The organism is Ruegeria sp. BF6 (genome assembly GCF_056538665.1).
Genome location: NZ_JBQFTN010000002.1, coordinates 284623 through 340942 on the forward strand (window position 1 = coordinate 284623; position 56320 = coordinate 340942).

The following is a 56320-nucleotide window of genomic DNA, read 5'->3' on the forward strand; positions in this document are numbered from 1 at the left end:
CTGCGTACCTCATCTGATGGCGGGTCAAACTTCGATGATGGCGCATCTGACTACTTCCGACAAATCCTGATTGCTGCTGGTGCTAGTGTTTCATCAACGGGTGCCACTGCGGGATCATATATTTGCACGCCCACCTTAGATGATACGAACGCAGCGCGGGTTGACCTCCTGGTAACGAATCCCGGCGGAACTGAAGAAACCGGGTTCAACAACGTGTATTCGGGGGTCAACAACTCGTCAGTGTTTGTCTCGGGAACCGCTGGGGGGCAGCGCAGCAGCACGACCGCCGTTAACGCACTCCGCTTTTACCCGCAATTTGGGGTCATGGCGGGAAAATTCACTCTATACGGGCTGGGCTAATGTTTAGATATGTGAATGGGGAAAAAACCCCCTTAACCGCTAGTGAGTTGACCGCTATTCAGGCTGAGCCAGATCCGGTTCCGGCTTCCTTGGATCAGCAGCGAGCAAGCGCAACGCTGTCTCGTTTTGCTTTCGGTGCCGCTGTTGCGCAGGCGGGCTACGTGACCTTTGAACAGGCAGCGCAATGGGCGGCGGGCAATGAGATACCCCCGCAATTCCAAGGAGTGATCGATGCATTGCCGCAGGCGGAGCAAGGACCAGCCATTCTGGACGCTCTGTCACGTGATCCGATAAGGCGCAACGGCACTCTAATGCCAGCGCTGGCCGCAGCATTTGGCGCGACGGACGCGGATCTAGACGCCCTGTTCGGGATTGCCTGATAGCAAGCGGGGCCGATGGTGTGGAAAAGGATATTCTTTCATATCGCCTATCGCAGGCGGAACAGAAAATCACGGAGCTTGAGCGAGACCTTAAGGAATTCAAAGAAGAAGAGCAGGCCCTTGAAAAGAAGCGCTTGCTCTGGGGCATATCGGTTCTCGGGTCAGTCATCATGACGCTCGGAGCGGTGATTTGGTCTTATCGGTCGGTAATATTCAAATGATTAATCTTAAAGTGCTTTTCCGTGTTTGTTCTGTGATTGTAGCCCTTCAGGTGGTTTGGGTAATGGCGGCGGCTGTACCTGCAAACTGGTTTTGGTTTGATGCAGAAGATTACTTCTTCACAAACGGAACTGAAGCGGCGCCTCCGACACTAACCATTGAACGGACTATAAAGCGGCCTGTTGTGATCCGGTACTCTGTTCGGATTATTCGTGTGACAGACGGCAAAGGGATCTGCACGGCATCACCTGCCGCGTTCCCATATGATCCGGCCTCTCCAAACCCGTCAGGGAATGACTTGGTGTGGTGGGTTGATGGCGATCCGGATTGCTGGCCGCTCGAACCGGGGCAGTACACAACAAAAACATGCTGGACGGTCATGCGCCCATTCTGGGGGATTGTACCACCTAAAACGGTGTGCCGCCGCAGTAACGTTTTCACCATTCACCATAGAGCGCCCGGTCACACAGAACTGAGGTAAATCACATGTCCTATCTACCCGATTCAAGGGTGGCGTACATCGTCATCCACTACTCAGCTACGCCCATTGAAAACTCGTTCACCGCTGCGGATATCGACCGTATGCATAGGCGGCGCGGGTTCAAGGAAATCGGCTACCACTGGTTTATTCGCAGGGATGGTACGGTAGAGGCGGGGCGTGACTTGTCCCAGCCGGGACGGTTTGAGACGGGCGCACATTCCAAGGGCGAAAACTCCATCAGCATCGGAATTTGCTATGAGGGTGGGGTAACCAAGTCCGATCCTAATACAGGCTTTGACAGTCGCACCGACGCGCAAACCCAAGCCATGATTAGACTCATCGACAAGATGCGGGCGCGGTTCCCCGGTGCTGTTGTTCTGGGCCACCGAGATATGCCCGGCGCTGCCACTCAATGCCCAGGCTTCGATGCGAAAACATGGTGGGACGGCGTTGTCCTTGATCGCGTCCAGAAGAAACCCAAGCGCGCCACCTACACCGTATTGAAGAACCCCCGAAAGGTCAGTTGGCTTACCCGCCTTCTGCGTAGACTGAAACGATAGAGGAAACACCATGAAACCGATGTTGTACGCCGCCGTTGGAGCGGCTTTTTTTGTGTCGGCTTGTGCTGATCTGACAGCCGCACAACGCGAAGCACTGCTTGCCGAAGCCGTGTTCCTTGCAGGCGAACTCTCTGACGGCGAAGTGACGGCCCCTGATCTGACCGACGCACAGCGCGCAGTCCTGAATAGCGCCTGCCGCTTAGGTCCGGTGTTTGCCCCGGATGAGTTTGAATCAATCGCGTTCGCTTGTGAACTGTTGGAGGCATAGAAATGAACGACAAGTTTATCCTGAAGTCCAAAACCATCTGGGGCCTGTTGATTGCCGCAGCCCCACAGGTGGCAATGCTGATGGGGTGGAATTTCGGCGTCGAAGATGCTGCCGAACTGAACACCCACGTCGAGAACCTTGTTAGCTTGATCGGTCTGGCTCTGGCGTTCTTTGGCCGAGTCAAGGCGCAGCAAAACCTGACGCTGTGATTAACAACCTGTCCCGGCTGACACACAAGGCGCTGTGCGGGCGGAACGAGTCATTTTGCAGTTATGCATTCCACCACCAGCATCGCCCGTTCTGGGCGTTCTGGGTGCGTGTGTTCGGGCGGGAACACTGCCGAAAGTCTCACGCAAGATACCACTAAGACAGGCTCTGGCTCGCACCTGTGCAACGCAAGCCCATCCCGGAGGGGAATCTCATGAAACTTATCGCAACAACCGCCTTGGCGGTCCTTTTGGCATGTTCGGCATTGGCCGCGCCAAACTGTGCATCAAGCAAAGACGTGATTGCAATCCTGACACAGAAGTATGGCGAAAAACCCATTGCCCACGGAACTGATGGTAAGGGGCGCTTAGTCATGTGGTGGGGAAACATCGAAACGGGGTCTTGGACCGCTACCGTCACAAATGGCGATCAGACGTGCATCGCTGCGCAAGGCGGTGGATTCAAGAGAATGGCTCTGGTTCCGAACGTCTGAGCCATGGTTACCCCATCCAGAGACCCGCAAGAGTGCCTGCGCTGCCTCCGAATTTTCGAGGAAGAAGGGCGGAACTATTCAGTAGGCGCTAGGCGGGCAGAAATGCCCCGCAGCACATTCAAGCGCCACGTGCTGAATGCAATGGAATTGAACCTAGCCGAAGTTCAGGCCGAAGAATCTATCTATGACCTAGGCTACAACACCGAAGCGGACGAGAAGACCCCCGCCCAAGCCTGGAATGAACACGCGGGCACGTTTGAGCGCGCCTATTCGGAGTCACTTCGCAAGCGATGGCGTACGATCAAGCGACCTAAAGGGGCGTTCTGCGTCTTCCACACCACCGACGAGCATGTGGACGACGACAAGACGCCGCTACGGCTCATAGAGGCCGATATCCGGGCCGCTGACGAGCTAAACGCCATCAAGTGCCATGGTGGGGATGTTCTTAACAACTGGCCTCTGGCGGGGCGTCTGGCGAAGCAATGGGCGGAACAGCAATGCACCCTGCCTGACGCGCTCAAGCGGATGCAGCACTTCTTTCAGCTTCTACAGCCTGATGTCGCAACGATGGGCAATCACGAGGAAATGAATCCGTACCTTGCCCAACTGATCGAGGCGGAATTACCAAAGAACTGCATCACTGACTATTGGGCCGTGAATTTCCGGGTTGAGACCCCATCGGGTCGACCGCTGCGCGCGGTTCTGTCTCACAAGTTCCAAAAGGGCTCATCGTGGTTTCATAAAGCCCACGGCCACATTCGGGAAATGCTTGAGGCGGAAGAAGCGGATCTGCTTATGGATGGGCATCTGCACTCTGACGGCGTTCTGGACCACAGTTTACCGGAACGGGGCCACTCCGCGCTTTGTATCGCTTCTGCGGGCTACAAGGTTCTGGATAAATGGGCGACCCGGATCAGCAAGGGCGGCAAGGTCCCGAAACTGAGGGGCAGGGCACATTGGGTGATTGTCGATCCCCAAGCTGATTATGACGCCAATTTCTGCACTGCGTTCAAAGACCCACTACAGGCTGAGGCATATCTGTCCGGCCTGCAAAACCTGAGGGCCGCATGAAACGAGCAGAAATCCTAGACACCGCGAAAGAGTACACCACCAAAGACCGCGCGGCGTCTCACGGAAACATGGAAAACAACTTTACCCGCATTGGGGCGCTTTGGTCAGCGCATCTAGGCGTCACAGTCACACCTACTGACGTGGCGTTGATGATGACGCTTTTGAAGGTGGCTCGCGCTGGCCAAAACCCCGCCCACGCTGACAACTGGATCGACATGGCGGGCTATGCGGCTTGCGGGGGCGAACTCACAGACGAATCGAGGTATCCATGCCAGGAATCGGAATCAGAATAGGGATAGAAATATCCGCATCCAGCAGGTTCATAGAGAACTATACGACTCCGAACAAGCTTGTCAGCCAGTCCTTTGTTGGAACCCCATACGTTGCGCACACCGCTGCGACGGCAATAGGTGTTGAGAGCGCCACGCAGGTCGCGGCGGCAATCGCTGGTGGAGTTGTCTTAACACCCTCGGGGGTTGAGAGCGCAACACAAGTAGGGGCGGCGGTTGTTCATATCACTGAAATAACCGCGACAGGTGTTGAGAGTGCGTCTGAGATTGGTGGTCCAGCGGTCTCTGAAACGGGTGACACCACAGCGCCCACTATGACGAGCGTCAACTTTAACGAGAGTACATCTGTGTTCTCTGCCACCCTATCAGAAGCAGCCACGCTTCATTTCTTGGTAGATTCAACGGAACCGACCACGGCAAACGCCATTATCAACGGGTCGGGGCTCTACAAAACAACGGTTAACGTTGGTGCCGGTGGCAGTTCTGAGCCAATGGAGTTTTCCTCAGTTCAGGCAGGAACACACTGGCTCGGTGTTATCCCGGAAGACGCATCAGGAAACAGCGATTTCGCGCAGGCACACGTCGCTCAATACACCTTCTCAGGGCCGTATGTAGCAACCGGCGTTGAGAGTGCGTCAGAGGTCGGCGCAGCAACCGCAAGCACCACCAGCGTTACAGCATCAGGCGTTGAAAGCGCCTCAGAAGTTGGCACGGCAGCAATCGTGTCCGGCGTCTGGGCCTATACCGGCTCAGTCGTGACCAACCTCCCGGCCAATGAAGGCTGGGGTTTCACTGGCTCGGTTATCGACACGATTCCAGCCGCAGCATAGCCAGACAGGAGAAATCGAAATGGCTTTTATGAACGATGAAGTGTTTGACCAGGGCCTTGATTGGGGCATCACCAACGGGACGCGCTTGCACCTTTGCAGCACCGATCCCAGCGGCACCTACGCGACCGTAACAGGCAATGACCTCGGCAACGCTGCCGTGACCCAAACGCAAGGGAACGGCGCAACTGATGGCCGCACCAATACTTGCCCGGAAACCACCATCACACCCTCCGGGACAGGTACAGCGACACATTGGGCGATCACCAACAACACCGACACCGTTGTTGCATCGGGCGCACTTTCCTCAAGCATCGCTGTGACCAGCGGCACAGACGTCACTGTTGCAGCCTTTGCGGCCTGCACCATCCGCGATGCGGCCTAATCTGAAGTAAGGAGGCGGTTCATGCCTAACGTAAAAGTAATTGACGCGGCGGCATGGGCCGCACTTCCTGAAATCAGCGTAATCGAGGGTGAAGACCTCGCCGGTAAGGGCATTGCAAGCGACACTTACCGTTGCATTCGCTCTGATGTGGCCTCCGCTGTTGTTTCACAACTTGCGGGTACAGGGGTGGAAAGTGATACAGAGGTGGGCGCGGCAAGCGTGAGCGCGGCGGCGTCTGGCATCTCTCTGGTATCCAGAACCACAGGCACAGTTCCGGCATCGGCAAGCAGCCACTCCATTACAATTCCAGGAACAGCTCAAGAAAATGACTTTGTCATTCTGTACATGGCGAATGACAGTGCGTGGTCAAGCAATCCCCCGGTCCAGTCGGCGGGGTGGGCCAATACGCAAGACAGTTGGGCCAGCACGGCACCCGCTGGGGGCTTTCAAACTAAGGTCATGGGGGCGACACCTGACACCTCAGTGCTGGTTGATGGCGCTGGCAGGATCAGCCCCTACATGCTTGAGATTTGGAGGGGCGTTGACACCACAACCCCATTGGACGGGGTGGCAGTTGGCACAGCGACCGGTGCTAACCCGCCCTCCATTACGACGAACACAAACGATGCCTTGTCCATTATCGCACACTTCCTAGATGACGATGACGCGGCGGGCACCGGCGCAGCGCCTAGCGGCTACACTGACTTTGCTCAGGCAGACTCGGGTCAATCCTCCGACAGCCTTGGCTCTACGATTTCTGTGGCTAGCGCGACCGTAGCAACGGCGGGCGCGGTTGATCCTGACGCATTCACCGGCCTGTCCACTGACTCTGAATGGGTGGCACACTTCGCGCTGAGGGCTTCGTAATGGCAAAAACCGAACCGGCAGCAGACGCAACAGCGGCCAACACGACAGCTTTGTATGCCCAACTTGCGACATGGGAGTCAGAGGGGCCGACTTCGGCTAAGGTAATTGAACTTACCGGACCAGGAGAAAGCGGCGGGCTGAATCTGGATAACTACACGTTCACCAATGAGGTAACGGTTCGTGGTCCAGTCCCCTCATCTCCCGGTGTCTACGCGGAGCGATGGGGCGGGGTGTCGATTGATGACTCGTCGAACGTCACCGTCGCATACATTAATTGCAACGGCGTGGACATGGAGAACTCATCCAATATCACTGTCCGAGATTGTGAGGTGAAAGGTTCGAGTCCGGCAGTTAGTGTGCTGTATGGAATTTACATCCGCAGTGGATGTTCTGACATTCAGATTTTGGACAATGCAATCAAGTGGTTCAACAAGAATATTCACAATCTTGGCGGATGTACTGATTTGACTATTCGGGGAAATGTCTTCCATGAGCCCTATCAGGATGACGTTACGATGGGTGCCGTCACGCGAATGGATTTCGAATACAACTGGTTTTCGCGCACCGAAGTTGCTTTGTCTGGTACGCACACGGATTGGGTTCAGTCCAAAACAAACGTAGCGATTGTCGATGCTAACTATGTCGGAAACGTCGGAATCGTTGGCACCACGGCATCCACCCCACAAAGACAGGCATTCTTTGGGAACGCTAACGAAACCAATACCGTCTATGATGGTAACATTGTCATCACCAATGCCGGGCAGGGAATTGAATCTGACGATGATGCAACTACCGGGTGGTCTACTGCTTCCATCATAAACAACACACTCTTGCGGATTGAGGACAGCCCCTGGAATCTGGGTAGTGCCCCCATCATAAGCGATGAAAACTCTGGCACGTCATCTAACGTTTCCTATGACCGCAACCTGCAAGCAACCATCGGGGTCTCTGGGTCCGGTGGAAGCTCGGGCACAAATGGAGAGAGAATAGACATCGGATATCCTGACGGGACGCCTAGCGGTTTCGGATGGGATGACTCAAGGGCGTTTGATGGGTATCACACTTATTTTGAAAACACGCAGTCTGCGCTGAGCAGCTTTTATGACCTACGCCCAAAGGTGGGAGCCCGGACACATTGGGATCACGTCAACCCTCTGGGCGCGACCCAGACCTACAAACGAGTTATCGAAGACGGCATTCATCCGGCAAATAACAACAACGCTGCGGCTCAATACTTCATTGATCAATATGACCCGTCTGAGCAACTGCCGAACAGCGGCGGAACGCCAACAATAAAGGACATTGGCCGAGCCATAACGCTCAGTATCAGTGTTTCTTAACCCGACTTCTGGCTACAAACCCCAGCCCCGCGAGACCTATTAAGAACATCGGCAATGACGCGGGAAGCGGAACCGGCGACGGATTCAACGTCACCTCAAGATTGTCCATTTGGTATTCCGCGCACCAGAAGAAACACCAAGCCGTATTCGGTTGAAGGATATCACTCGGTTCTACACCAATCACAAAGGTTTGAGGAATACTCAGGCTGATCAACAGGCGGTCGATGTTTGCGAACGCACTGGAAAATGCCATGTTGCTCGCCCCCAATATATCCCAGACTTGGCTTGCTACCTCGTGACCGTCTCTGAGTCCGGTGAAAGTCAGATACGGGATCGGCGGGGTTCCTGACATTGCCCACTGATTGACTTCTGGTGATCCGTCAAATTCTCTGGCCGCGCCATCCCCGGTCATTTCAACGCGCGAGTATCCGACTAAGTCGATATCGTGCGGAGTGAAATGCGCGCCGTTTTGGGCGTAGATGGCGGTCTCTAGGATTCCGCTATCGTCGTGCAGGGCAATATGCCTCCCACTCAGGTAATCTAAGTCATAGAGATAGTGAAATCCCTGGCTTTCACCCACAAGGGTGTCACCCCCGGCTGTTTCTCCGGTTGGATTGTGATCGAAAGTGACCGTCAACGCCCCCGCACTGGTTGCGAATAAACAGGCTATCGCCGCAAGAAAAATGCGCATCGTTACCCCCAAAAGAATCAACTAATAGGCGTAGGGTAGCACCGTTCATGAAATCGACAAAATCCCGGCCTAAATGGTCGGGTGTTCTTTTCTGCGTTTAAGGGTGTATGAGTTATGAATGCTCGTCCTATACCTCACATGCCCCTGCGGCCACACCGGCATGACCCGGAATGAAAAGGCTATCGAAGCCCACAAGACAGTGACGCCATTCCGCGCCAAGTGCAGCAAGTGCGGTAGGCGTGGACCCTCTGACCAGTTCCAGCGCAGCCTGTCGTTCTACAAGGACGTGAACCCTTACCGGCAGTCAGAGGGGGTGGAGGGGTAGGGACGCAACCTTAGAAATCGACACGATGGCAACCAGGGGGCGCTTGGTGCGGGTCCAAGGACCAATCAGCAAACCAGCCTTGATTGAATCCACACGGCTCATCGTTAATGTGGTGCCATTCTGTTAAAGGATTTCTCACCCTGAGAGGGCCTTCCCTGAAGGAAAAGGTGTACCCATCAATCGTTTCCGTCTCAGGTAGCAATTCACCCTCGTAGAACTCCCGAAGTGAGGTTTCGTTTGTTGCCGCTAATGCAATCGATCCCTCTTCGGCCCCCTGAAAGATGCTATTTAGGGCAAGGCAATAAACGCGATACTCTCTCACGTCTCTAAACTCAAATTCCATACTGGCTGTTCCTTTTCACTGTTTCCCGGTTTCTGCCTTTGTTCCCGCTATGTCTTGGGAAATAAAAAGGCTAAGTGATTGCTTTCTAACGATCCGCGCAAAATTTAGGTTCTGGCGCCGCAAGGCGTGGGGGTTCAAGTCCCTCCACCCGCACCACGATATCATTGTACATTCTGATACTGTTGTTATTGGCTTCTGACTTGTCATTCGGCATCAAATTGGCCGCCTAATCTTCAGTCCGGCCTTCGATTCAGGCGCGAACCTCTGAGACCTTCCGAAGGACCATGCGACGCGAATTTCAGGCTAAGGTGTCTCGTTTTCTGCAATGGGGGCGCGGTAACACCTTATTCAATTCGCCCTGTTTCAGCATTCCAAGCGTTTGCACAATGCCTTGGAAGGCGCGCTGTTGTCTCGTGCGTGTCACGACGATTTTCGAGTTTACCGGCAAGTGATGCGGTATCCCGTTTCCCTACCCGCTAACCTTAGATCTGGCGCGCGCTACTAAACAATGCTCCAAAACCGAAAAAGTCGACTATACTCCAAGCCATCAGTAGACAGGAGATTGCCATGCTTTATCCACTTGCAACGCTTGAGGCCGACAAGCTCAACGCTGTTCGGGCGCTGGAACAGGAGATTGGACGCCCGGTTGTCGCGCTTGCCGCTATCGAGGCCGATACGGCCAATCTGCCGAAAGATGACCTGAAAAAGTTGCAAGCCCTGGAAGATGAGCTTGACGTCGTTCTTGTCGCAGTGCGGCCGAGCTAGGTGCTCTGAAAACCTGTAGGTTTGTCGCCCGGGCAGTTGCTCGTTGCTGGGGACAGCCTGTTTCAACAGTTTGGCCAGAGTGGTAGCATAACAGGCAGGACCAAAAGCTGGGCCACCGCAGCACCTTAGGCGGCCTTGATGTAAGTGCCTGAGTTTTTTGTCCAAGGCCGCGACACCAGCAACGACGCCTCAAATGATTTCAGAACCGGACGGGCGGCTTCAAAGCTTGGCCCGATTTTCACATCGAGTTCGGGAAACAAAGTCTGGACTTCTGCGACGCTCTCTTCGTTCAGTGCGGCCATGCCTGTTTTTCCCAATAGCAGGCTTTCCGACGCGACGCCATTGGCCCAGACGATCTGGTGCTCATCAAAGAGCAGATGGAAGTACTCAACTTCCCCACCTTTCCGTACAGACACTCCGTCACCGTCGATCAGATGAGCGGCAGCGGCGAAAACCTGCGGGCATGCGAAATTCAATTCGACCTCGGCACCTTGCAGCAGGATGCGATGCTGCGGACTGACTTCCAGCGTCTCCTTGGCGCCCAGAAAGCCTGCGCGAATTTTGATTGGCGCGAATTTTCCGATGGCCGCCATGGTTCGACGACCAATCCAGCGTATCGGTTGCGCGCCGTTATCCATGGTCAGCACCAGATCTCCAGCCCGCAGGTCTTCAATCGGTCGCGGCCCATCCGGGCAGGCGATCATTGCGCTTTTTGCAAAACACAATGGATCGGAAACGACCCGTTCCCCGAACATTGAGTACCCGGCGTTGAATCCGTTTGAATAAACCGGTGACACTAGCTGAATTGACACGATCGCATGTTCCTCGATCGCGTCCTGATCAGTGTTTTCCTCGAATTCCGGTGACCAGTACGTATTGCCGTTTGTATCCTGGAAAACGACAGCCGAGATATTTGCGGTGGTGCCGTCATTGTACGTGATGACCGCATTAAATATCATCGAGGCATCAAAGGTTTGAGGCGATCCTCCGTCGATGCTGAACTGGTCGTTCGAGACGTTGTTGTCCAGATCATAGGTGTTTGCATCCCCACCGCTGAAACCGTTGCCCGCCTCGGCAAACGTCTGCCTGCTGTCATAAAGCGGATCACCAACAGAGCCATAAGTGCCAAGGGCCGCATTCACATTGGTGGTCGAAAGGGATGTGTTACCCTCAACGGTGTCCCAGATTGGCAGGGTTCCGAGGGAGAAGACGGTAAAAGTGGTCGCCATGCGTTACTCTTGAAACAAAAAATCGTACGGTAGCAATTAGCCTTCAATCCCGAAGAAGTTCAAGTTTCAAATCATAAAGTAGTTATTTTGCAGGCCAAAGGCCCGTGCAAGCCCAGTTGCTTGGGTGCGACAACACCGGTTTTCAGGCCCGAGCGATCATCATTCGAGTCGCCTGATCACTTACATCCCTGGTCGAAGGTACTTGGAGCGTTTTTGCGCTCCAATCTTCCAAAACTGTTTTGGGATTAATCGAGGAACGCCACCTAGCGGAGCGCCATACCTCATTGGAACTGCTGCAGAAAAGGTTCAATAGTCCTTTCTGAGAGTCGCAGCCTTGTGGTGTTTCGCGGCTTTTCTGAAATACATCTGATTGCTCACCAGCAGAAGAACTGCACCGACCATCACAAACCTGAGCTTCCCATCCGAGATCCCCCCGTGGCCAAAGTAATCCGGGATGTCGCTGGCGGACATGTACAGGAACTGTGCCGGGAGGAGATACAGTGTGGCCGTCTTGAAATTTTTGTTATCAGCAATGTACCCCACTCGGTGAAACCAGCCGGTCAGAGGTTTGCGGTGCATCTCGATCGCGGCCAACAAGGCATGCGCATCCTGACTGTTGGGCGAGAGGGCCAGTGCGCTGAGGGCGGCCTTCTGCGCTTTGTCAAAGTCGTTCCGGACCCAGAACGCCCAACCGATGGCGATATGGTTCGGGCTGTTGTTCGGCGCGATTCTGAGCGCCGCATTGGCGTGCTGTTCTGCTGACCCGGCATCCTGACGCAGGGCTTCGTCCAGGGACACTGCCGCTGATTTTGTATCGTCAAAAACCGTATCCAGCATGGATCGAAGCACATGCGTCATGGGTAGAGCCGGGTCCAGAGGCAAGGCCGTGTCCAGTGCGCGGGACGCAGCGAATTACTTGCACAGACCAAACAGGCAGACCGCAAGATGCGCGTGGATAACGTGGCATTCCAGTTCATGCTTCAACGCGTTGCGAAAATGCCCGAGCGCGTTGGTTTAGTCGCCCCGTGGAGAGGCGGCGATGGCCAGCGGAAAGTCTCTGTCGGAGCGCATCATGATCAGTTTATAAAACAAGCCAGGCCACCCGTCGCCTCGCCCAAAGGTGGAACGATGGCAAGCAAAACGGCGGTGACAAACCAGGACCCGATGAGGAACAGAACGGCAAAGGGCAGTCGCAGGTGTGTCCGTCCTGTTGTCATCTGATTCAGGGGATAGAGTTGTCGCTGGACTTGAAAACAGTACCCGGACGCAATGACTGCGACCACCAGAACCACGTTCAGCAGAACCTGATTACCCAGACGTTCAGTGCTGCCCATTTCGAAACTGTCCTTGATGAAATCGATCAGCATCAGCACTGGGGCGCAGAACAGGGCTGAGGCCAGCAGCACGCGGCCCTGTTGTTTCCGGTCGCGGTAGCCCAGAGAACCTGCGTTACAATACAGCCAAAACCGGGCCCGCCATAAAGCTGACAATCCAGACCACGAAAGGTGCCGTTATTTCGTTGGGGCTTGCTTCGGCAAGCGTGTTATCCGCAATGTCCAACTGCATCATCTGCGCCCGTTTGATTTGAGAAAGGCCAGAACATCATTATAACGCCCGCTTTCATTGCCATAGGTTGCATGGTGGCGGGCTGTCGTCAGCCAGTCGATTGTGGAGGGGCCGGCTTGATCGTCTGCAGCTGCTAGCATCTTCATGCTAATCGGTACTTCGCATCCCTGAGACAAGGTCGCATCAATCGCCAGATCAGTTGCGGTTTCGATGATCTGTGCCAGATCCGCACCGGAATATTAGCTTGTGGCGGCAGTGGTCCTGTGAAAGCGGATATTGGCTTCGGCCGGGCGACCGGTAAGTTCCAGCCGCAGGATCGCCTCCCGCGCCCGGGCATCCGGCGGCGGCACAAAGAACAGCCGATCGAACCGCCCCGGGCGCAGAAATGCAGAATCCTTCGACTAGGGTTAGTTGCGGCCAGCACCAAAACACCGTCATTCCGCTGGCTGACGCCATCCCTTTGGGCCAGAAAACGACTGACATCTGCGAAACATAGGTCGAGCTGTGTCCGGGTCGTTTCGATCCCAGCGCATCGATCTTGTCGAAGAACTGGATGGTCGGAGTGTTGTTGCGCGCCTGCTCGAAGATAGAGGTCAAACGTTGTTCAACCACGCCCCTATAAGGGTCACGAATGTCCGAGATCGCAACGGCCTGAAATCGCGCGGCTCATTCCCCGGCAGCTGCCCGTGCGATGATGGTTTTGCCGCATCCCGGCGGACCACACATCAGGACGCCCCCGCCGGATATTTTCCTGAGCCGCAACAGCAGCCCTGACTGCTTAAAGGGCGCAATGATGCGCCTCTCTGTGTCGCGTTTTATATATTCTAGCCCGCCGACGTCAGCGAAAGAGATTTGCTTGTTATCCTCTTCGGATTCGGCCGCGGGTTGCCCGTCAATCACCTGCAGGCTGACGGCATTGCCGTCTGCCTCATCGGATTCTTGTTCCTGAGGTGGATCTTGTTCCTCGGGTCCATGGAAAATGCTCGGCAACGCTTGTCTGACTCCAAAATTCGGCGTCCTTGGTCAGTCCAGCGCCCGCAAAGACCTGTGAAACCAAGGTTCGGTCATCGGCAGCCTTCACATCTTCAGGCTGAATGCAGAAAGCCAGTTCCAAGGCACGGCTGTCCAGATTTAACGCCATCGCACGTCGCATCACAGCCAACCGAAGCGTCCCGTTTCCGGGCGCGGCATCAAGACGCCCTAACAGGGTTTCAAATGACTCTTCAGGTAATTCCTGTCTCCGAATTATACTGGTCGAGGTCTACGCGAAAAACAGCGTCAAACTGTGTCGGATACCAGCCCAAATCGAGTCAATGTCACCGGCGCAAATGCCGCAACCTTTTGTTGTCTTGCCTCAAACTTTGAACAGGATATCGCTGATCTGCGCGATCTTTTCACGCGCTGGTTGCAGATCTGCGGAGTCGACTGCTGTGTCGCGGAACAACCGGTTCAGTGCAAACTCCATATGAGACAGTGCTTCGGTCGAAGACATCGGTCGAGCCTGTAACGCGGCCCGCATCCAGATCCCGTCGATTAGCGTTGTCAGGTTAAAGGCGACCTGTTCTGCCAATGCAGGCTCAACCATACCGCGCAATACGCTCATCAGGTTGCTGTGCATGCGCGAATGGATGACATTCTGGATGCGTAAATATTTGGCGTTTTGCGGCACCTCCGCGCACAGGAAAATCCAGGCATTGCAGATTTCGTGTTGAAAGAGCGTCGGGGCAAAATTGCCGTAAATGATTGCGTATAGCCGTTCCGCCGGTGTGTCGCTATGCGCGAATAACGCGGTCACACAACGGCGGGCTTCAGCGTTGGATTCACGCAAAACAGCCTCGAACAGTGCTTCTTTACCTGGAAAGTAATGCTGCACGACACCTTTGGATAACCCGGCCTCTTTGGCGACCTTGTCGAAGGTTGTCCCGGAGATTCCATGAACTTTGAGAACTTCAAAGGCCGCCTCGGTCAATTGCTTGCGACGCATGTTCTTGATGGACTGCTTTCTCATGTTAGGATCGCTTTCATGCTCAGCGTATTGGACACGAAAGTACCATTCGAGAAGGCAAAAAACAAACACTGTTGACAAAAAACAGTCTGATGCATCAAAATACCTGCAACTGTACTGTTTTTTGAAACGGACACAAAAGGCCGAAAACGGCCGACGCACCAACGGAGGTTTAACCATGAAATTTTCACACAAACTGAGGCCTGCTTTGCTGGCTTCCGCGACGCTCATGTTGATGCAGGGTGCGGCGCTGGCCGATCCGATCAAGATCGCGGTCAACGAATGGACCGGCCAACATATCTCCGCCCATTTCGCGGGCGCGCTGTTTGAAGAATTGGGCCACGAGGTCGAATACGTCACCGCAGGTGCCGTGCCGCAGCTGGCCGCAATTGCCGAAGGCAGCCTGCATTATCAGCCCGAGCTGTGGACCAACAACGTGGGCGATATCTACCCCAAGGCCGTTGAGGCCGGGGACATTATCGTTGTCGGCGGACTGGGGCTCGAGCCACAGGAAGGCTGGATTTATCCCCCGTACATGGCTGATCTCTGCCCGGGTTTGCCTGCTTATGAGGCGCTCTATGACTGCGCGCAGGCCTTTGCCGCCGCAGACACCTTCCCTGATGGCCGTTTGATCACCTATCCGGCGGACTGGGGGACCCGTTCGGCCGATCTGGTCGAACTGATTGACCTGCCGTTCAAACCGGTGCCCGGTGGCTCGGAAGGCGCGATGCTGGCCGAGCTTAAAAGTGCCGTGGCTGCAGAGCAACCGATCCTGATGATGATGTGGCAGCCGCATTGGGTGTTTGCGGATACCGAGGTTGAATGGGTCGAATGGGACACGCCGCACGGAACTTGTGACGAGACCAGCCAGAAACGCGGTGAGGCCTGTGGCTTCCAGCAGGCGACCGTCGACAAGATTGTCGCCAAGGATTTCGCTTCGAGCTATCCGGATGCGATGAAAATGGTCGAGCTGATGAGTATGACCAACGACGTGCAGAACGCTCTTATCCTGGAAGTGGACCAGAACGGGCGCGAAGTGAAAGAGGTCGTGGCCGAATGGATGGGCGCAAACCAAGACGTCTGGCAGCCTTGGGTTGAAGCCGCAAAGCAATAAACACCACTGACTCCGGTGGAGCATGTTTTTGCGTGCTCCACCTTATTCAAGGCTGCCGAAATGACCACATCTTCCCCGACCACCACCCCGAAACTGTCCTGCAAACATGTCTGGAAGCTCTACGGCAAGGGGGCGGATCAGCATCTCAGCAACGTCGACGTCGCCGGGCAGGGGCCCGATGAGGCCACGGCGCTGGCGCAACGCATTCGCGAGGGAGGTGGCATCGTCGCCTCGACCGATGTCAGCTTTGACGTCATGCCGGGCGAAATTTTCGTGATTATGGGCCTGTCAGGCTCGGGCAAGTCCACGATCGTGCGGTGCCTGTCTCGCTTGGTCGAACCCACCGCCGGAGAGATCCTGCTGGATGGAGAGGACTTGCTGAAAGCGTCCTCGAAAGAGCTGATCGACATTCGTCGGCACAAGATGGGGATGGTGTTCCAGAGCTTTGGCCTGATGCCGCATCTGAATGTTCTGGAAAACGTGGCGTTTCCGCTGAAATTGCAGGGTCTGGACGACAAAGAGCGTCTGGAACGCGCCGAGCGGGTGATCTCGCTTGTCGGTCTGGAAGGCCGGGAAGCCAGTTTCCCCAGCCAACTTTCGGGCGGTCAGCAGCAGCGTGTCGGCATTGCGCGGTCGCTGGCCGTGGAACCCGAGGTCTGGTTCCTCGATGAACCCTTCAGCGCGCTTGACCCGCTGATCCGGCGCCAGATGCAGGACGAATTCCTGCGGCTGCAGCAGGAACTGCACAAATCCATTGTCTTCATCACCCACGATTTCCTTGAGGCACTGCGCATCGCCGACCGGATGGCGATCATGAAGGACGGTGCGGTTGTTCAGATCGGCCGCCCGGTTGATCTGATCCTGAACCCGGTTGATGACTATGTGCGCGAATTCACCAATGACGTCCCTTGGGAGCTTATCCTGACCGCAGGCGATGTCGCTTCGGACGACAGCCCGCCCGCTGGGATCAAAGAGGTTCCGGCCTCGACCAACGTGGCCGATCTGCTGCCCTATCTGGCCTCACATGACACGGGCGTCGCGGTGCGCCGGGACGACAATGCGCTGGTGCACATGACCAGTCAGAACGTAATCGCCGCTTTGGCCAGCGGTGTCTCGGACGCCTCTGCGGTCAAGGACTGACGTCATGGATACAGCTTCGAACAGATCGCTGGTGGTCTGGCTTGCGGTCACGGTTCTGGTGGCAGTTTGCGTTGTGTTTGCCAAGAATCTCGGGCCGCTGGTGACCTATCCCGATGCGCTGGTCCTGCCAGTTACTGATCCGATGAATACCGCGATGCGGTGGTTCGTCGTGACATTCGGGTGGTTCTTCAAAGGCATATCCTGGCTGCTGGACTGGCCGATCCTGCTGGCCAAGACGGTGCTGCACGCGGTGCCATGGGCGGCCTGGTTCGTTCTGTGGGTCTTTCTGGCCTTGCGGGCCGGGGGCAAGGGACTGGCGATCTTCACAGCTGCCAGCTTGCTTTACATGGTGACGTTTGGGTTCTGGACTCAATCGATGAACTCCTTCGCGCTTGTGGTTGTGTCGATTCCAATGGCGGTTGCCTTGGGTTTTGCGCTGGGAACATGGGGGTTCATGTCAGAGCGGGCCTATCGGATCATCATGCCGATCCTCGACCTGATGCAGACTGTGCCCGCTTTTGCCTACTTGCTACCAATCCTGCTGCTGTTCGGCTTTGGCACAACTGTCGGTCTGGTCGCCTCGATCCTGTTTGCCTTCCCGCCGATGGTGCGCAACACCATCGTCGGCCTGCGCGGTGTCCCGGATGAGGTCATCGAGTCCGGCCTCATGAGCGGCGCCACCCCATCGCAACTGTTCTGGCGCGTGCGGGTACCGACCGCGCAGCGGCAAATCCTGCTGGGTGTGAACCAGACGACAATGGCGTCACTGTCGATGGTCATCATCGCCTCGATCATCGGCGGCACCAACGATATCGGCTGGGAAGTGCTGTCGACCATGCGCAAGGCGCAGTTCGGAGAAAGTCTGCTGGCGGGGATCGTGATCGCGCTTATGGCGATGGTGCTGGACCGGATTACATGGGGATTTGCGGTACAGTCTAATTCGACGCAACGCAAAGCGACAGGCTGGATAACCTGCGCCGTTCTATTTGGCGCGGCTTGGCTGCTGGCTTTGGTCTTTTCACCGCTCAAGGACTGGCCCGAGGCATGGGTCCTGAACCCGGCCCCGGCGATGAATGCAGGTCTGGAGTGGGTCTTCGTCGAGTTCCGGACAGTACTTGAGGCAATCAAGCGGGCGGCGCTGTTCTACCTGATGCTGCCGATCAAAATCGGCCTGGTTAAGGCTGTCAGCCCCTTTACCTGGGGCTTCGCAATGACCCCGGCTGTAACTGTTGGCTACGCACTGATCGTTGCAGCGGTAACGGGATATATGGCCTTCAAGGGGCGGTTGCTGCAGGCTCTTTGGGTGATCCTGTTTGCCTTGGTTCTGTATTCGGGACTGTCCGGTCTGGCATGGGTTGCGCTTTGCGCGATCATCATCGCATTGGCCTGGCAGGCGGGGGGAACGAACCTTGCGCTTTGGGCGCTGGCCGGGGTCGCATTCCTGTTGCTGACCGGAATATGGGAGCCTTCGGTCGTCTCCCTCTACCTTTGCGGAGTAGGTGTGTTGCTGTCTTTCCTGTTCGGCAGCGCCATCGGCATCTGGGCGTCCGAGAATGACACCATATCGCGCATTGTTCGGCCGGTGATCGACACCTTGCAGACGATGCCGCTGTTCGTGATCCTCATCCCCTTTGTGATGGTGTTCAAAATCGGTGAATTCACCGCACTGCTGGCCATCATCGTCTATGCGATCGTCCCCGCGATCCGCTATACCGAACACGGTCTGCGCAATCTGCCCCATGACGTGATCGAGGCTGCGACGGCCATCGGGACAACACCCCGCCAATTGTTGTGGCAGGTAAAACTGCCGCTGGCCGTGCCGTCGATCATGCTGGGGCTGAACCAGACGATCATGTTCGGCATTTCGATGTTGGTGATCACCGCGCTGGTGGGCACCGACGATCTGGGACAGCAGATTTATATCGGCCTTGGGGACGGTGATTTCGGGGTTGGCATGACCGCGGGGATTGGCATGGCGATCATAGCCATGATCGCCGACCGCATCACGCAAGGATTCAGCCAGCAGATCCAAGCACGCCTTGGTGTGAAACTGGACGCCGCCGCCTGAAAACAAGGTAAGCAGCATGGATAACGCAGCGCCCAAACCAAACGTTGACCTCGATCTGTGTTAGATGACAGCGACCCAAGCGCTTGCTGCGTTTCGCGCGGGCCTCCTGAAACCCAGTGATCTGCTTCAGGTATTGATTTCCCGGATAGAGCAGGTCAATCCGGTGATCAATGCCCTGACCGACATAACTATTTCGATAAGGCGCGGCAGCAGGCACTTGTTGCCGACGCGGCCTATGCGGATGGTTCGGCCAGCGGAGCGTTTCTGGGCATCCCGGTGCTGGTCAAAGATGCCCAGCGTGTAAAAGGCAAACGCACGACGCATGGGTCCCTTCTGCACATAGATGTCGCGCCTGACGAGATGTCGGACCCGATGGTCGAACGCTTGCAGGATGCTGGCGCGATCATTCTGGCTCGTACATCGGTGCCAGAGTTCTGCATTTCGGGCGTGTGTCGCAGTCGGATCTGGGGCAATACAGTCAACCCGTTCAATCCTGACTATGGAACCGGAGGATCGTCGGGCGGATCAGGGTCAGGGCTGGCGGCGGGTTTCGCACCAATTGCAACCGGAACGGATATCGGCCGGTCGATCCGTATCCCGGCCAGCTGTTGTGGGATTGTGGGGTTCAAGCCACCGCACGGGCGCAACCCCGACGGTCCTCCCGCAAATTTCGACCGTTACAACCATTGCGGCCCGCTTGCCCGTTCGATCACGGATCTGGCTTTGGTGCAGGATGTGGTGTCGGGCGTAGATCGGACGACCAGTTCCAGAACCCTGATAACCGACAATTTTTTCTAGTTGAAGTGCGGAGAATACTGCATCGGGATTTGGTCTTGGGAAACACCCTTCTGAGAAAACTCATCAGCATGTCGGTTAATGTGTCGCGATTCCGCAGCGCCGTTAACTGTCTCCAACCGAACTGTCCGACCGTCGGTTAGTTTCTGGATGGCCACCACATTCTCAGGAGTGAACTTAGTTCCGCTCGCCCGCAAGTTGTCGATTAGCTGTGTTCTATTTTGTGCGCTATTGGGAAGGCTGAGCCGCAGCAGTTGATCACGCGTCAATTCAAGCAGTGCGGTTGACGGCAGCTTTAGGCCATCCAAGGCATCAAAGCTGCTTGCTTGAGAACGGTTCCGGTTCACTCTTTCAAAGGTGCCGCCCATTAATTTTTTCACTGCGACTGTTCCGGTACCTTAGGAAAGTCGTCTGCCGCAGTCGCAATTAGAACGGCTGCAATGTGATCGATCTTAGACTGAGGCGTCAAATCGGAGCGACAGAGATTTGTCCAATGTTGTGCAGCCCCCAACTCCTTTTTGCTTCCAACGCCAAATTGAGCGCTTGGAGAATCAACTTGATTCGTGTTTGGTGCCTGCGATGGTTCCCGGCCGCTTTGTGCGATCCGGGATAAAAGGGAATACGGTGCGGTCCCTGCTAAAGAGGCCAAATCCGTGACTGCCCCCGCAACTGTAGGCGGTGAGCGACCCGAGATCGTCCACTGGGCATTCGCCTGGGAAGGATCGGGATAGCGTTGACCCGCAAGTCAGGAGACCTGCCATCCGACAATGAATGAACCTGGGCGGGGTGTCCCAGAGGGAGATGACAATGTTTCAAGCGGCCTTAGCCGTCGAAAGACTTGCACTCGCTTCGCCCCCGCGCAAACGGAGGAGGCGATGCTGTTGTCATTGCAGAAATCTGAAGCTCGACCCTGCACAATCTACGGGGTCATCGTCCCCTCACCAGTGTTTTTCAGCAAAGCTTCCGCTTTAGACGCGGGAGAAACCCGATGACCCGGCGCGCGGCGGATTCTGACGCCGTTTCACAGCGGGGCCGCTGCCTGACCGAGTTCAGCATACCGGTGTTGGTTGCAGGCGCTTTGGCCCTGTCCGCCTTGCTGTGGCTGGCAATTATTTCGGTGATCTGATGTCGACCGTTCTTCAAATCCGCGATCTTACTCTTGGTTACCGCGACCTGACATTGTTCCGGCGCCTGTCCATGGATATCGACGCTGGCACAACTCTGGCCGTTCTGGGGGCCAACGGGTCGGGCAAAAGCACCTTTGTCAAAATGCTGCTGGGGCTCATGGATCCGCTCTCGGGCAATCTGAACTGGCCCAAGGGCCGCCCAGCGGAAATCGGCTATCTGGCGCAAATGACCGAGTTCGACCGACGTTTTCCCATTCGCGTGCGCGATCTGGCCGCGATGGGCGCGTGGCGTGGGTTTGGTTTCCGCTCGGGGCTGGACAGTGCCGCACGCGACCGGATGATGGCAGCGCTGGACGAGGCCGGTGTACTGGATATTGCCGACCGCCCCCTACACATGCTGTCGGGTGGTCAACTTCAGCGTGCTTTGTTTGCGCGGGTCATTATGCAGGACGCCCCGTTGATCCTGCTAGACGAACCCTTTGCCGCCGTAGACCAAAGTACCGAGGCGCATCTTCTGTCGATTATCCGCCGCTGGCGCGACGAAGGTCGTGCCGTAGTGCTGGTGGTGCATGATCTGTCATCGGTTCTGGATCACTGCAGCCATACCCTGCTGCTGGGCGGTCAGGAAGCCACCCATGGCACGGTGAACGATGTCCTGACCCCCGACAGGCTGGTCGCGCAGGGATACCTGTCCGAAAGCCAAGCATCCTGGATGTTCCGAAGCAACCCATCCACAGCGGAGACAGCGCATGTTTGAACTCCTCACTGAAATGTGGAGCTTTGCCTTCATGCGCCGTGCATTTGTGGCAACCACGGTCCTGTCAGCCTCGGTCGCGCCGGTAGGGGCGTTCCTTGTCCTGCGCCGATTGTCGCTTGCGGGTGAGGCCATGGCCCATGCGATCACGCCCGGTATCGTCATAGGCTTTGTGACTGCGGGACTGTCAGTCATGTCCCTGCTGATTGGAGGATTGATTGCCGGGGTCGGTGTTGCCATCCTGACAGCGTTGCTGGCCCGACGAACCATTTTGCGCAGTGATGCCAGCCTTGCATCGCTCTACTTGATCGCGCTGGCGGTGGGCATTTTCATCCTGTCCGCCGCCGGGTCCGCCGTTCCACTGAAAAGCTTTCTCTTTGGCTCGATCCTTGGGATCGACGATGCCTCGATGCTGCTTGTGGGTGGCGTCGCGACGGTGACGCTGGTCGCGTTCGCTTTTCTGTTGCGCCCCCTGATAGTCAGCACCTGCGATCCGGTGTTTTTTGAGACCCAGACCCGCCGCCCCTGGTTGGTCGATCAGGGTTTCATGCTGTTGCTGGTTCTGAACCTGCTGGCCGCATTCAAAACACTGGGTACGCTGATGGCCGTAGGCCTGATGATCCTGCCCGCGACTGCGGCCCGTTATTGGGCCAGTACGATCACCGCCCAGCTGGTTCTAGGTTTCATCTTCGCCTTGTCCAGCTGCTGGATCGGTCTGACCCTGTCCTACCTGTTCCCCGACACACCTTCGGGTCCGGCCATCGTGCTGGTTGCAGGTGCTTTTTTCCTGTTCTCGGCCATATTCGGCCCGCTTGGTTTTGGCGGACGGCTGCGCAAACCGTCCGTTTCAAAAGACCTCACCGTTGCGCAAGTTCCACAAGAAGAGAGAGCACAATGACTCTTACGAAATCCCTCTATGCTGGTGTCGCCTCGGCCTCCCTTGCCTTGGCAGCGTTTCCGGCTGTGGCTGGTGAAAACGATGTGAAAATTGTCGCCAGCTTCTCGATCCTTGGTGACATGGTCGAAGAGGTTGTCGGTGATCTGGCCACTGTGACGACCATCGTGGGCCCCGACGCCGACGCGCATGTCTACCAGCCGTCGGTCGCCGACGCGAAGGCCGTCGCCGAAGCGGACATCATCTTTGTCAACGGTCTGGGTTTTGAGACTTGGTCCGACACTCTGATCTCGGAGTCTGGTACTGAGGCTACCGTGCATGTCGCAACCGAGGGAGTCATCCCGGTCAAAGTCGATGGTGAAATCGATCCTCATGCCTGGAACTCTCTGTCGAATGGTGTGGTTTACGTAACCAACGTGGCGGATGCGATGAAAGAAGCACTGCCCGAACACGCCGACCAGATCGCCGCCAACGCCAATGCCTTTATTGCCGAGTTGGAAGCGCTGGATGCGGAAACCAAAGCCAAGCTGGCTGACCTACCCGCAGATCGCCGCACTGTGGTGACGGCACATGACGCGTTCGGCTATCTTGCAGATGCGTACGGAATGAACTTCCTGGCACCCGTCGGTATCGACACCGAAGCAGAACCTTCGGCGCGAGAGCTTGCTGTTCTGATCGACCAGCTGAAAGCCGAGGGCGCGGCGGCGCTGTTTGTTGAAAACATTACCAGCCCCGCTCTGGTTCAACAGATTTCGGACGAAACCGGCATCGAGATTGGCGGCCGTCTGTTTTCGGACGCCCTGTCCGAGCGTGGTGGCCCGGCGACCAGCTACTTGGCAATGTTCCAGCATAACTTGGGCACACTGCTGGAAGCTTTGTCCCAAGAAGCAGCCAGCTAAAGCAGTTTCTTGCGCGAGCTGGTTCTCGACATGACCCTCGAGAGCCGCTCCACGCTTAAACTACGGGGCTGCCTCGTCGCGGTCGCCCAACAAAATCAGTTTTGTCCGCGATTTTTGAATTCGTTCATTCGATGAATTTGTTCGAGCAGCGAGTGACAGGTTCGGCGGATGCACTGCGGCACGCTTTGCTCCGGTTGAAGCATGATAGTCGGCAGATAAAGGCTGATAGTCGATGTTTTCTGCAACGCGTCATCGTACAGACCCGCAGCCTAGGGTCAAACTTCGTTGAAGTAGCAGCGTTTAGTTTGGTGTTCATTCTGAAGCTGAACGTTCATATGTTTTAGGCCCAACTATGACGGTTGGACCAGGTTTGCGTGACATTCACCACCAGAGGTAACTTTTTTGGCGGAAAGGTAATTTAATTGGTCATAAGGCAGAATAACTCTAAATTCGACACCTTGTTTTATTGGTCGGAGTGAGAGGTTTCGAGCCTCCCACCGCTGCCTCCCGAGGACCGGTGCAGAGGGCTAAGCCATTTATTTTTAGTCAAAGGAGCCCTGTTTTTCGGGCGTCATCTCCAATCAAACCAGCCAAGTTCAGGTTCGGTAGGTTCATTGAACCTAAGAGCACTGTCTACATGTCCGGATAGTTATCTTGGTCTATGATCAGTGCTAGTTTGTTCTCTACATTATTGTCCAGGTCCAGCCCACTTATGCACGGTGAAGCGCCCTGCCATGGGTCAGGCCATTCACTTTCTCCAGAATGGCGTCTGCGTCAATGCAATGGTGGCGATATAGATCGCCGATCGTTCCGGTCTGACCAAAATGCTCGACGCCCAAAGGAATGGTCTGATGTCCAAGCACAGCCCCCAGCCAGGATAGAGTTGCAGGATGGCCATCGATAACGGTGACGAGCTTGCAATGTGGCGGAAGGTCGGACATCAGGGTTTCGATGTGAGAGCGTGCCGACCGGGTACCGCGAGAACGCGCTCGTTGAGCGGCGGTCCACCCGGCATTCAGGCGATCTGCCGATGTCACGGCCAAAACACCTATATCGCGACGGCCCTCGCCAATCATGCCGGCGGCTTTGATTGCCTCTGGCGCGACGGCCCCTTGATAGGCGACAACAACTTCGCAATTGGGTCCTGGTTTTCGTAACCAATAAGCGCCATCGATGGCCCCTTGGCGAAATTCGTCGTCTACGCGCTTGCCGGGCTGTTCGATTGGATTGGTGGTCAGCCGCAGATAGACGGACCCTCCGGTTTCATCGCGAAGCCAGGTGCGCTCGTCCGGTTGCCCTTCGCCGTCGCGCTGCATGTAATCAAAGGCCCACTCCATGATCACCGCCAGCTCGTCGGCAAAGGCGGGTTCAAAAGCGGCCAACCCGTCCTGGCTCATCCCGATGAGCGGCGTTCCAACGGATTGGTGTGCTCCACCTTCGGGTGCGAGGGTGACGCCCGATGGTGTGCCAACCAGCATAAAGCGTGCGTCCTGATAACAGGCGTAATTCAGAGCATCGAGGCCGCGGCTGACAAAAGGATCGTAAACGGTGCCAATCGGGATCAGTCGCTTGCCGAACAGGGAATGCGATAGACCCGCCGCTCCCAGAAGCAACATGAGATTCACTTCGGCGATACCAAGCTCGATATGCTGCCCTTCCGGCGTGAACTCCCATTTTGCGGTTGATGGGATCCGGTGTTCTATGAAGGCGTCGGATTGTTCGGAACGGGCAAACAGTTTGCGCCTGTTCACCCAAGGACCAAGGCTTGTTGTGCCTGTCACATCTGGGGAAGTCGTCACTATGCGTCCGGCCAATGGGCTGTCGCCTTTTGACAGATCGTCAAGAATCTTGCCAAACGCCATCTGGGTCGAGATTTCGCGACTGGTGTCGATCCCGATTGGAGGCACATACAACTTGTCATCAAAATAGCGGCGCGTACCTTTGGCAAAAAATGGCGTGTTGGCCAGAAAACCCTTGTACGTGTCTGGGTCCCGTACTGTCGCAAGCGGCTCCCATTCTTCGCCTTCCGGCACTCCCATATGCGACTGCCACGCAGCAAACTGGCTATTGTTCATCAGCCCGCCGTGATTGTCCTTGTGGCCCGCAATGGGGGTGCCCCATCCTTTGACGGTATAGGCCAGAAAACATGTTGGGCGATCATGATCGATGGCGGCAAATGTCTGGGCCATCGTCTCGACGCAGTTGCCACCAAGGTTTTCCATCAGGGCAGCAAGTTCCGCGTCCGTGCGCCTTTCGATCAGGGCGGTCACGTCTCCCTGATCCCCCAGATCGTCCAAGAGACGCTGACGCCAGTTCGCGCCACCCATGAAAGTCAAAGCAGAGTAGTCCTGGTTGGGGCACGCGTCGATCCAATCACGCAGGCGGTTGCCGCCGGGCTCTTCAAAGGCCGCGCGTTGCAGAACCCCATACTTTACACGCACGACATCCCAACCGAACGCATCGAAGATCTTCTCGATCCGTTCGAACAGCCCTTCCCGGACGATACCGTCCAGTGACTGTCGGTTGTAGTCGATGATCCACCACGTGTTTCGCAGGTCGTTCTTCCAGCCTTCCTGCAACGCCTCGTAAACGTTTCCTTCATCCAGTTCGGCATCGCCCACGAGGGCTACCATACGTCCCATTGGCGCATCTGAGCCCCAGCTTTTGGCCTTGATGTAGTCTTGAATGATCGAGGCAAACGAGGTGATCGCAACACCCAGACCCACCGACCCGGTCGAGAAATCAACATCGTCGATATCCTTGGTCCGGCTGGGATAACTTTGCACCCCCCCGAATCCGCGAAAACTCTCCATCTTCTCACGTGTTTGATTGCCCATGAGATAATGCATCGCGTGAAAAACTGGCGAGGCATGGGGTTTGACTGCAACCCGGTCTTCTGGACGCAAGGCCGAGAAATAGAGCGCGGTCATGATCGAGACCATCGAAGCAGACGAAGCCTGATGGCCACCGATCTTGATCCCATCCACCTTCGGTCGAACATGGTTGGCATGGTGAATCATCCAATGAGACAACCAGAGCAGGCGCTGTTCCACAATCTTCAGTTGGGTGGGATCAATGTGCATGGCGGTCTCCGGGTTCAGGCGGCGCTGCGGGCAGGGTAGGGCAAAGCTTGCTCCAGGTCTGCAAGGATATCTTCGACATCCTCCAGCCCGACGGACAGACGGATCAGACCATCGCTGATGCCATGCTCGGCCCGCTCTTCCGAGGTATACGTCGAATGGGTCATGGATGCGGGGTGCTGGATCAGTGTTTCCGCATCGCCCAAGGACACCGCGCGCTGGATCATGTTCAAGCGGTTCATGAAATCGATCCCACCGGACAGGCCGGACTTGATTTCAAACGCTATCATGGCGCCGGGTTGGGACATCTGGCGCTGCGCGACATCATGCTGGGCGAAACTCTCAAGCCCGGGGAAGTAAACTTCGCCGACGGCGGGATGTGCTTCGAGGAAGTCCGCGACGACCATGGCGGACGCACAGTGACGATCCAGACGCAGGTTCAGTGTCTTCAGACCACGCAGGATCAGCATCGCGTTGAAAGGGGCCATTACCGCGCCGGTCATGTCTTTCATCCCAACAAGGCGGATCTCAGCAATCTGTTCAGCGGTTCCTACAACAAGACCCGCGACCACATCACCATGCCCGCCGAGGTATTTAGTAGCGGAGTGCAGAACGATATCTGCCCCAAGTTCAATCGGGCGGGTCAGATACGGGCTGGCATAGGTGTTGTCGACTACGACTGTTGCACTGACCGAGTGCGCAATTTCGGCGCTGGCGGCGATGTCCACCAAGCGCATGTTCGGATTGGCCGGAGTTTCAAAATAGACAACGCGGGTCTTGTCGGAAACGGCCGCTTTCAGGTTCTCAGGGTCTGTCATGTCGACATGTGTGATCGTGACCCCCCACTTCGCCAAACCATGACGCAGGAAGGCGAAGGTGCAGCCATAGAGCGTTTTGTCCACGATGACTTCGTCCCCCGGCGACAGCAGGGTCCAAAGCACTGCCGTGATCGCCCCCATGCCGCTTGAGAGAGCTAGTCCAGCCTCGGCTCCCTCAAGTACGGCAATACGTTGTTCAAGAAGGTCGCATGTGGGGTTTGAAATACGGCTGTAGATATGACCTTCACGCTCACCGGCGAACAACTCTCCACCAGCTTCTGCGGTTTCGAACGTAAACGTGGACGTCAAATGTAGCGGTGGTGTCAGCGCGCCGTCATTTTCCAGAGGATTGTAAGCATGGTGAATGGCGCGGGTGGCAAATCCGGTTGAACGGGTCATTACAAGCTCCTGATTCAGTTTGAAGCCAGTTTGCGCCTTTACTTTGAGCCATTGGTTGCGAAAAATACCAATGTGGTAATGAAAATTAGCATAATCTGCTAAGCAAGAGGGTGAAATGGACGCTAAGGACAGGCAGATCATTCGAGCGCTGCAGCGTGACGGGCGCATGACGAACCAGGATCTTGCCGACGAGGTGAACCTGTCCCCGTCACCGTGTTTGCGCCGGGTCAAAAACCTTGAAGCCAACGGAGTGATAAAGGGATACAGCGCCGACGTTGACGCTGCCGCGTATGGGATGGCCATTACCGTCTTCGTGCGTATCCGGTTAGAGCGACACAATGAAACGGACGTTCAGAACTTTGAAAAACGTGTTCGGATGATCGATGAAGTTCTTGAATGCCACGTGCTGACCGGGGCAATGGACTATCAGTTGCGGGTTTTGGTGTCGGACCTTGAGGCTTACGAGGAGTTTATTCGCCACCGAATTCATCCGATTGGTGGGATAGCCTCGATCGACACCAGCTTTGTCTATGGAACGGTAAAAAAGACAGCTGTTTTTCCGCCCGGATAGATAGACCGAGTTAGAATGGGTTGTTATCAAACGGCTAAACATCTTAGCTGTTTGATTTTTTCCGGCTGCATTTTCCCATTGTCAGCATCGCTATAGTGCGGAGCTCTTGCATAAAGCTGCCAGCGCGTTGGCGTTCGGTAAGTACTCAGGTTCAACGAACCTCGGATCACTGTCTCGAATACAACAAAATATGGGCTTTGGAAGCCGACCATTGCACTTAAGTGGCAGATGGCGCTGCAATAACGTTGCGGTTTCATTGCGAGCAAATCATGCGACACGTTCCCATTCTCACCATCGCTATAGCGAAAACATGCAGAGCGTGCTGTATCACTTCTAAGAGGATAGCGATTACGCCATAGTCTTTGTTGAGCAAAGTCCAAGAGACAAGTTTGATTGCATTATCCGAAGAGAGGCTGATCGAATGATCAGCTTGAAAGTAAAAGCTGCATATTCTTCGGCGGCCCTTAGAGTAGTCTAAGAAGTTTGCAGGGCTGCTGATTGGTCTACTTCCCAATCTTTGTTTGGAATGCTTCCGCATGGTTAGGGAATAGCGTTTGAAGGAAATTTAGTGTCTGTGTCAGCGCCCCTTCACGTGAGTAGATGTGTGGGAACAGATGCAGTTTCTGCCAGTAACCGTCCGTCAGCGTATCGATCCAGCCGCCAGCTAAACTGGCCCTGTCAGGGTCGTCCGGCACCAGCTGATGGCAGATCTCGCTGAGCATCTTGGACCGTTTGTCCTCAAATTCGCGGTTGATTTCGGCATATTGTGGAACAAAATTCTGTTCCCCGAAGAAGGCAAACCAGATGGCGAGGGCATTGGAGTTGCAGATTTTGGGGCTAAAATCCGCCTCGATGATTGTGCGCAACCGGGTCGCGGGGTCTTCTGGTGCCTTGCCCAACGCCGCCACCCAGTGGGCCTCGTAGGATTGGTACTGATCCCGCAGTGCTTCGGTAAGGATCCCGGTCTTGGACTTGAAATAGAAGACTGCCACGCCTTGGGACAGCCCGGCCTCGTTGGCTACTGTCGCCAGCGTTGTCTTGGCGAGCCCGTTAGTCACAATCGACTTAAGAGTCGCATCGAGAATCTGACGCCGTCGCATGTCGGCGTTTTCCTTGCGTTCCTTGCGCGGCTTCCTGCCGCTGCCCTTAGATGCCACCATGAGAAATCCAAACCAAACTTCAACTTTTCCCTTTTTCCACAATTCTCTGTTCCTGTCAGCCCACTTATTTTTATTTGAGCGCTCAAAAAAACTTTACGAAAAATATCTTCTCCTCTACGCTCCACCTGACGAAGGTCGAGCCAGGAGAAGTTCATGGGGCAGCACGACAGATATGACGCAATCGTCGCAGGGGCAGGGCACAATGGCCTGACTACGGCCTGCTACTTGGCAAAGGCAGGGCTGAGGGTTCTGGTTGTGGAAAAGAACGATTGGATCGGCGGTGCAGCTGTGAGCCGGTCGCTGCATGAAGGTTGGACCTATTCCAACTGCTCCTATGTCTGTTCGCTGCTACGCCGCGAAATTGTGCGTGACTTGGAACTGCCAAAATATGGGCTTCAGGTGATCCCCTACGAAGGTGGTGCCAGCTTTAACCGGGACGGCGACTACTTTGCCTATATGTCCGACCATGACGCGCTGCGCCGGGAAATAAGCCGCCACAGTACGCATGACACGGATGCTTATGACCGGTTCAGCCAGACAGTGATACGCCAATGCCGCTTCATCCGGCCTTTTCTGTTGCGAAACGCACCAGATCCCACCTCGTTAAAGCCGCGCGACATCGGCGAGCTGCTGTTTCTGATCAAACAGGCGCATGGGCTGGGCAAGAAGGAGCTGGGCGAGACCCTGCGCTTTTGGTCGATGTCGATCGGCGACTTCCTAGATGAACATTTCGAGAATGACCTGATCAAGGCGCACATAGCCGGGGCAGGGATCATAGGTACGGGCCTAGGTGTCTATTCGCCCGGCACAGCTTATGTTCTGCTACACCACTACATGGGCGACGTGGATGGCGCGATTGGGGCTTGGGGCTTTGCCCGTGGCGGCATGGGTGCAATCTCCAACGCGCTTGGAGCCTGTTTTGAGGAAGCAGGCGGCACTATCGTAACCGGCTCTGGCGTCGACCGCTTTTTGGTTTCCAATGGCAGGGTCACAGGGGTCGTGTTGGAAAATGGCGATGAATACCGCGCGCCCTTAGTCGCCTCCAATATGGATGTGAAGCGAACTTTCCTGGAGCATACCGAGCAGCAGCATTTACCCTCCGATTTTTTGAGGGCGGTCAAAAGGTTCAAGATTCGCGGCTCGTCGGGCAAGTTGAACATTGCACTGGATGCCTTGCCCGAGTTTCCTGCCGCGCCCAAGAGTGCGCCTTTCTTGCGCGGCGATCTGCATTGCGCCGAAAGCCTGAACGAACTGGAACGCGCCTATGACGATTGGAAAGAGGGGCGCTGGTCGCAAAACCCTTATTTCGACATGCTGATCCCCAGCCAGATCGACCCGACAATGGCCCCGCCGGGCAAGCACATGATGACCGTCTTCGTACAATACGCCCCCTACGATCTGGAAGTGGGCGGCGTGCGCGCCGGAACCAACTGGAATGGCCAGACCCGCGGCGCCTTTGCGGATTGTGTCTTCGACAAACTGGAACAGGCCTGCCCTGACATCCGCAGCAAGACTTTACATGCTGAAATCCGCACGCCTTGGGATATCGAGCAGGAGGTTGGTCTTACCGAAGGAAACATCTTTCAGGGCGAGCTGACCTTCGACCAGTTGCTCTTCAACCGTCCGGTCCCCGGTTACGCACAATACGATACGCCGATTGATGGCATGTACATAGTCGGATCCTCAGCCCACCCAGGCGGCGGTGTGATGGCGGCTCCGGGTGCCAATGCTGCCAAAGAAATCCTGCGCAACATTGGCAAAAGCAACGCAATGAACAGCTACGCAGCCTGAGGAGTATATGATGACGACACCTACCTATGATGCGGTTGTCATTGGCGCGGGCCATAACGGGCTGGCCGCGGCTGCGACGCTGGCCCGTAAGGGCAAATCGGTTTGCGTGATCGAAAGGAACGAGACCGCAGGCGGTATGGCGCGCAACACCACACTTGCAGGCGGGACTCAGGTGCCGGAGATCGCGCATCTGCTTTACAACTTACACCCTAAAGTGACTAAAGAGTTGGGTCTCGGGACAGCACGTGCTCCCTTGGAATTGCGCAAGCTGGCTTCAGTGTCGCTATCAGAAGACGGTAACCATGCGGTCATCCGTGATGGCAAGGCTGAATTGGCAGACGGTCGACCTCATCCCGAAGCCGCGCCTTTTGCCGAATTGATGCGCCGTTTGACCCTGTTTGCGCGTTTGCTGGGCCAGCTTTCTACGAAAACCCCTCCGTCGCTTGAAGGCGGCTTGAACAGCCTGGATATGCTCACCGAACTTGGCGGATTGGCCAAACTGGGGCTGGATCTAAAGCGGATGGGCAAGAAGGACATGCGCGAGTTTCTCCGCGTTCTCCTGTCCAACGCTTATGACTTGATTTTGGATGATCTTGAGGACAGCCCGCTGGCTGGCGCGCTGGCAGCAGATGCGGTGCGCGGCGCTTATGCAGGCCCGCGCTCACCTGGGACTGTTTTTACCTTAATGTACCGCTTGGGGCAGGGCGGCGGTGCGCAGCTGCCAGTGGGTGGAATGGGCGCAGTTTCTGCTGCGTTTGAGACTGCGGCTCGCGCTGCCGGGGCGGAAATCCTTACTGGCAACGGCGTGGCCCGGGTGTTGGTTGAAAACGATCATGCAGCGGGCGTGGTGCTGGAGGACGGCACCCAAATCTCCGCCCGTGCAGTTTTGAGCAATACGGGCCCAATGCCCGCAATGATGCTCACAGGCACAAAACATTACGACGTCGAAGCAGTCCGGCGAATGCGCAACCAGCGCTGCAAAGGCTCGGCGGCCAAGGTCAATCTGGTGCTTAGCGGTACGCCGGAGTTCACAGGTCTCAATCCCGACCTTGCGGCGAGCCGGCTGCTGATCGCCCCGAGTGCAACTTATGTAGAACGTGCCTTCAACCCGGCTAAATACGGCGAGATGCCGAAAGCGCCTGTTATTGAGGCGATCATTCCCAGCCTGACAGACCCGACGCTGGCCAAAGACCGTCGGCATGTGATTTCTGCCGTGGTCAGTTCTGTTCCCTACGGTCTGGACGGCGGCTGGGATGAGGCAGCTCGTGAGAAACTGTCAAACGTCACAATTGCAACGCTTGAGAAATACGCACCCGGTATCGGAGGTCTGGTCATAGAGACGCAAGCCCTCAGCCCTGCCTGTATTGAAGCGCGAACAGGGGCGCCGGGTGGGCATTGGCATCATGCTGAGATGGGCATCGACCAGATTCTAACGGTGCGGCCCGCCAACGGCATGGCGCATTACCGGTTTGGACCCGAAGGCTACTACCTCTGTGGTGCGGGCGCCCATCCGGGCGGAGACGTGACCGGTTTGGCCGGCCGTAACAGCGCAATGCAGCTATTGAAGGACGGGGTACTCTGATGACCAAACATGTTCCCATCGGCCTGATCGAAACTCCGTTCCAGCCGCGGCTGGAGGCGCTCAGCACTGCTAAGAGTTGGACCAATTGGGCAGGCTACGTTTCGGCCGCGACATTGGACACGGTGGAGTTCGAATATTTCGCCATCCGCAACCAGACAACCCTGTTTGATATTTCGCCGATGCACAAATACCGCATTACCGGACCGGATGCGTTGGAGGTCGTGAACCGGCTGGTGACCCGCGACGTCGCCAAGCTGCGCGATGGGCGGGTCGGCTATGTTCTATGGTGCGATGAAGAGGGCATGGTCATCGACGATGGCACATTGTTCCGCTACTCCGAAACAGATTTCCGCCTTTGCTGCCAGGAGCCGATGTATACATGGCTTCTCGACACCGCCTGGGGATTGGACGTCGAAGTCGCAGACGAGAGCCAGAACATCGCGGCGTTGTCTTTACAGGGGCCGACGTCGTTCTCGCTGTTGCAGGATGCAGGTCTGGGTGATGTTGGAGAGATGAAGCCTTTCGATTGGCGCGAGGTCGAACCGGATCTCTGGGTATCGCGCACCGGGTTTACCGGTGATCTCGGTTATGAGCTGTGGGTTCCGAATGGAAACGCGTTGGACTTGTGGGACCGGTTGTGGGCGGCAGGCTGCCATTGGGGGTTGAAGGCGATCGGCTTCGAGGCGCTCAATATCTGCCGGATCGAGGCAGGGTTCATCGCCGCTGGTTTCGACTTCCAACCTGTTCACACTGCCATGCGCCTGGGGCGCGGCCGTAGCCCGCTGGAGTTGGGCTTCGATAAAATGGTGGATTTCACAAAGGGCCATTTCAATGGGCGCCGCGCATTACTGAAGCAACGGCAATCCGGTCTGCGGTATCACCTGCGCAAGATCGATATTGGCGGGTTCAAACCCGCTGATGGTGCTCTGATCTATCACAAGAAAAAGAAAGAGGTGGGGCATGTGACCTCTGGCGTATGGTCCCCCACGACCAAGCGCAACATCGCACTGGCCGAGTTCAAAGCGCCTTTCGGCGAGGTCATCACGGATGACCTCTGGGCAGAAGTTTACGTCAACGAAGAGGGCCAATGGGACAAGCGCCTTGTGCCGGTCACAATCGAAGACAACCCCATTTTCATCAATAGCCGTGCGCGAGCAACTCCGCCACGCCCGTTCTGAATCGGATCAGGTACTTCCAATGACCAAAATGAAACCAAATACGTTGTCCAACGAACCGAGCCCCAACACCCTGCACACGTGGGATCGCACCCATCAATTGCATCCTTGGATGGCAATGGACGACTGGCGTGGATACGACAATATGCTGATGGAGACCGCCGAGGGGATTCACCTTTGGGACGCCTCCGGAAAGCGCTACATCGACGGGCCCGGCGGCATGTGGTGCACCCAGATCGGCTATGGCCGCCAGGAGATGGCCGATGCCATCGCCGCGCAGGTCATTAAACTACCCTATACTTCTCCGTTCACCAACACCACTGAACCATCGGCGATGCTGGCTAAGAAGATCGCCGAAATGGCCCCCGGAGATTTGAATAATGTATTCTTTACTACCGGTGGCTCGACGGCGGTGGATACGGCGCTGCGTACGATGCAGTACATGAACAACCGCCGCGGCAAACCACAAAAGAAGAAGATCATTGCCCGCGAAAAGGGCTATCACGGCTCGACCTATCTGGCCCATTCGGTGACCGGCAAGGAGCGCGACAAAAGCCATTTCGATTTCGAGACGCGACTGGTGCATTTCCTGCCCGACGTTAACCCCTATCGCCGCCCTGCGGACATGAGCGTCGAGGATTGGTGCGATGACAAAGTCGCCGACCTAGCTGCCGCTATTGCAGAGATTGGCGCGGAAAACATTGGCGCCTTCATTGCCGAGCCGATTCTTTCCTCCGGAGGTGTCATTGTGCCTGCTCCCGGCTACCACAAACGGACCTGGGAGCTCTGCCGCGCCAACGATATCTTGTACATCTCCGACGAGGTGGTGACCGGTTTCGGCCGGCTGGGTCATTGGTTTGCCTCCGAAGAAGTTTTCGGTATTCAGCCCGACATGATCACCTGCGCAAAGGGTCTGACCTCTGGGTATCTGCCTTTGGGCGCATGCGTCATTTCCGACCGGGTTATGGAACAGATGAGTCACCTGGGTACACCGTCTTCCTACACAAACGGATACACCTACTCAGGTCATCCGGTCTCTTGCGTCGCAGCGCTCAAGAATATCGAGATCATCGAGCGAGAAGGTATCCTGGAGCATGTCCGCGCCGTCACCCCGCATTTTCAAGCACGCCTGCGCGAACTTATGACGTTTGGAATCGTCGGCGATGCTCGCGGTGAGGGACTTTTGGGATGTATCGAATGTCGGGCGGAGGATCTGGAAGCCGAGCGCAAGCTTGGCGCGATGATTGATGCCGCCTGCGAGAAGATGGGCCTGATCGTGCGACCGCTGATCAACATGGCTGTGTTCTCGCCACCGTTGATCATCACGTTGGAGCAGATCGACGAAATGTTCGACATTCTTGAACGAGCCATTCAGCAGGTGGAAGCGCAGCTGACAGTGTGAGGTTGGGGTAGGGGTGACAGAGGCTCCAGTCACCTTTCCCGAACTGGCGGGTGCATCGGGTTCCTGCACCCGCCTTTATTGTTCTATTGTTCTGGAAATGCTCGGCACCAGCTGCAACTCGGCATCTGAAAACTATTCACCTGATCGGCAGGCACAACACCATCCGACGTTTGCATCTATAGAAGGCATTCTTTCCGCGGCGCTTATTGCGGAAGTTCGATTGCGCGTGTGTTCTTACACCGTATGTTCGCGACGCCCGTATTTCGTGGCAAGATCAACTTCCTGTCCCAGGTCCATCGCGGCGCGGTAGCCGCTTTGCACGGCGGCCGCTACGATATGGGGGGCTTCGGCGTCGCCAATGCGGATTACGGATTTGATGCCGGACTCGTGTAATCCATCTCCCATACCCTTTAGGCCATCATAGAGATCCAGCACCGGCAGGCGGCGGGTAAGCGGGATAATTGCATCGCAGGCATGAGTACTGCGGCTCTCTGAGAACATGCAGGACAAGACTGCCTCTCCCTTATGGGCAGCCACCAGCATTCGGTTGGGTACGACGGCAACCCCCGCCTCAATCAACGCGGTATTGGATTGGTAGACCTCGGTCGTCCATTGGCCCCAATCGCAGGGACGGCCAGCGGGCGTCACCAGCGTGACCCTGTGCCCTTCCTTGCGCAGCTTTAAGGCCAGAACTGAGCCGAGGTAGTAGTGATCGTCATCATAGATCATCACATGATCCGCATTCAGCGTTTCACCTTTCAGCACTGTTTCCGCCGAGACGACCATGCCGGGCGCCTCCTCCTCTAAACCGGTATCGGAATGCCGCCCGATGGTATCCCTCGCCCAGACCGCCCCTGTTGCGGCGATCACATGGGAGGCACCAAGATCCAGCACATCGGATGCTGTCAGTGGGCTTTCCGGATAGATTTCAACGTTGGACAGTTTTTCGATCTGCCCAACACGCCAGTCGCGCACGCGGGCCCACTCAACCATCCCCGGCAGGCGGGACTCACGAGTGACGCGGCCTCCTAGTACGCGGCTTGCTTCGGCTAGCATTACCGAATGGCCGCGCTCGCCTAGAACCCGGGCGGCTTCCAACCCGGCAGGCCCTGCTCCGACAACCAGCACTTTTTCAGGTTTTTCGCTGCGCCCGGCTTTCTCGGGGTGCCAGCCTTGGCGCCATTCCTCGCCCATGGTCGGGTTCTGGGTGCAGCGCAGTGGCACACCAAGCGAGTCATGCGCGTAGCAGATGTTGCAACCGATGCACTCGCGTATGTCTTCGCTGCGGCCTTCTTCAATCTTCTTTGGCAGGAACGGGTCAGCGATTGACGGGCGTGCCGCACCGATCAGATCCTGCCCGCCCTGGCGGATCACCTGCGCCATGGTTTCAGGCGAGGTGTAACGCCCTACCGCCACAACGGGTTTGGAGGTCAGAGATTTCGCTCGCGCGATATTATCCGTAAAAGACGCTTCCTTGACGAAACGGCTTACCCCCATCTCAACCCCGTAGTCGGGCACCACCAGGTCCCACAGGTCTGGCAGGTCCGCCAGCATGGCGAAGGCATCATAGCTCTCGGCATCGTCCAGCCCGACGCTGAAACGGGTGGCCACGGCGCATTTGTGACCAACGGCCTCTTTTGTTTCCTCGATGAGTTCGCGCACCAGCCGAACCCGATTCCTCAGGCTGCCGCCGTATTCATCAGTGCGTGTGTTGTTCACCGGGTCGAGGAATTCCGACAGCAGGTAGCCGTGGGTGGCATAGACATAAACGATGTCGAAACCGGCATCGACCGCTCTTAAGGCAGCCTCGCGGTGCCATTTGCGAATATTGCGGATGTCCTCGCGATCAATTTTGCGCGCCTGTCCCGGATGCAGCACTGTGGAATCCGTCTGTGGCCGGTTGCGCATACCAAGGGGGGCAAGCCGGGTGCCGAAATTCGTCACCATACCGCCGCCTATCCACAACTCCACCCCGGCCAGCGCGCCATGTTCATGCACGGCGTCGGTCATCAACTGGTTGGCCCGAATATCATCCTCGTCCCACAGTGCGGCATAGGGGTAGTAGTCGTTATCCGAAGTTGGGTGAATCGAGCAGAATTCGGTATTCACAACCCCCCAACCTCCTTCCGCCTTCATCCCCCGCATTGCCGCAACAGTACGCGGGCGCCGCCATCCCATGCCCGCGCAGTGCGGCACTTGGTAGAAACGGTTCTTCGTCTCTACGGGGCCGATTTTCAGCGGCTGGAAGAGGATTTCGTGGCGAGGATCGCGCATCAGTATTTACCCTTTGATATGCAGGTTTTGCATCATAATTTGATTGAGCGCTCAAATAATTCTTGTGTCAAGTCAGATTCCCTCTTAACCTTTTTCTTATCACGGTCCTACCTGCGCCGGAGGAGGCAAAAGGCTGGAAAACAGGGCCGCGGCAACAGGGAGACTTTCATGAAATTTTTGAAAACAGCCACTGCGCTTGGCATGGCCCTGTCACTTCAGGCAGGTACGGGATTGGCCGACGATGCGGAACTGACCGTTTTCGACTGGGCCGGTTACGAAGACCCTGAGTTCTTCTCTGCTTACATCGAAAAACATGGGGACGGGCCGACTTTCGCTTTCTTCGGTGACGAGGAGGAAGCGTTCCAGAAACTGCGTTCCGGTTTCCACGCAGACGTTGCCCATCCCTGTTCACAGTCGGTTCCAAAGTGGATTGAGGCCGGGTTGCTTGCCCCATTGGATACTGCGCGCATTGAGCGCTGGAACGAGTTAGAGCCGAGTTTCCGCGACATTGAAGCCTACACCAAGGACGGCCAGAGCTATTTCATTCCAGCGGATTGGGGCAACACTGCCGTCACCTATCACACTGAACATCTGAAAGATGCGGACGTGGCGACCCTGCAGGCCTTCGCAGATCCCAAGCATCAGGGGCGGATCTCGATTGGCGACAATGTGGATGATGCCTATGCTTTGGGTTTTCTGGCCATTGGCGTCACAGACTGGACCAATGCCACGGACGAACAGTTTCAGGCAGCATCTGATTTCCTGCGCGCGGTGCACCAGAATGTTCGCACCTACTGGTCCGATGGCGCGTCGCTGGCCCAGCTGATGCAAAGCGGTGAGGTTTATCTGGCCTGGGCCTGGAACGAGACATATTCGACGATGACCTATGAAGGCCACCCAATCGCTATCAAGCGCGACACGGAAGAGGGCGCGTCCAGCTGGGTATGCGGTTATGCGAAGCTAGCCAATGCGCCGGGCTCTGAAGACAAGTTCTATGACTTCATCAACGCTTGGTTGGAACCTAAAACCGCTAATTATCTTGTGTCCAGCTGGGGCTATGGCCACGGCAACGCAAAGGCCATGGCGGACATGAACGCGGACGACCTCGCGGCAATGGGGCTTGAAAGCAGCGAAAGTCTGCGGGCCAAGACCTTGTGGCAAGCACCGGTGCCGTCGGACCTGCGCGAAAAGATGATCGCTGAATTCGAACTGATTAAAGCTGGTTTCTGAAGCCGCCTTGTATTCACGAAAGAAGAAACACCCCGCAAAATTGGCGGGGCGTTTCTTGTTTTCTATAACTTGATGCTATTCCGGGCGACCAGCCAAGGCAGCCTGGGTCACTGGAATAGCACGATGGAGTCAGCGCCCCAGCCCACCGGAACCTCGCTGCCGGGAGGAACGATGGAACGGCCCGCGGTGTTACGCATTGAGATTGTCACGTCCGCGGTATGGCCGGGCAGGCGCACGCTGTAATAGGTCATGTCGCCATAATAGGCGGTTCCAGTTACCTGCCCCCTGGCCACCTGCTCGGTCGGTTCGCTGCCATCAAAGAGGATAGTCAGCATCTCCGGTCGGATGCCAATCGAATCCAGGTTCTGAATGTCCATTCCTTCGGGGATCTGCGCTGTTGGTAATTCGATACTGCCAAGCGCCGGAATATCGAGCGCCAGATGACCGTTCATACGCCCCGAGGCTTTGGCGTCGAGGAAATTCATTACTCCGATAAACGAAGCAACACGCTTGTCCACCGGGCGGCGGTACAACTCTTCCGGGCTGGCTAGCTGTGCAATCCTGCCTTCGAACATAACGGCGATCCGGTCGGACATAGTCAGTGCCTCTTCCTGGTCATGGGTCACCAGAATAAAAGTAATACCAAGCTTTTGCTGGAGTTGGCGCAGTTCCACCTGCATTTGGTCGCGCAGCTTTTTGTCGAGCGCGGACAAAGGCTCGTCCAACAACACGACCTTCGGCTTCATCACCAGTGCCCGGGCCAGAGCAACCCGTTGACGCTGACCGCCGGACAACTCGTGGGCAGCGCGATCACCCAACCCGCCAAGGTCCACCATTTTCAGCGCCTGCTCTACTTCGCGGGCAATTTCAGCTTTGGGCATCTTGCGGGTCTTCAAGCCATAGCCGACGTTTTCTGCCACGCTGAGATGCGGGAAAATCGCATAGGATTGAAACACCATATTGGTGGGGCGGCGGTTGGCGGGGACGCCCGCCATGTCTTGGCCTGCAATAACGATTGTGCCATCCGTTGGCGTCTCAAACCCGGCAATCATGCGCAGTAAGGTGGTCTTGCCGCAGCCCGAGGGGCCCAGCAGTGAAAAGAACTCGCCCTCATAGATGGTTGCATCAATGCCTTTTAAGGCCTCAAAGCTACCAAAATTTTTGGTGATGCCGGTAAGGTCGATGATGGGCTTTAGGGATGGGGTAGCCATATCAGGCAAATCCTCCGGTAGCTGAAGCTTCGATACCTTGTTTCCGAGCCGAACGGCGGCGGAACCACTCGGCAAGGATCAGGAGTAGGACAGACAGAGTCAGCAAGATAGTCCCGAGCGCCATTACAGACGGCAGCTTGGCAGGAAAACGCAGCTGGCTCCAGATATAGACGGGCAGGGTTACTTCTGTGCCGGTCAGGAAAAAGGCGATAATGAATTCATCCAGCGAAATGGTAAAAGTGATCAGAAGACTGGACACGATGCCGGGCATGACCAACGGTAGAACCACGCGGCGGAACGTTCCCCAGCGGCTTTCACCCAGGTCGTACGAGGCTTCCTCCAAGCTTTGATCCAGCCCTTGAAATGCAGAGTTCAGAATGGCGATGGCGAAGGGCGTGCAGATCAGTACATGGCCCAATATGACGGTTGCCAGCGACAACGGCATGCCCAGCTGGATCAGAAGAACCAAAAGGGCCACTGCAACGATGATCTCTGGCAGCACAAGTGGCAGCATGATGAAGCTCATAATACCGCGTTTGGCTGGGAACCTGTAGCGAGCTGCCGCCCGTGCTGCGCAGGCGCCGAGGATGGTGCTCAGCACCGCTGACGTGACGCCGACAACCAGCGAATTTCGTACCGCACCGTGCAGGGCCTCAGTCTTCCACAGCACGTCGAACCACTGGGTGGTAAAGCCGGTCAGTGGAAATGAAATGATTGTGGCGTCGTTAAATGCGAACATCGGCAACAGGATGACCGGTGCGTAGAGAAAAACCATGTAGGCAACGGCGTAGAAAACCAGCCATTTGGGGGAAAGCCCTTTACGAACCGAGTTCATTTCACTTTGCCTCCAAAACGTTTGCCGGCAAAGAAGATCACTGCGCTAATGCTAGCCACGATCAGCATCGAAGAGATTGCCAGAGCCGCTCCCAGCGGCGCGTTATTTGCCTTGCCGAATTGAATTTGGATCATGTTCGCGATCATCAACCCGTCGGTACCGCCAACCAACTTCGGAGTGATGAAATCTCCGATGGTTGGGATCAGTACGATTAGGGTAGAGGCTACCACGCCAGGCATTGCCAATGGCAGTGTGATCCGAAAGAACCTACGCACCGGTCCGTCGCCCAAATCCTCGGCGGCTTCCAGCAGCGAGCGATCGATCTTCTCCAGTGCTACGAATATTGGCAGAATCGCGAAGGGCGCCCAGGCATGGGCCAGTGTCAGCACCACCGCATTGGCGTTGTACAACAGGAAAGTCAGCGGCTGGTCTATGATGCCCATCCCGGTGAGCGCGGTATTTAAAACGCCGTTGTATCCGAGGATCACTTTCCACAGAAACACCCGCAGCAGATAGCTGGTCCAGAAGGGTACGGTGATCAGAAACAACCACAACGCCTTGCGGTGCTTGACGTGGAAGGACAGGTAGTACGCGATCGGAAACGCAAGGGTCACGGTTACCACTGTGACAATCAGCGAAATCTTTAGTGAGCGGAGCAGCAAGGTGCGGTAGATCGGTTTGCTCCAAGCTTCGCGGTAATTGTCCAATGTTAAGGTCGTATCGAGCTCGAGGTAATTCTGGGTCCAGAAGCTAAAAGTTACCACCATCACCAGCGGAGCGGCCAGCAACAGTAGCGAATAGAGTAAAGTCGGGCTGATCAATGCGAGGCCCTGACGCCTCTCTCCGGTTAACATTCCTGGCTCCTCCCGGCCGGTATTAAGAGCGCCGCCCTGTTCGTGGCGGCGCCCGTATTCATGTCTTGCCCAGCTGTGCAAGCAGCTCTGCATTCCGGGTCTTCAATTGCCCCGAGTCGGGTTCATCATGGTCCAGCACCGGGAACAGCTTGCGCAACTCATCGTGGTAGCTGCGCACGCCGTGCTCCAGATCCGATAGGATTACCCCATCATAGCCGCTGGAGAAGGCCGCCTCCCAGCACCATTCGATAAGCTGCTCATCCTCTTTCGAGGTGATCCGGTCGATCCGTCCGCTGAGATATCGTGCAGCTCGCAGCTGCCGATTCTCTGCCGGCCGTTTGTAACAGGCGGCGCGCTGGATAGTACGACCGTTTTCCACCGGAAACTCGTGATAGAAGATCACTGAATCCGGGTAGATACCGAATACCAGGTTGGGGAAAAGCCCCAGATAGAGCCAGGCTGCCTGATGTTCGTCATCCAAAGCCTCGGCTCTCGGAAGCAACTTCTTGTAATTGCGCACACTCCACATCCGCCCGGAACCCGGGCGGAAGCCACCAAAGGACCGGGCGGCGCCATTGGTGAACGGTTGATCTTCGTAATTGTTGCCAAAAAGATCATGCAGGCCTGGATGTGCCAGCGGCACATGGTAGCCCTCGTTGTCCACGTCACGAACGCATTTCCAGTTTGCAGCGATTTCCGTGACGCTGATCCCATTCCCGTCCGGCAGAATCTCTGCCAGGCCGTAAGGGATCAACTCTTCTTCAAACTGAGCCATCACCTCTGAAACCTTGGGTTGCGGTCCCGGCTTGAAGCGAACAAAGACAAAGCCGTGCCAAATGTCCATCTCGACCGGTTTTAATCCCCACTTCACTGGGTCCAGATCCGGTAACGTCTCGGGGCGTGCAGCGCCGCGCAGTGTTCCGTCCAGATTGAAGGCCCAGCCGTGGAACGGGCAGATGATAGCGTTTTTGCAATGTCCCTTGTTTTCAGCCACGACGCGGCTTCCACGATGGCGGCAAAGATTATGGAAGGCGCGAACTTCACCGTCCGCCCCCCGGACCACCAGAGCACGTTCGCCAGTGAAATCCGCAGCCATGAAATCGCCGGCTTCGGGCACATCGCTCACATGGCAAACAAGCTGCCAGTGTCGTCGGAACAGAAGCTCCTTTTCTTCTTCCAGAAGCTCTTTGTTGGTATAGCTCCAGGCGGGCAGCCCGGTGCGCCCGGCTCTGGGATCAGAGTGAATCAGCACTTCGTCCTTCATAAGGATCTCCTTTCCTCTGAAGGGAATCACTATCATTTTTTATTTGAGCGCTCAAATAAAAAAATTACTGCAGATGTGTTTTGACGGCTGGACAAGACGATTGCAGTGCGTCAAGTTTGAGTAACTGCTCAAACTTTGAGGACGTAAGAAATGCGCCGAAACAGAAGCCGCAGAAGATCTCCATTGCCCACTGATGTCGTCGCCAACAAAGGTCCGCATTCCCTGACTACACCAGCCTACACGCCGCTTACGCAAACCCAGGTTGATGAAATCGTGAACACAGCTATCGAGCTGCTTGGCACATCAGGCGTAGTGTTTGAGGCAGGAGGTGAAGCTGACTGTCTGCTGCGGAGTGCCGGGTGTAAATTTTCAGGTAATGGGATCGTGTCTATCCCAGAAACCGTGACCCGCAGGGCGCTGGAAACCGCTGCCCGCGCGACCACTTTATGGGACCGCAACGGGGAAAATCCCATCTCGATTGATTGCCATCACACTTGGTTCATGCCTGGCATGACCTGTATTGCAGTCTATGATATGGAAACCGGCGAGCCCCGACCTTCGACACGGGAGGACCTTGCCCTCATCACAAGAGTTGCGGACAAGCTTCCGCATGTTGATGCGGTTTGCATCGCCGTTAAGAACGTCGAGGAGTCGAACCAGTTCGGCGAAATCGACGAATTTGCATGCATGATGGAAAACACCATCAAACCGTTGGAATACCTTTGCGAACATCCTTCATCTCTTGAGGCGGTGATCGACATGGCCGCGGCCTTGCGCGGATCGCATGACGCACTTAGAGACAAGCCGTATTTCTTGCATCTGATCACACCGCTACCGGTCAATCTCGCGCGGATCCACTCGGACCAGATCATCACCGCTGCTCGGGCAGGTATTCCGGTTGGCGTCGGCACTCTGCCGATTGGTGGTGCCTCTTCACCAATCACCTTGGCCGGATGCATTACCCATGCTCTGATGACGGATTTCGCAGCCATTGTGCTTGGCCAGTTGGCTGCTGAAGGCAGTTTCTGCATTGGGTGTTCGGATGTGAACTTCATGGAACCTGCTACAGGTGCCATAGGTAGTTTCTCTCAGACCTCGGTTGCCGACATGGCGATGTGCCAAGTGCGCCGCACGCTGGGGTTCCCCTCGCTGACCGGCATCGGAGGTTGTTCGGTTGCCCGCCGCCTCAATCAGGATGCGGTCTGGGAAATTTCGTCAAACATGACACAGATGTTCTACAACCGTCCCGCTACAATCGACTACATGGGTTCGCTCGATCAGGGGCTGACCTATTCGCTGCACGCGCTTTTGTTGTGTGACGATCTGGCTGGGCTGCTGCGAAAGATGTGGCAGGGGTTGGAAATTTCTTCCGACCAGATGGCTGTTGATCTCATTCGAGAAGTTGGCCCCACTGGAAACTTCCTCGCTCATCAGCACACAGTCGACAATTGCCGAACCCAGGTGTGGAACTCCCGGTATTTCGGCCCGAACATTCCGCTCAGCAATTCTGGGCTCGCAGATCAAGACTTGTTTGAGCGACTTGACGATGACCTCAGAGAAAAGTTGGCGGCGCTGCAGCAGCCTGAACTGCCTCGGGAAACCAAGGCAGCAGTGACCGTGATTTTGGAAAAATACCGCGAACTTATGGTCTAGTCGGGTCGCAACGCTGATCGCGTTGGAGCAAGGGCGAACTTCCTGGAACATCAGATGCAGTTGCCACTGAAAGATGCTGCAAGTGCACGGATGGCTGCTATTCGGAACTAAAATGGCATGGCGGGAATGTGTGCAACGGGTCGCCCGTGAAGGCGATCCATTGGCTCTATATCTCAATGGCTTCGGAGATGGCCAAGGCATCTTCGAGTTCAACGCCGAGATACCGGACTGTGCTGTCCATCTTGGTATGGCCAAGCAAGAGCTGGATCGCTCTGAGGTTGCCAGTTTTCTTGTAGATTTGGGTGACCTTCGTGCGCCTCATTGAATGGGTTCCGTAGGCGCTTGCTTCAAGGCCAATAGATGTGACCCAGTCTCGTACAATCCGCGCATATTAACGTGTCGAGATTTGCAATCTTTCGTGGAATCTGCCAGGCCAGAGGTATTCTGAACCAACCATGAGTTGATCTTCCATCCATTTTCCAACAGAGGCACGGGTGCCCTCGGATATCTCGAAGCGCACAGGTTTCTGCGTCTTGCTCCGCGGTACTGAAGCGCGTTCCTTGATCTGACCCGATGAAATGATATCGACCACCTTCATCTTCACCAGATCACAGCCGCGATGCTTGCTGTCGATTGCCATGTTGAAGAGTGCAAGATCACGGTGGTTACCGGAAAGCTCGAGGCGAACTCGGATTGCCCAGACATGTTTTGGTTGGTTTTGTCAGATTAACTTTGCTTGAGCGGGGCAGGGTGGTTGCGTAGCTTTTGCCCATGACCAGACCTGCCTCTTTCAAATACTTTAAAACTAGTCCCGAAATCATCCGCCTTGCGGTGATGTTGTGCATCCGTTTCCCACTCTCGCTTCGGAATGTCGAAGACATGCTGCACGAGCGAGGCATCGACGTGAGCCACGAAACTGTCCGGTATTGGTGGAACAGGTTTGGCCCGATGTTTGCTGCTGAGATCAGACGGAAGCGTATTCAGCAATTGAAAGCATACTCTAAATGGAAGTGGCACGTGGACGAGGTTTTCGTGAAGGTGAATGGCAAGAGGCACTATCTTTGGCGGGCTGTTGATCCCGAAGGCGAGGTGCTGGAAGCGGTTGTCACCAAACACCGAAACAAGCAGGCGGCATTGAAATTTCTCAAGAAGTTGATGAAGCCTCACGGCAAAGCGGAAACCGTCGTGACGGACCGCTTCGCATCCTACAAGGCTGCGTTCAGAGATCTGGGTGCGCTGGAAAAACAAATGACGGGCAGGTGGCTCAACAACCGCGCCGAGAATTCGCACCTCCCGTTTCGACGACGCGAACGAGCGATGCAACGTTTCAGGCGCATGCGAAGTTTACAGAAATTCGCCGCCGTCCATTCCTCCGTCTATAACCACTTTAACCAGGGAAGATCGCTCGCCAGCCGAGACACCTTAAAGCTGACCCGCACCGCCGCTCTTGCCGAGTGGCGTCAACTTTGTTCGGGATAGGATCACGGTTTCCGCAGCAAACTGAAACTGGTTCGAATTCGTCTGACAGCACCCATCCAGCGAATGAAACGTTGCGGATATCGTTGCAGCCGATCCGCAGAAAACAACAAAGGCGCCCTTGGGCGCGTTGTTTTATTGGTCGGAGTGAGAGGATTCGAACCTCCGACCCCTGCCTCCCGAAGACAGTGCTCTACCAGGCTGAGCTACACTCCGACCGTGGCGGGTGATCTATACCCGGCAATTTGGATGTGCAAGAGGGTTTTTGAAGCCCTTCGCGGGAATTCCAGTCAGGCGGATGATGCAGAATTGCCGTTAGAGCAGGGGTTCGGTTCGGTACAGCCGGATTTTCGTGCCGCCATGATCTACTATGGGCCCCGGGGCCAACAATGGAAGGCGGGTTGCGCGAGCAAGCGACTGGTTGCTGGTCACTATTCCAACTCGCCATCCGCTGAACCGGGACATCAGAGCTTTTCCTAAGCTGCCATACAAAGAGCGCAGGCGCTTTTCATCCCCGATTCTGGCGCCATATGGCGGGTTAACGATGACAAGACCCGAAGAACCAACGGGAGGTTTGATGTCACTGACCGAACTGCACCGAAACCGTGTGTGCGCGGCAACTCCAGAGCGCTCGGCATTCGTACTGGCCACCTCAACAGCACCTGCGTTTCGATCCGACCCGTAATACACCGTTTCCGTTTCTGATCGTGGGCCGCTCTGTTGCATCGCGGCCCATGCTTCAGAATCGAACTCTCGCAGGTCTTCGAAAGCAAAACGGCGGGACCGTCCAGGGTTCAGCGCCAAGGCAATCTCGGCTGCTTCGATAACAAATGTCCCCGAGCCGCACATGGGGTCCAGAACGGGCTCGGAACCGTCAAAGCCGCACTCTCGCAGGAACATGGCGGCCATGGTTTCGCGCATCGGCGCCTTGGCAACTGCCGGTTTGTGGCCGCGCTTGTGCAATGGCTCGCCCGAAGTGTCGACAGACAAGGTGCAGATATCCTTTTCGATCCGCAGCAAAACCCGCAGCCCCGCGTCTGACGAAATCGGTGTGCCTAATGTGTCCGTGATTGCCCGCTCGATCCTCTGACGGGCAGCGCCTGCATGGTAAATACGCGACTTGCGGCTGGTGGCCTCGACCTTGACCGGAATGTCGTGGCGCAGGAAATCAGACCAGGGAAACTTACGCGCCCGTTTGTCGAGTTGTGCCAGGTGAACCGCCGGGAAACTTCCCAAACGGACCAGAACCTTGTTGGCACCGCGCAGGCACAGATTTGCGCGCCAGACCTCGGGCCAAGCACCTCGGCAGCTTACCCCGCCGGGTACGATTTTGGCGCCTGCGAATCCCTTCTCAACGGCTTCGGCGTACAATGGCGCTTCAAGGCCCGGGGTGGCCACCAGAAAAATCTCAAGATCGCTCGTCTGTTCCATTGGATGTGCTTACACCGGAAGCTTTCCGGGTGCGACACGCAAATTGTGCTGCGACAAAACGTAAATCTTCCGAGGAAAGTGCCATTCAAAGTGCAGTTTAGACGGTAACAGGTTTGCTTTTAGCATCATCCCCGCGTAAAGGACCCCCAATCAGAACTACGCCCGCGGAATTCGGACGCATTTCGACGCTTTTGCGACGACTGTTTGAAAATCCCGCGTTATTGTCTGACCCTGAAAAGGTGTCGGCATGGCTGGCACAGGTAAAGAGGCTTGGAAGACAGTAGCGACATGCAAACTTTCAAACTGAAAAAAGGGTTGGAGTTGCCGGTGCAGGGCGCACCGGAACAAACCATCCATCCGGGACCAGAATTCAAATCTGTTGGAGTGTTGGGGGGCGACTACCTTGGCCTGAAACCGCGAATGCTGGTTCAGGAAGGTGACACGGTTCAGCGCGGCACACCACTGTTTTGCCACAAGGATGTACCCGAGGCGATGATGGTTGCGCCGCTCAGCGGTAAGATCGTCGCCATCAACCGTGGCGCCCGGCGTGTTTTGCAGAGCGTCGTGATCGAGGTTTCGGACCCAAACGACGCGGGTGTTGATTTCTCGGGCGTCGGCAACGGTGACAGCGCCGAAGGCGTGACCGACAAGCTGTGCACGGCGGGCCTGTGGACGGCTTTCCGCACGCGGCCATATTCGAAAATGCCGGCACCGCACACCAAACCGGCGGCGATTTTCGTCACCGCGATGGACAGCGAACCGCTGGCAGCCGACGCGGCCATGATCATTGCCGATGCGGGTGAGGCATTTGCCGCGGGCTTGGGTGCGATCTCCAAGCTGACCGAGGGCAAAACCTATCTGTGTCACAAGGACGGCGATTCCATTCCGGGTTCAGATGTGGCGGGTGTCGAAGCCGCGGGCTTTTCGGGTCCGCACCCAGCGGGTCTGGCGGGCACGCATATTCACTTCCTTGAGCCGCTGGCCGGCGACAAGCAGGTCTGGACCATTGGCTATCAGGATGTGATTGCCATTGGCCGGTTGTTCCAAACCGGGCATCTGGACCCCAACGTTGTGATCGCACTCAGCGGCCCCGGCGCGCGGCAACCGCGTCTGATCCGAACTGTGATGGGCGCCTCGACCGATGACCTGACCCGCGACGAGATTGATGTAGACGGCACCGCCCGGATCATCTCGGGCTCGATCCTGTCTGGTGTGCAGGCCGAGGGCCCGACCGCCTATCTGGGCCGTTTTGCCCGTCAGATCAGCATCATTCGCGAGGATCAAGATCAGATCACGATGGGCTGGATTCTTCCGATGCCCTCGAAGTTCGCGGTCCAGCCGGTTCTGGGCTCGGCCTTTGCGCGCAAACTCTATAAACTGACCAGCAACCTGAACGGTGGCCGCCGTGCGATGGTGCCTACAGGGACGTTCGAAGAGCTGATGCCGCAGGATTACCTGCCGACACAGCTGCTGCGGGCATTGCTGGTGATGGATACCGACACCGCTCAGGCACTGGGTGCTTTGGAGCTGGACGAAGAGGATCTGGGCCTTGTGGGCTTTGCCTGTCCGGCGAAATATGAATACGGGCTGGCGCTGCGCGACTGCCTGACCAAGATTGAAAAGGAGGGCTAATCCGAATGGGTTTGCGCAGCTTCTTTGACCGGATCGAGCCGAACTTTACCAAGGGCGGCAAGTACGAGAAGTTATTCCCCATCTACGAGATGGTCGAAAGCTTTATCTACACTCCGAAAACCGTAACCACCGTCGCCCCCCATGCACGGTCCTATGTGGATATGAAGCGTATCATGACCTATGTCGTGATCGCGACGATCCCCTGTATCCTGTGGGGGATGTGGAACACCGGCTATCAGGCAAACTCGGCCATTGCCACGCTGGGGCCGGAGTCGGCCACGGGTTGGCGGATCGCCCTGCTGCAGATGTTCGGCATTTCGCTGGACCCGTCCAGCATCTTCGCCAACGTCATGCACGGACTTTTGTACTTCCTGCCGATCTATATAGTGACACTGGTCGCAGGCGGTATTTTCGAGGTCATCTTCGCCACTGTACGCGGACACGAGGTAAACGAGGGTTTCCTTGTGACCTCGATGCTTTACACGCTGATCATGCCGGCCACCACGCCGCTGTGGCAGGTGGCATTGGGCATCATCTTCGGCGTCGTGATCGGCAAAGAGGTGTTTGGCGGCACCGGCAAGAACTTCCTCAACCCCGCGCTGGTGGGCCGGGCTTTCCTGTACTTCGCCTATCCAGCGCAGATGTCGGGTGACGCGGTCTGGACCCCGGTTGACGGGTTTTCGGGCGCCACGGCGCTGGCCGTTTCCGCAGCCGACGGGATGCAAGCGCTGGCCGCCGAGGGCATCACCTGGTGGAGCGCCTTCTACGGCACCATTCAGGGCAGCTTTGGAGAAACCTCGACGCTGGCTTGTATTATCGGTTTGGTCTTCCTGCTGGTGACCAAGATCGCCAATTACCGATTGATCGTGGGCTGTCTAGCCGGGACGATCGTGTTCACGTGGCTGCTGAACCTGATCGGGTCGAACACCAACCCGATGTTTGCGATGCCGTGGTATTGGCATGTCGTGCTAGGCGGGTATGCGTTCGGCCTGGCGTTCATGGTCACCGAACCGGTATCCGCAAGCCACACCAATCTGGGCCGCTACATCTATGGCGCGCTGATCGGTGTCATGGTTGTGCTGATCCGCGTCCTCAACCCGGCTTTCCCCGAAGGCATGATGCTGGCCATCCTGTTCGGCAACGTCTTTGCACCGCTGATCGACTATTTCGTCGTTCAGGCCAACATCAAACGGAGGGCGCGTCGCCATGTCTGATACGCAATCCCAAGAACCAAAAGGCGCGATTGCCAAGTTTCTGGCGGCCTCGCCGGATTCGGTTGGCAAAACGATCTTCATCGCCGTGGCTGTCTGCCTTGTGGCCTCGATGGTCGTGTCCGCCGCTGCGGTCAGCCTGCGCCCGGTGCAGGAAGCCAACGCCCTGAAAGACAAGCAGGTAAACGTTCTGCAGGTGGCGGGCGTTTATGAGCCCGGCATCGACGTTTCCGAAGCCTTCGCCGCGTTCGAGCCGCATGTGCTGGAGCTGTCCACCGGAGACTTCGTCGATGATCAGTTCGACCCGGCCACCTTCGACGATATCGCCGCAGCCAGCGACCCCGAGCTGAGCGTCGCGCTGGATGACGACCCGGCAGGGATCGGCCGCAAGGCAAACTACCGCGTGATCTATCTGCTGCGTGACGATGCGGGCGCGCTGGATAAGGTGATCCTGCCGCTGCACGGCTATGGCCTGTGGTCGACGCTCTATGGCTTTATCGCGCTGGAGAATAACGGCAACGATATCTACGGCCTGCAATTCTATCAGCATGGTGAGACCCCGGGCCTGGGAGCCGAGGTGGACAACCCGCGCTGGAAAGCGCTGTGGAGCGGCAAGAAACTGCGTGATGACGCGGGCGATCTGCAGATCACCGTCGCCAAATCGCAACCCGCAGCCGGGCCCGATTTCTATGTTGATGCGCTGGCTGGTGCCACGTTGACGTCCGTGGGTGTCGATAACCTGGTGAAATTCTGGATGGGTGACGCGGGCTACGCTCCGTTTCTGGCCAAACTGCAAGCAGGAGAACTCTGATGTCTCAGACCAAGAAAGAGATGCTGGTCGACCCGCTTGTCGACAACAACCCGATCACGCTGCAGGTTCTGGGTATCTGTTCCGCGCTGGCGGTGACCTCGTCGTTGCAGGTGGCCTTTGTGATGGCGCTGGCGGTGACCTTCGTGACCGCTTTCTCGTCGATGTTCATCTCGATCCTGCGCAACCAGATCCCGGGCTCGATCCGGATCATCGTGCAGATGGTGATCATCGCCTCGCTGGTGATCCTTGTGGATCAGGTTCTCAAGGCCTATGCCTTTGAGATTTCGAAAACCCTGTCGGTTTTCGTCGGTCTGATCATCACCAACTGTATCGTGATGGGCCGCGCCGAAGCGTTTGCGATGAAGAACCCGCCGGTGGCTTCTTTCATCGACGGTGTGGGCAACGGCATGGGCTATGGCCTCATCCTGATGCTGGTCGGCTTTATCCGTGAGCTGTTCGGTGCCGGATCTCTGTTTGGCGTCACCATTCTGGAGACCATCAACAACGGTGGCTGGTACGTGCCCAACGGCATGCTGCTGCTGCCACCGTCGGCGTTCTTCATCATCGGTCTGATCATCTGGGCCTTCCGCACATGGAAGCCGAACCAGGTGGAAGAGCGTGAATACAAAATTCAGCAGGTAGAGGCCCACTGATGGAAGGTCTGATCTCACTGGCCGTAAAGGCCATCTTTGTCGAAAACCTTGCGCTCAGCTTCTTCCTGGGGATGTGTACCTTCATCGCCGTGTCCAAGAAGATTTCGACCGCGCTGGGTCTGGGCATCTCGGTCATGGTCGTGCAGGCGATCACCGTGCCTGCCAACAACCTGCTGCTGAACTATCTGCTGAAGCCGGGTGCACTGGCCTGGGCCGGGTTCCCGGATGTGGACCTGACCTTCCTTGGCCTGATCTCGTATATCGGTGTGATCGCGGCGATGGTTCAGATCCTCGAGATGGTTTTGGATAAGTACTTCCCGCCGCTTTACAACGCGTTGGGAATTTTCCTGCCGCTGATCACGGTGAACTGTGCAATCCTGGGCGGCTCGCTGTTCATGGTGGAGCGCGACTACAACTTTGCCGAGGCCACCACCTATGGTCTGTCTTCCGGCTTTGGCTGGGCGCTGGCGATCACCGCGATGGCCGGTGTACGTGAAAAGCTGAAATACTCCGACATTCCCGACGGACTGCAAGGTCTGGGCATCACCTTCATCACCGCAGGTCTGATGGCGATGGCCTTCATGTCCTTCTCGGGCGTGAAACTGTAAGGAGGGCGCAATGGAAACTTTTAGCTTAGGCGTCATCCTTTTCACCCTGATCGTTCTGGCGCTGGTCGCCGTCATCATGGCTGCGCGCTCGCGTCTGGTTTCGACCGGCAACGTCAACATCACTATCAATGGTGAGAAAACCATCTCGGTACCCGCAGGCGGCAAGCTGCTGCAGACACTGGCAGCCGAGAAACTGTTCGTCCCCTCTGCCTGCGGTGGCGGCGGCACCTGCGCTCAGTGCCGGGTGAAGGTACATTCCGGTGGCGGCTCGATCCTGCCGACCGAGGAAAGCCACATCACCAAGCGCGAAGCCTCCTGCGGTGACCGTCTGTCCTGTCAGGTTGCAGTCAAGCAGGACATGGACATCGAGGTTCCCGAAGAAGTCTTTGGCGTCAAGAAATGGGAATGCACCGTTCGGTCAAACGAAAACGTTGCTACCTTCATCAAGGCACTGACGCTGGACCTGCCCGAAGGTGAGGATGTGAATTTCCGCGCCGGTGGTTACATTCAGATTGAGGCCCCTGCACACGCACTGAAATACACCGATTTCGACGTGCAGGAGGAGTACCGCGAGGATTGGGATCGCTTTAACCTGTGGCAGTACGAATCCGTCGTGAACGAACCGATCGAGCGCGCCTATTCGATGGCCAACTATCCGGACGAGAAGGGCATGATCATGCTGAACGTCCGCGTTGCGTCGCCGCCTCCGGGCTCCGAGGGCATCCCTCCGGGTCAGATGTCTTCGTACATCTTCAACCTGAAGCCGGGCGACAAGGTCACGATCTCGGGCCCGTTTGGTGAGTTCTTTGCGCGCGAGACCGGCAAGGAAATGGTCTTCATCGGCGGTGGTGCCGGAATGGCGCCGATGCGCAGCCACATCTTCGACCAGCTCAAACGTCTTGAGAACCGCAACCGCAAGATCAGCTTCTGGTACGGTGCCCGGTCAAAGAAAGAGATGTTCTTTGTTGAAGACTTCGATCAGTTGGCAAAGGAGTTCGATAATTTCGAATGGCACGTGGCCCTGTCGGACGCGCAGCCTGAGGACGATTGGAAAGGCTACACCGGCTTTATCCACAACGTACTGTTCGAAGAATATCTCAAGAACCACCCCGCGCCCGAAGATTGCGAGTTCTACATGTGTGGCCCGCCAATCATGAACCAGTCGGTTATCAATATGCTGCTGGATCTGGGTGTGGATCGAGAAGACATCATGCTCGACGATTTCGGCGGGTAAGAAGCGAAAAACCGGCGCACACAGCGCCGGTTTTTTTCATTCAGGCTTTTGGTAGAAGTCCCTATACCAGGCCACGAATTCCTTCATGCCCCTGCTGATGTCCGTTGTCGGCTTATAACCAGTGAGGCTCTGCAACAGGTTGGTATCTGCCCAGGTCGCGGGCACATCGCCTTTCTGCATCGGCATGTAGTTTCGCACCGCTTTCTTGCCGAGCGCATCTTCGATCGCCTCAATGAAGTCCATCAGGCGCACCTTATCTGAGTTCCCGATATTGACGATGCGGAACGGCGCGATCGGTGACAAGCTGTCGCCTTCAGCAATGTCATCCTTGCTCTGCGGTCGGACCGGAGCCGCGTCGATCAGCAGCCGTATCCCCCGCACCAGATCGTCGACATACGTAAAATCACGATACATGTCGCCGTTGTTGTAAATGTCGATGGGTCGGTCTTTCAGGATCGCTTCGGTGAACTTGAAATAGGCCAGGTCGGGCCGCCCCCAGGTGCCGTAGACAGTGAAGAACCGGAACATGGTGGTCGGCAGGTTCCACAGATGGGCGTAGGAATGGGCCATCGCCTCATTGGCTTTTTTGGTGGCCGCGTAAATCGTCAGTTGGTTGTCCGCCTTGTCCGTTTCGGCAAAAGGCATCTTCTCATTTGCGCCGTAAATCGAGGATGTCGAGGCCATCAGAAGGTGCTCAACATCGTGTTCACGCGCAACCTCCATCACGTTGAAAGTTCCGACCACGTTCGAGCTGACATAGCTGCGCGGGTCTTCAAGGCTGTAGCGCACCCCGGCCTGCGCGGCGAGGTGGACGATCACCTCGGGCTGAAAATCATCGGCGACCTGCATCAGGCGTTCGTGGTTTTCCAGCAAATCCTCGGTCGCCGAAAATCCCGGTGTTTGCAACAGCATCTGGTGGCGACGCTGTTTCAGGGTAACGTCGTAATAGTTCGTCATCCCGTCATAGCCATGCACGCGAAATCCTTCGGACAGCAGCAGCTTTGCCAGATGGAACCCGATAAATCCCGCCGTGCCCGTGACCAGAACCCGTTTCATGCAACCCTCGACCTCAACGCTATCTTTGACGCATCAGGGATACTGTCACCGGTGCAAGGTCAAGGGGTTTCTGGACAGAAACGCCTAGCCGACAATCATCTGCTTCATGCGAAGCGCTTCGTATTCCAGCTCTTTCAGGCGGAAATGCACCACGTCGCCGATGGTGATGACGCCGCACAGGTTGCCGTCACGCAGAACCGGCATGTGGCGGAACCGGCCTTCAGTCATAGTTTTCAGAACGTCGTTCAGATAGTCATCCGGCGCGCAGGTCTTTACCTCGCGCGTCATCAGGTCCTCGACCGCTTGCGGCAGGGTCTGGCCGGGCGTGTCCGCCATGCGCCGCACGATGTCGCGCTCGGACAGGATGCCCTGCAAGGTACCGTTCTGGTCGGTCACCAGCACCGCACCAATCCGCTTTTCCTTGAGTGTGTTGACCACGGAATGGATCGTTTCGTTCGGGCGCACCGAAAACACCGCATCCCCTTTACCTTCAAGCAACTTGGCCACGGTTGTCTGCGAGTGCGACAGGTTCGAGTCCGTCGATTGGCTGTACGTGGACTTGTCAGCCTTGTCGCCACGCGATGGCGATTGGTAAGAGGTTGGGGCCATGGGCAATCTCCTTCATGGTTATTGCAAAGTCTTTCCCTTTCACCTTAGCGCAGCTAAACGACCTGTATAGGGTGCATTTGCACTGATCGGCAGAATCTCTTGCCAGCAGAGGAACCTTAAGCCTTTGAACGAGCTGTACCTTACCCCGCCCGTGGCCGCGTTGATTTTCTTTGCGGTGGTCGTTTGCGGCCATAATTTCCGCATGGCGTGGAAACAGCAGGCGCCGGGATGGCAGAAACGGGCGTGGTTGTTCGGGGTGCCTGCGGGGATCGGCCTTTTGGTTCTGGGCTTTCTGCCGCTGAAGCTGTGACGCCGGTTTGACTTCGGCAAGGGTGGCTGGCATATGCCGGGCACTGAATTTTCGGAGACCACCCCATGCGTCTTGTGCCTGTTCTGGCCTTTGTCACACTATTGTCCGGTTGCCTGTTCGACAAGGAGCCCGAAGTGGTTCGCCTTTCGGGTGAGACAATGGGTACGACATTCAACATCACCGCCATTGGCGAGAATCTGGACGAGGACGCTTTGGCCGCAGCGGTCCAAGAAACCTTGGCCGAGGTCAACTCCAAGATGTCGAACTGGGACCCTAATTCCGAGGTCTCCACCTTTTCTGCCGCAACCGGCACCGATCCTATGCCGGTGTCCGAAGAATTTGTACTGGTGATGGCAGCTGCGAATGAGGTGCATGAGAAAACTGGTGGCATATTCGACGTTACCCTTGGCCCACTGATCGAGCTGTGGGGCTTTGGCCCGCGCACGCCGGAAGACCCGGTGCCCTCGGACGTCGAGATTGAGGTCGCGCTGAACAGCGTCGGCCAAAACCGGTTACTGACCCTGGA

The 56320-nt window shown here is 56.4% G+C and carries 55 protein-coding genes, 1 tRNA gene, 2 pseudogenes and 1 riboswitch (2 of these 59 running past the window's edge); of the genes and pseudogenes, 38 read left to right on the forward strand and 20 right to left on the reverse strand.

Annotated features, from left to right (window positions below):
• The 13 genes from ACR0IM_RS09445 to ACR0IM_RS09505 all read left to right on the forward strand — a co-directional run.
• Positions 1 to 360, forward strand: the 3' end of a protein-coding gene (locus ACR0IM_RS09445; RefSeq protein WP_480681674.1) for a hypothetical protein. 786 nt of this gene lie to the left of the window's left edge; only the last 360 of its 1146 coding nucleotides appear in the window; the start codon falls outside the window, past its left edge; its stop codon occupies positions 358 to 360.
• Between the two features lie 161 nt (positions 361 to 521).
• On the forward strand, positions 522 to 740 hold the full coding sequence (locus ACR0IM_RS09450; protein ID WP_480681675.1) for a hypothetical protein: 219 nt from the start codon (positions 522 to 524) through the stop codon (positions 738 to 740).
• A 20-nt stretch (positions 741 to 760) separates the two neighbouring features.
• On the forward strand, positions 761 to 961 hold the full coding sequence (locus tag ACR0IM_RS09455) for a hypothetical protein (protein ID WP_480681676.1): 201 nt from the start codon (positions 761 to 763) through the stop codon (positions 959 to 961).
• 484 nt (positions 962 to 1445) lie between these two features.
• Positions 1446 to 2000 carry an N-acetylmuramoyl-L-alanine amidase gene (locus ACR0IM_RS09460; protein ID WP_480681677.1) on the forward strand — a complete coding sequence of 185 codons (555 nt, stop codon included), beginning with the start codon at positions 1446 to 1448 and terminating at the stop codon, positions 1998 to 2000.
• A gap of 10 nt (positions 2001 to 2010) precedes the next feature.
• A complete protein-coding gene (locus ACR0IM_RS09465; protein ID WP_480681678.1) occupies positions 2011 to 2268 on the forward strand; it encodes a hypothetical protein in 258 nt (85 codons plus the stop codon).
• Between the two features lie 2 nt (positions 2269 to 2270).
• Positions 2271 to 2477: a hypothetical protein gene (locus ACR0IM_RS09470; protein ID WP_480681680.1), complete on the forward strand. Its 207-nt coding sequence runs from the start codon at positions 2271 to 2273 to the stop codon at positions 2475 to 2477.
• A 212-nt stretch (positions 2478 to 2689) separates the two neighbouring features.
• The gene (locus ACR0IM_RS09475; protein ID WP_480681681.1) at positions 2690 to 2968 is read left to right on the forward strand and encodes a hypothetical protein; all 279 of its coding nucleotides are present in this window, start codon (positions 2690 to 2692) and stop codon (positions 2966 to 2968) included.
• 102 nt (positions 2969 to 3070) lie between these two features.
• Entirely contained in the window at positions 3071 to 4039 is a 969-nt protein-coding gene (locus tag ACR0IM_RS09480) for a hypothetical protein (RefSeq protein WP_480681682.1), read from the forward strand.
• Complete coding sequence (locus ACR0IM_RS09485) at positions 4036 to 4332, forward strand: DUF6378 domain-containing protein (RefSeq protein ID WP_480681683.1); 297 nt, start codon at positions 4036 to 4038, stop codon at positions 4330 to 4332. The genes ACR0IM_RS09480 and ACR0IM_RS09485 overlap by 4 nt, the downstream gene beginning before the upstream one ends.
• Positions 4308 to 5159 (forward strand): hypothetical protein, encoded by an 852-nt coding sequence (locus tag ACR0IM_RS09490; RefSeq protein ID WP_480681685.1) that lies wholly within the window; start codon positions 4308 to 4310, stop codon positions 5157 to 5159. Before ACR0IM_RS09485 ends, ACR0IM_RS09490 begins: the two co-directional genes overlap by 25 nt.
• Positions 5160 to 5178: 19 nt before the next feature.
• Positions 5179 to 5541: a hypothetical protein gene (locus ACR0IM_RS09495; RefSeq protein ID WP_480681686.1), complete on the forward strand. Its 363-nt coding sequence runs from the start codon at positions 5179 to 5181 to the stop codon at positions 5539 to 5541.
• Positions 5542 to 5562: 21 nt separating this feature from the next.
• A complete protein-coding gene (locus tag ACR0IM_RS09500) occupies positions 5563 to 6408 on the forward strand; it encodes a hypothetical protein (RefSeq protein WP_480681687.1) in 846 nt (281 codons plus the stop codon).
• Positions 6408 to 7748: a right-handed parallel beta-helix repeat-containing protein gene (locus ACR0IM_RS09505; RefSeq protein WP_480681688.1), complete on the forward strand. Its 1341-nt coding sequence runs from the start codon at positions 6408 to 6410 to the stop codon at positions 7746 to 7748. Before ACR0IM_RS09500 ends, ACR0IM_RS09505 begins: the two co-directional genes overlap by 1 nt.
• Here the strand turns inward: ACR0IM_RS09505 and ACR0IM_RS09510 are convergent.
• Positions 7735 to 8439 carry a VPLPA-CTERM sorting domain-containing protein gene (locus ACR0IM_RS09510; protein ID WP_480681690.1) on the reverse strand — a complete coding sequence of 235 codons (705 nt, stop codon included), beginning with the start codon at positions 8437 to 8439 and terminating at the stop codon, positions 7735 to 7737. The genes ACR0IM_RS09505 and ACR0IM_RS09510 overlap by 14 nt on opposite strands.
• A 1235-nt stretch (positions 8440 to 9674) precedes the next feature.
• Here ACR0IM_RS09510 and ACR0IM_RS09515 point away from each other — a divergent pair.
• Positions 9675 to 9872 (forward strand): hypothetical protein, encoded by a 198-nt coding sequence (locus ACR0IM_RS09515; protein ID WP_480591248.1) that lies wholly within the window; start codon positions 9675 to 9677, stop codon positions 9870 to 9872.
• A gap of 125 nt (positions 9873 to 9997) precedes the next feature.
• On the opposite strand, the gene ACR0IM_RS09520 is transcribed toward ACR0IM_RS09515, so the two are convergent.
• The 5 genes and pseudogenes from ACR0IM_RS09520 to betI form a co-directional block, all read right to left on the reverse strand.
• Positions 9998 to 11101, reverse strand: a complete 1104-nt coding sequence (locus ACR0IM_RS09520) for a Hint domain-containing protein (RefSeq protein ID WP_480681691.1) — start codon at positions 11099 to 11101, stop codon at positions 9998 to 10000.
• A gap of 306 nt (positions 11102 to 11407) precedes the next feature.
• On the reverse strand, positions 11408 to 11959 hold the full coding sequence (locus ACR0IM_RS09525) for a hypothetical protein (RefSeq protein WP_480681692.1): 552 nt from the start codon (positions 11957 to 11959) through the stop codon (positions 11408 to 11410).
• Between the two features lie 218 nt (positions 11960 to 12177).
• Complete coding sequence (locus ACR0IM_RS09530; RefSeq protein WP_480681693.1) at positions 12178 to 12507, reverse strand: hypothetical protein; 330 nt, start codon at positions 12505 to 12507, stop codon at positions 12178 to 12180.
• Between the two features lie 355 nt (positions 12508 to 12862).
• Positions 12863 to 13393 (reverse strand): annotated as a pseudogene (locus ACR0IM_RS09535) (AAA family ATPase).
• Positions 13394 to 14021: 628 nt separating this feature from the next.
• Positions 14022 to 14903 (reverse strand): transcriptional regulator BetI, encoded by an 882-nt coding sequence (gene betI / locus ACR0IM_RS09540; RefSeq protein WP_480681694.1) that lies wholly within the window; start codon positions 14901 to 14903, stop codon positions 14022 to 14024.
• On the opposite strand from betI, the gene ACR0IM_RS09545 reads away from it, so the two are divergent.
• The 4 genes from ACR0IM_RS09545 to ACR0IM_RS09560 all read left to right on the forward strand — a co-directional run bounded on the left by ACR0IM_RS09545 (position 14881) and on the right by ACR0IM_RS09560 (position 19792).
• On the forward strand, positions 14881 to 15786 hold the full coding sequence (locus ACR0IM_RS09545) for an ABC transporter substrate-binding protein (protein WP_480681695.1): 906 nt from the start codon (positions 14881 to 14883) through the stop codon (positions 15784 to 15786). The two genes, betI and ACR0IM_RS09545, sit on opposite strands and share 23 nt — an antisense overlap.
• 60 nt (positions 15787 to 15846) lie before the next feature.
• The gene (locus tag ACR0IM_RS09550) at positions 15847 to 16926 is read left to right on the forward strand and encodes a quaternary amine ABC transporter ATP-binding protein (RefSeq protein WP_480641604.1); all 1080 of its coding nucleotides are present in this window, start codon (positions 15847 to 15849) and stop codon (positions 16924 to 16926) included.
• 4 nt (positions 16927 to 16930) lie between these two features.
• Positions 16931 to 18994 (forward strand): ABC transporter permease, encoded by a 2064-nt coding sequence (locus ACR0IM_RS09555; RefSeq protein ID WP_480681696.1) that lies wholly within the window; start codon positions 16931 to 16933, stop codon positions 18992 to 18994.
• Positions 18995 to 19126: 132 nt separating this feature from the next.
• Positions 19127 to 19792 carry an amidase family protein gene (locus ACR0IM_RS09560; protein WP_480681811.1) on the forward strand — a complete coding sequence of 222 codons (666 nt, stop codon included), beginning with the start codon at positions 19127 to 19129 and terminating at the stop codon, positions 19790 to 19792.
• Here the strand turns inward: ACR0IM_RS09560 and ACR0IM_RS09565 are convergent.
• Positions 19789 to 20169, reverse strand: coding sequence for a hypothetical protein (locus ACR0IM_RS09565; protein WP_480681697.1), 381 nt, complete (start codon positions 20167 to 20169; stop codon positions 19789 to 19791). The two genes, ACR0IM_RS09560 and ACR0IM_RS09565, sit on opposite strands and share 4 nt — an antisense overlap.
• 183 nt (positions 20170 to 20352) lie before the next feature.
• A riboswitch (cobalamin riboswitch) is annotated at positions 20353 to 20565 on the forward strand.
• A gap of 212 nt (positions 20566 to 20777) precedes the next feature.
• Here ACR0IM_RS09565 and ACR0IM_RS09570 point away from each other — a divergent pair.
• From ACR0IM_RS09570 to ACR0IM_RS09585, 4 genes are read left to right on the forward strand one after another with little or no spacing between them, the layout of a single operon-like run.
• On the forward strand, positions 20778 to 20915 hold the full coding sequence (locus ACR0IM_RS09570) for a hypothetical protein (protein ID WP_480591219.1): 138 nt from the start codon (positions 20778 to 20780) through the stop codon (positions 20913 to 20915).
• Entirely contained in the window at positions 20915 to 21673 is a 759-nt protein-coding gene (locus ACR0IM_RS09575; RefSeq protein WP_480641601.1) for a metal ABC transporter ATP-binding protein, read from the forward strand. The genes ACR0IM_RS09570 and ACR0IM_RS09575 overlap by 1 nt, the downstream gene beginning before the upstream one ends.
• Positions 21666 to 22568 (forward strand): metal ABC transporter permease, encoded by a 903-nt coding sequence (locus ACR0IM_RS09580; RefSeq protein WP_480591214.1) that lies wholly within the window; start codon positions 21666 to 21668, stop codon positions 22566 to 22568. Before ACR0IM_RS09575 ends, ACR0IM_RS09580 begins: the two co-directional genes overlap by 8 nt.
• Positions 22565 to 23464: a metal ABC transporter solute-binding protein, Zn/Mn family gene (locus tag ACR0IM_RS09585; protein ID WP_480681698.1), complete on the forward strand. Its 900-nt coding sequence runs from the start codon at positions 22565 to 22567 to the stop codon at positions 23462 to 23464. Before ACR0IM_RS09580 ends, ACR0IM_RS09585 begins: the two co-directional genes overlap by 4 nt.
• A 710-nt stretch (positions 23465 to 24174) precedes the next feature.
• On the opposite strand, the gene ACR0IM_RS09590 is transcribed toward ACR0IM_RS09585, so the two are convergent.
• Together ACR0IM_RS09590 and ACR0IM_RS09595 are read right to left on the reverse strand one after the other, a co-directional pair.
• Positions 24175 to 26547 (reverse strand): 1-deoxy-D-xylulose-5-phosphate synthase N-terminal domain-containing protein, encoded by a 2373-nt coding sequence (locus tag ACR0IM_RS09590; protein ID WP_480681700.1) that lies wholly within the window; start codon positions 26545 to 26547, stop codon positions 24175 to 24177.
• A 14-nt stretch (positions 26548 to 26561) separates the two neighbouring features.
• Complete coding sequence (locus ACR0IM_RS09595) at positions 26562 to 27761, reverse strand: methionine gamma-lyase (RefSeq protein ID WP_480681701.1); 1200 nt, start codon at positions 27759 to 27761, stop codon at positions 26562 to 26564.
• Positions 27762 to 27876: 115 nt separating this feature from the next.
• Here ACR0IM_RS09595 and ACR0IM_RS09600 point away from each other — a divergent pair, with 115 nt between their 5' ends.
• Positions 27877 to 28332 (forward strand): Lrp/AsnC family transcriptional regulator, encoded by a 456-nt coding sequence (locus ACR0IM_RS09600; RefSeq protein ID WP_170554944.1) that lies wholly within the window; start codon positions 27877 to 27879, stop codon positions 28330 to 28332.
• Positions 28333 to 28835: 503 nt separating this feature from the next.
• Here the strand turns inward: ACR0IM_RS09600 and ACR0IM_RS09605 are convergent.
• On the reverse strand, positions 28836 to 29534 hold the full coding sequence (locus tag ACR0IM_RS09605; RefSeq protein ID WP_480681702.1) for a TetR family transcriptional regulator C-terminal domain-containing protein: 699 nt from the start codon (positions 29532 to 29534) through the stop codon (positions 28836 to 28838).
• Between the two features lie 111 nt (positions 29535 to 29645).
• Here ACR0IM_RS09605 and ACR0IM_RS09610 point away from each other — a divergent pair, with 111 nt between their 5' ends.
• Genes ACR0IM_RS09610 through ACR0IM_RS09625 form a run of 4 tightly spaced genes read left to right on the forward strand, consistent with a single transcriptional unit; the run spans position 29646 to position 35442 of the window.
• Positions 29646 to 31283: a phytoene desaturase family protein gene (locus ACR0IM_RS09610; RefSeq protein ID WP_480681703.1), complete on the forward strand. Its 1638-nt coding sequence runs from the start codon at positions 29646 to 29648 to the stop codon at positions 31281 to 31283.
• 10 nt (positions 31284 to 31293) lie between these two features.
• Positions 31294 to 32865, forward strand: coding sequence for a phytoene desaturase family protein (locus ACR0IM_RS09615; RefSeq protein WP_480681704.1), 1572 nt, complete (start codon positions 31294 to 31296; stop codon positions 32863 to 32865).
• Positions 32865 to 34043 (forward strand): aminomethyl transferase family protein, encoded by a 1179-nt coding sequence (locus tag ACR0IM_RS09620; protein ID WP_480681705.1) that lies wholly within the window; start codon positions 32865 to 32867, stop codon positions 34041 to 34043. Before ACR0IM_RS09615 ends, ACR0IM_RS09620 begins: the two co-directional genes overlap by 1 nt.
• Positions 34044 to 34071: 28 nt before the next feature.
• Entirely contained in the window at positions 34072 to 35442 is a 1371-nt protein-coding gene (locus ACR0IM_RS09625; RefSeq protein WP_480681813.1) for an aminotransferase, read from the forward strand.
• Between the two features lie 234 nt (positions 35443 to 35676).
• On the opposite strand, the gene ACR0IM_RS09630 is transcribed toward ACR0IM_RS09625, so the two are convergent.
• Complete coding sequence (locus ACR0IM_RS09630; RefSeq protein WP_480681706.1) at positions 35677 to 37716, reverse strand: oxidoreductase; 2040 nt, start codon at positions 37714 to 37716, stop codon at positions 35677 to 35679.
• Between the two features lie 168 nt (positions 37717 to 37884).
• On the opposite strand from ACR0IM_RS09630, the gene ACR0IM_RS09635 reads away from it, so the two are divergent.
• Positions 37885 to 38946, forward strand: coding sequence for an extracellular solute-binding protein (locus tag ACR0IM_RS09635; protein WP_480681707.1), 1062 nt, complete (start codon positions 37885 to 37887; stop codon positions 38944 to 38946).
• A 107-nt stretch (positions 38947 to 39053) separates the two neighbouring features.
• On the opposite strand, the gene ACR0IM_RS09640 is transcribed toward ACR0IM_RS09635, so the two are convergent.
• Genes ACR0IM_RS09640 through ACR0IM_RS09655 form a run of 4 tightly spaced genes read right to left on the reverse strand, consistent with a single transcriptional unit; the run spans position 39054 to position 43110 of the window.
• Positions 39054 to 40157 (reverse strand): ABC transporter ATP-binding protein, encoded by a 1104-nt coding sequence (locus ACR0IM_RS09640; protein WP_480591192.1) that lies wholly within the window; start codon positions 40155 to 40157, stop codon positions 39054 to 39056.
• A 1-nt stretch (position 40158) separates the two neighbouring features.
• Positions 40159 to 40992, reverse strand: a complete 834-nt coding sequence (locus tag ACR0IM_RS09645) for an ABC transporter permease (RefSeq protein ID WP_480681708.1) — start codon at positions 40990 to 40992, stop codon at positions 40159 to 40161.
• Positions 40989 to 41846 carry an ABC transporter permease gene (locus ACR0IM_RS09650; protein ID WP_480591188.1) on the reverse strand — a complete coding sequence of 286 codons (858 nt, stop codon included), beginning with the start codon at positions 41844 to 41846 and terminating at the stop codon, positions 40989 to 40991. The genes ACR0IM_RS09645 and ACR0IM_RS09650 overlap by 4 nt, the downstream gene beginning before the upstream one ends.
• Before the next feature lie 58 nt (positions 41847 to 41904).
• A complete protein-coding gene (locus ACR0IM_RS09655) occupies positions 41905 to 43110 on the reverse strand; it encodes an aromatic ring-hydroxylating oxygenase subunit alpha (RefSeq protein WP_480641592.1) in 1206 nt (401 codons plus the stop codon).
• A gap of 150 nt (positions 43111 to 43260) precedes the next feature.
• On the opposite strand from ACR0IM_RS09655, the gene ACR0IM_RS09660 reads away from it, so the two are divergent.
• Entirely contained in the window at positions 43261 to 44763 is a 1503-nt protein-coding gene (locus ACR0IM_RS09660; RefSeq protein WP_480681709.1) for a trimethylamine methyltransferase family protein, read from the forward strand.
• A 166-nt stretch (positions 44764 to 44929) separates the two neighbouring features.
• Here the strand turns inward: ACR0IM_RS09660 and ACR0IM_RS09665 are convergent.
• Positions 44930 to 45457, reverse strand: a pseudogene (locus ACR0IM_RS09665) (tyrosine-type recombinase/integrase).
• A gap of 77 nt (positions 45458 to 45534) precedes the next feature.
• Here ACR0IM_RS09665 and ACR0IM_RS09670 point away from each other — a divergent pair.
• Positions 45535 to 46242 (forward strand): IS6 family transposase, encoded by a 708-nt coding sequence (locus ACR0IM_RS09670; protein ID WP_480681710.1) that lies wholly within the window; start codon positions 45535 to 45537, stop codon positions 46240 to 46242.
• A gap of 136 nt (positions 46243 to 46378) precedes the next feature.
• On the opposite strand, the gene ACR0IM_RS09675 is transcribed toward ACR0IM_RS09670, so the two are convergent.
• Together ACR0IM_RS09675 and ACR0IM_RS09680 are read right to left on the reverse strand one after the other, a co-directional pair.
• Positions 46379 to 46455: transfer RNA gene (locus tag ACR0IM_RS09675), tRNA-Pro, on the reverse strand.
• Positions 46456 to 46554: 99 nt separating this feature from the next.
• Entirely contained in the window at positions 46555 to 47670 is a 1116-nt protein-coding gene (locus tag ACR0IM_RS09680) for a THUMP domain-containing class I SAM-dependent RNA methyltransferase (RefSeq protein WP_480681711.1), read from the reverse strand.
• A 288-nt stretch (positions 47671 to 47958) separates the two neighbouring features.
• Between ACR0IM_RS09680 and ACR0IM_RS09685 the strand changes: the two genes are divergently transcribed.
• The 6 genes from ACR0IM_RS09685 to nqrF are packed head-to-tail and all read left to right on the forward strand — an operon-like array spanning position 47959 to position 53819.
• Positions 47959 to 49302 (forward strand): Na(+)-translocating NADH-quinone reductase subunit A, encoded by a 1344-nt coding sequence (locus tag ACR0IM_RS09685; RefSeq protein ID WP_480681712.1) that lies wholly within the window; start codon positions 47959 to 47961, stop codon positions 49300 to 49302.
• A 5-nt stretch (positions 49303 to 49307) separates the two neighbouring features.
• Positions 49308 to 50516 carry an NADH:ubiquinone reductase (Na(+)-transporting) subunit B gene (locus tag ACR0IM_RS09690; protein ID WP_480641581.1) on the forward strand — a complete coding sequence of 403 codons (1209 nt, stop codon included), beginning with the start codon at positions 49308 to 49310 and terminating at the stop codon, positions 50514 to 50516.
• Positions 50509 to 51324, forward strand: coding sequence for a Na(+)-translocating NADH-quinone reductase subunit C (locus tag ACR0IM_RS09695; protein WP_480641580.1), 816 nt, complete (start codon positions 50509 to 50511; stop codon positions 51322 to 51324). Before ACR0IM_RS09690 ends, ACR0IM_RS09695 begins: the two co-directional genes overlap by 8 nt.
• Positions 51324 to 51977, forward strand: a complete 654-nt coding sequence (locus ACR0IM_RS09700; RefSeq protein WP_170401640.1) for an NADH:ubiquinone reductase (Na(+)-transporting) subunit D — start codon at positions 51324 to 51326, stop codon at positions 51975 to 51977. The genes ACR0IM_RS09695 and ACR0IM_RS09700 overlap by 1 nt, the downstream gene beginning before the upstream one ends.
• Positions 51977 to 52585, forward strand: a complete 609-nt coding sequence (gene nqrE / locus ACR0IM_RS09705; RefSeq protein WP_039526851.1) for an NADH:ubiquinone reductase (Na(+)-transporting) subunit E — start codon at positions 51977 to 51979, stop codon at positions 52583 to 52585. The genes ACR0IM_RS09700 and nqrE overlap by 1 nt, the downstream gene beginning before the upstream one ends.
• 10 nt (positions 52586 to 52595) lie before the next feature.
• The gene (gene nqrF, locus ACR0IM_RS09710) at positions 52596 to 53819 is read left to right on the forward strand and encodes an NADH:ubiquinone reductase (Na(+)-transporting) subunit F (RefSeq protein ID WP_480681713.1); all 1224 of its coding nucleotides are present in this window, start codon (positions 52596 to 52598) and stop codon (positions 53817 to 53819) included.
• Between the two features lie 36 nt (positions 53820 to 53855).
• Here the strand turns inward: nqrF and ACR0IM_RS09715 are convergent, their stop codons facing one another.
• Together ACR0IM_RS09715 and ACR0IM_RS09720 are read right to left on the reverse strand one after the other, a co-directional pair.
• Complete coding sequence (locus tag ACR0IM_RS09715) at positions 53856 to 54875, reverse strand: NAD-dependent epimerase/dehydratase family protein (RefSeq protein ID WP_480681714.1); 1020 nt, start codon at positions 54873 to 54875, stop codon at positions 53856 to 53858.
• An 84-nt stretch (positions 54876 to 54959) separates the two neighbouring features.
• Entirely contained in the window at positions 54960 to 55484 is a 525-nt protein-coding gene (locus ACR0IM_RS09720) for a CBS domain-containing protein (RefSeq protein WP_480591170.1), read from the reverse strand.
• Positions 55485 to 55608: 124 nt separating this feature from the next.
• Between ACR0IM_RS09720 and ACR0IM_RS09725 the strand changes: the two genes are divergently transcribed.
• Positions 55609 to 55794 (forward strand): hypothetical protein, encoded by a 186-nt coding sequence (locus tag ACR0IM_RS09725; RefSeq protein ID WP_170401628.1) that lies wholly within the window; start codon positions 55609 to 55611, stop codon positions 55792 to 55794.
• A 65-nt stretch (positions 55795 to 55859) separates the two neighbouring features.
• On the forward strand, positions 55860 to 56320 hold the start of the coding sequence (locus ACR0IM_RS09730) for an FAD:protein FMN transferase (protein WP_480681715.1). It continues 565 nt past the right edge of the window; 461 of the gene's 1026 nt are visible here — the first part of the coding sequence; it begins with the start codon at positions 55860 to 55862; the stop codon falls past the right edge of the window.

Excerpts from the sequence above, each read along its gene's own strand:
- ACR0IM_RS09460 (WP_480681677.1), top strand. The coding sequence starts at position 1,446 with ATGTCCTATCTACCCGATTCAAGGGTGGCGTACATCGTCATCCACTAC.
- ACR0IM_RS09465 (WP_480681678.1), top strand. The coding sequence starts at position 2,011 with ATGAAACCGATGTTGTACGCCGCCGTTGGAGCGGCTTTTTTTGTGTCG.
- ACR0IM_RS09470 (WP_480681680.1), top strand. The coding sequence starts at position 2,271 with ATGAACGACAAGTTTATCCTGAAGTCCAAAACCATCTGGGGCCTGTTG.
- ACR0IM_RS09475 (WP_480681681.1), top strand. The coding sequence starts at position 2,690 with ATGAAACTTATCGCAACAACCGCCTTGGCGGTCCTTTTGGCATGTTCG.
- ACR0IM_RS09480 (WP_480681682.1), top strand. The coding sequence starts at position 3,071 with ATGCCCCGCAGCACATTCAAGCGCCACGTGCTGAATGCAATGGAATTG.
- ACR0IM_RS09485 (WP_480681683.1), top strand. The coding sequence starts at position 4,036 with ATGAAACGAGCAGAAATCCTAGACACCGCGAAAGAGTACACCACCAAA.
- ACR0IM_RS09490 (WP_480681685.1), top strand. The coding sequence starts at position 4,308 with ATGCCAGGAATCGGAATCAGAATAGGGATAGAAATATCCGCATCCAGC.
- ACR0IM_RS09495 (WP_480681686.1), top strand. The coding sequence starts at position 5,179 with ATGGCTTTTATGAACGATGAAGTGTTTGACCAGGGCCTTGATTGGGGC.
- ACR0IM_RS09500 (WP_480681687.1), top strand. The coding sequence starts at position 5,563 with ATGCCTAACGTAAAAGTAATTGACGCGGCGGCATGGGCCGCACTTCCT.
- ACR0IM_RS09505 (WP_480681688.1), top strand. The coding sequence starts at position 6,408 with ATGGCAAAAACCGAACCGGCAGCAGACGCAACAGCGGCCAACACGACA.
- ACR0IM_RS09510 (WP_480681690.1), bottom strand. The coding sequence starts at position 8,439 with ATGCGCATTTTTCTTGCGGCGATAGCCTGTTTATTCGCAACCAGTGCG.
- ACR0IM_RS09515 (WP_480591248.1), top strand. The coding sequence starts at position 9,675 with ATGCTTTATCCACTTGCAACGCTTGAGGCCGACAAGCTCAACGCTGTT.
- ACR0IM_RS09520 (WP_480681691.1), bottom strand. The coding sequence starts at position 11,101 with ATGGCGACCACTTTTACCGTCTTCTCCCTCGGAACCCTGCCAATCTGG.
- ACR0IM_RS09525 (WP_480681692.1), bottom strand. The coding sequence starts at position 11,959 with ATGACGCATGTGCTTCGATCCATGCTGGATACGGTTTTTGACGATACA.
- betI (WP_480681694.1), bottom strand. The coding sequence starts at position 14,903 with ATGAGCGTCGCGGAAGCCAGCAAAGCAGGCCTCAGTTTGTGTGAAAAT.
- ACR0IM_RS09550 (WP_480641604.1), top strand. The coding sequence starts at position 15,847 with ATGACCACATCTTCCCCGACCACCACCCCGAAACTGTCCTGCAAACAT.
- ACR0IM_RS09555 (WP_480681696.1), top strand. The coding sequence starts at position 16,931 with ATGGATACAGCTTCGAACAGATCGCTGGTGGTCTGGCTTGCGGTCACG.
- ACR0IM_RS09570 (WP_480591219.1), top strand. The coding sequence starts at position 20,778 with ATGACCCGGCGCGCGGCGGATTCTGACGCCGTTTCACAGCGGGGCCGC.
- ACR0IM_RS09575 (WP_480641601.1), top strand. The coding sequence starts at position 20,915 with ATGTCGACCGTTCTTCAAATCCGCGATCTTACTCTTGGTTACCGCGAC.
- ACR0IM_RS09580 (WP_480591214.1), top strand. The coding sequence starts at position 21,666 with ATGTTTGAACTCCTCACTGAAATGTGGAGCTTTGCCTTCATGCGCCGT.
- ACR0IM_RS09585 (WP_480681698.1), top strand. The coding sequence starts at position 22,565 with ATGACTCTTACGAAATCCCTCTATGCTGGTGTCGCCTCGGCCTCCCTT.
- ACR0IM_RS09590 (WP_480681700.1), bottom strand. The coding sequence starts at position 26,547 with ATGCACATTGATCCCACCCAACTGAAGATTGTGGAACAGCGCCTGCTC.
- ACR0IM_RS09595 (WP_480681701.1), bottom strand. The coding sequence starts at position 27,761 with ATGACCCGTTCAACCGGATTTGCCACCCGCGCCATTCACCATGCTTAC.
- ACR0IM_RS09600 (WP_170554944.1), top strand. The coding sequence starts at position 27,877 with ATGGACGCTAAGGACAGGCAGATCATTCGAGCGCTGCAGCGTGACGGG.
- ACR0IM_RS09610 (WP_480681703.1), top strand. The coding sequence starts at position 29,646 with ATGGGGCAGCACGACAGATATGACGCAATCGTCGCAGGGGCAGGGCAC.
- ACR0IM_RS09615 (WP_480681704.1), top strand. The coding sequence starts at position 31,294 with ATGACGACACCTACCTATGATGCGGTTGTCATTGGCGCGGGCCATAAC.
- ACR0IM_RS09620 (WP_480681705.1), top strand. The coding sequence starts at position 32,865 with ATGACCAAACATGTTCCCATCGGCCTGATCGAAACTCCGTTCCAGCCG.
- ACR0IM_RS09625 (WP_480681813.1), top strand. The coding sequence starts at position 34,072 with ATGAAACCAAATACGTTGTCCAACGAACCGAGCCCCAACACCCTGCAC.
- ACR0IM_RS09630 (WP_480681706.1), bottom strand. The coding sequence starts at position 37,716 with ATGCGCGATCCTCGCCACGAAATCCTCTTCCAGCCGCTGAAAATCGGC.
- ACR0IM_RS09635 (WP_480681707.1), top strand. The coding sequence starts at position 37,885 with ATGAAATTTTTGAAAACAGCCACTGCGCTTGGCATGGCCCTGTCACTT.
- ACR0IM_RS09640 (WP_480591192.1), bottom strand. The coding sequence starts at position 40,157 with ATGGCTACCCCATCCCTAAAGCCCATCATCGACCTTACCGGCATCACC.
- ACR0IM_RS09645 (WP_480681708.1), bottom strand. The coding sequence starts at position 40,992 with ATGAACTCGGTTCGTAAAGGGCTTTCCCCCAAATGGCTGGTTTTCTAC.
- ACR0IM_RS09650 (WP_480591188.1), bottom strand. The coding sequence starts at position 41,846 with ATGTTAACCGGAGAGAGGCGTCAGGGCCTCGCATTGATCAGCCCGACT.
- ACR0IM_RS09655 (WP_480641592.1), bottom strand. The coding sequence starts at position 43,110 with ATGAAGGACGAAGTGCTGATTCACTCTGATCCCAGAGCCGGGCGCACC.
- ACR0IM_RS09660 (WP_480681709.1), top strand. The coding sequence starts at position 43,261 with ATGCGCCGAAACAGAAGCCGCAGAAGATCTCCATTGCCCACTGATGTC.
- ACR0IM_RS09670 (WP_480681710.1), top strand. The coding sequence starts at position 45,535 with ATGACCAGACCTGCCTCTTTCAAATACTTTAAAACTAGTCCCGAAATC.
- ACR0IM_RS09680 (WP_480681711.1), bottom strand. The coding sequence starts at position 47,670 with ATGGAACAGACGAGCGATCTTGAGATTTTTCTGGTGGCCACCCCGGGC.
- ACR0IM_RS09685 (WP_480681712.1), top strand. The coding sequence starts at position 47,959 with ATGCAAACTTTCAAACTGAAAAAAGGGTTGGAGTTGCCGGTGCAGGGC.
- ACR0IM_RS09690 (WP_480641581.1), top strand. The coding sequence starts at position 49,308 with ATGGGTTTGCGCAGCTTCTTTGACCGGATCGAGCCGAACTTTACCAAG.
- ACR0IM_RS09695 (WP_480641580.1), top strand. The coding sequence starts at position 50,509 with ATGTCTGATACGCAATCCCAAGAACCAAAAGGCGCGATTGCCAAGTTT.
- ACR0IM_RS09700 (WP_170401640.1), top strand. The coding sequence starts at position 51,324 with ATGTCTCAGACCAAGAAAGAGATGCTGGTCGACCCGCTTGTCGACAAC.
- nqrE (WP_039526851.1), top strand. The coding sequence starts at position 51,977 with ATGGAAGGTCTGATCTCACTGGCCGTAAAGGCCATCTTTGTCGAAAAC.
- nqrF (WP_480681713.1), top strand. The coding sequence starts at position 52,596 with ATGGAAACTTTTAGCTTAGGCGTCATCCTTTTCACCCTGATCGTTCTG.
- ACR0IM_RS09715 (WP_480681714.1), bottom strand. The coding sequence starts at position 54,875 with ATGAAACGGGTTCTGGTCACGGGCACGGCGGGATTTATCGGGTTCCAT.
- ACR0IM_RS09720 (WP_480591170.1), bottom strand. The coding sequence starts at position 55,484 with ATGGCCCCAACCTCTTACCAATCGCCATCGCGTGGCGACAAGGCTGAC.